52 protein-coding genes (2 of these 52 running past the window's edge) are annotated in these 57,413 nt (G+C 72.0%); 30 read left to right on the top strand and 22 right to left on the bottom strand.

Annotated features, from left to right (window positions below):
- The 3 genes in view from ACZ6C6_RS15720 to ACZ6C6_RS15710 are tightly spaced (at most 23 nt apart) and all read right to left on the bottom strand, a layout consistent with a single transcriptional unit that may run on beyond the window.
- Window positions 1-81: the start of a DUF742 domain-containing protein gene (locus ACZ6C6_RS15720; protein WP_391263479.1), read on the bottom strand. Its footprint begins 246 nt before the window's first position; the window shows 81 of its 327 coding nt (coding positions 1-81); its start codon is at window positions 79-81; the stop codon falls past the left edge of the window.
- A gap of 23 nt (window positions 82-104) precedes the next feature.
- A complete protein-coding gene (locus ACZ6C6_RS15715) occupies window positions 105-533 on the bottom strand; it encodes a roadblock/LC7 domain-containing protein (RefSeq protein WP_469203043.1) in 429 nt (142 codons plus the stop codon).
- 2 nt (window positions 534-535) lie between these two features.
- On the bottom strand, window positions 536-2,029 hold the full coding sequence (locus tag ACZ6C6_RS15710; protein WP_469203042.1) for an ATP-binding protein: 1,494 nt from the start codon (window positions 2,027-2,029) through the stop codon (window positions 536-538).
- A 416-nt stretch (window positions 2,030-2,445) separates the two neighbouring features.
- Between ACZ6C6_RS15710 and ACZ6C6_RS15705 the strand changes: the two genes are divergently transcribed.
- On the top strand, window positions 2,446-3,663 hold the full coding sequence (locus tag ACZ6C6_RS15705; protein WP_469203040.1) for an FAD-dependent monooxygenase: 1,218 nt from the start codon (window positions 2,446-2,448) through the stop codon (window positions 3,661-3,663).
- 40 nt (window positions 3,664-3,703) lie between these two features.
- On the opposite strand, the gene ACZ6C6_RS15700 is transcribed toward ACZ6C6_RS15705, so the two are convergent.
- The 11 genes from ACZ6C6_RS15700 to ACZ6C6_RS15650 all read right to left on the bottom strand — a co-directional run bounded on the left by ACZ6C6_RS15700 (window position 3,704) and on the right by ACZ6C6_RS15650 (window position 17,568).
- Window positions 3,704-4,432 (bottom strand): ABC transporter ATP-binding protein, encoded by a 729-nt coding sequence (locus ACZ6C6_RS15700; RefSeq protein ID WP_469203038.1) that lies wholly within the window; start codon window positions 4,430-4,432, stop codon window positions 3,704-3,706.
- 10 nt (window positions 4,433-4,442) lie between these two features.
- Window positions 4,443-5,252: an ABC transporter ATP-binding protein gene (locus ACZ6C6_RS15695; protein ID WP_469203036.1), complete on the bottom strand. Its 810-nt coding sequence runs from the start codon at window positions 5,250-5,252 to the stop codon at window positions 4,443-4,445.
- Window positions 5,249-7,219 carry an ABC transporter permease gene (locus ACZ6C6_RS15690; protein ID WP_469203034.1) on the bottom strand — a complete coding sequence of 657 codons (1,971 nt, stop codon included), beginning with the start codon at window positions 7,217-7,219 and terminating at the stop codon, window positions 5,249-5,251. Before ACZ6C6_RS15690 ends, ACZ6C6_RS15695 begins: the two co-directional genes overlap by 4 nt.
- A 1-nt stretch (window position 7,220) precedes the next feature.
- Complete coding sequence (locus ACZ6C6_RS15685; RefSeq protein ID WP_469203341.1) at window positions 7,221-8,429, bottom strand: ABC transporter substrate-binding protein; 1,209 nt, start codon at window positions 8,427-8,429, stop codon at window positions 7,221-7,223.
- A gap of 101 nt (window positions 8,430-8,530) precedes the next feature.
- Entirely contained in the window at window positions 8,531-8,935 is a 405-nt protein-coding gene (locus ACZ6C6_RS15680) for a roadblock/LC7 domain-containing protein (protein ID WP_361024805.1), read from the bottom strand.
- A complete protein-coding gene (locus ACZ6C6_RS15675; RefSeq protein WP_469203032.1) occupies window positions 8,932-11,301 on the bottom strand; it encodes a sensor histidine kinase in 2,370 nt (789 codons plus the stop codon). Before ACZ6C6_RS15675 ends, ACZ6C6_RS15680 begins: the two co-directional genes overlap by 4 nt.
- Before the next feature lie 426 nt (window positions 11,302-11,727).
- A complete protein-coding gene (locus tag ACZ6C6_RS15670; RefSeq protein WP_469203030.1) occupies window positions 11,728-12,567 on the bottom strand; it encodes a hypothetical protein in 840 nt (279 codons plus the stop codon).
- 74 nt (window positions 12,568-12,641) lie between these two features.
- Window positions 12,642-15,017, bottom strand: coding sequence for an ATP-binding cassette domain-containing protein (locus tag ACZ6C6_RS15665; RefSeq protein WP_469203028.1), 2,376 nt, complete (start codon window positions 15,015-15,017; stop codon window positions 12,642-12,644).
- 86 nt (window positions 15,018-15,103) lie between these two features.
- Window positions 15,104-15,547 (bottom strand): helix-turn-helix transcriptional regulator, encoded by a 444-nt coding sequence (locus ACZ6C6_RS15660; protein WP_469203026.1) that lies wholly within the window; start codon window positions 15,545-15,547, stop codon window positions 15,104-15,106.
- Window positions 15,548-15,593: 46 nt separating this feature from the next.
- On the bottom strand, window positions 15,594-16,640 hold the full coding sequence (locus ACZ6C6_RS15655; RefSeq protein WP_469203024.1) for a hypothetical protein: 1,047 nt from the start codon (window positions 16,638-16,640) through the stop codon (window positions 15,594-15,596).
- A 112-nt stretch (window positions 16,641-16,752) separates the two neighbouring features.
- The gene (locus ACZ6C6_RS15650; RefSeq protein WP_469203022.1) at window positions 16,753-17,568 is read right to left on the bottom strand and encodes an SAM-dependent methyltransferase; all 816 of its coding nucleotides are present in this window, start codon (window positions 17,566-17,568) and stop codon (window positions 16,753-16,755) included.
- A gap of 192 nt (window positions 17,569-17,760) precedes the next feature.
- Between ACZ6C6_RS15650 and ACZ6C6_RS15645 the strand changes: the two genes are divergently transcribed.
- Window positions 17,761-19,134 carry a lipase family protein gene (locus ACZ6C6_RS15645; RefSeq protein WP_469203020.1) on the top strand — a complete coding sequence of 458 codons (1,374 nt, stop codon included), beginning with the start codon at window positions 17,761-17,763 and terminating at the stop codon, window positions 19,132-19,134.
- A gap of 271 nt (window positions 19,135-19,405) precedes the next feature.
- Complete coding sequence (locus ACZ6C6_RS15640) at window positions 19,406-20,554, top strand: macrolide family glycosyltransferase (protein WP_469203018.1); 1,149 nt, start codon at window positions 19,406-19,408, stop codon at window positions 20,552-20,554.
- A 74-nt stretch (window positions 20,555-20,628) separates the two neighbouring features.
- Here ACZ6C6_RS15640 and ACZ6C6_RS15635 read toward each other — a convergent pair whose 3' ends face one another.
- Window positions 20,629-21,591 (bottom strand): electron transfer flavoprotein subunit alpha/FixB family protein, encoded by a 963-nt coding sequence (locus ACZ6C6_RS15635; RefSeq protein WP_469203016.1) that lies wholly within the window; start codon window positions 21,589-21,591, stop codon window positions 20,629-20,631.
- 47 nt (window positions 21,592-21,638) lie between these two features.
- Window positions 21,639-22,424 carry an electron transfer flavoprotein subunit beta/FixA family protein gene (locus ACZ6C6_RS15630; protein WP_469199508.1) on the bottom strand — a complete coding sequence of 262 codons (786 nt, stop codon included), beginning with the start codon at window positions 22,422-22,424 and terminating at the stop codon, window positions 21,639-21,641.
- A gap of 110 nt (window positions 22,425-22,534) precedes the next feature.
- Between ACZ6C6_RS15630 and ACZ6C6_RS15625 the strand changes: the two genes are divergently transcribed.
- Entirely contained in the window at window positions 22,535-23,287 is a 753-nt protein-coding gene (locus tag ACZ6C6_RS15625) for a TetR family transcriptional regulator (RefSeq protein WP_469203014.1), read from the top strand.
- 130 nt (window positions 23,288-23,417) lie between these two features.
- Window positions 23,418-23,825 carry a Zn-ribbon domain-containing OB-fold protein gene (locus ACZ6C6_RS15620; RefSeq protein ID WP_469203012.1) on the top strand — a complete coding sequence of 136 codons (408 nt, stop codon included), beginning with the start codon at window positions 23,418-23,420 and terminating at the stop codon, window positions 23,823-23,825.
- A gap of 12 nt (window positions 23,826-23,837) precedes the next feature.
- Here ACZ6C6_RS15620 and ACZ6C6_RS15615 read toward each other — a convergent pair whose 3' ends face one another.
- The 3 genes from ACZ6C6_RS15615 to ACZ6C6_RS15605 form a co-directional block, all read right to left on the bottom strand.
- On the bottom strand, window positions 23,838-24,482 hold the full coding sequence (locus ACZ6C6_RS15615; RefSeq protein WP_469203010.1) for a response regulator transcription factor: 645 nt from the start codon (window positions 24,480-24,482) through the stop codon (window positions 23,838-23,840).
- Window positions 24,473-25,570 carry a sensor histidine kinase gene (locus ACZ6C6_RS15610; protein WP_469203340.1) on the bottom strand — a complete coding sequence of 366 codons (1,098 nt, stop codon included), beginning with the start codon at window positions 25,568-25,570 and terminating at the stop codon, window positions 24,473-24,475. The genes ACZ6C6_RS15615 and ACZ6C6_RS15610 overlap by 10 nt, the downstream gene beginning before the upstream one ends.
- Window positions 25,571-25,758: 188 nt before the next feature.
- Entirely contained in the window at window positions 25,759-26,430 is a 672-nt protein-coding gene (locus ACZ6C6_RS15605; protein WP_469203008.1) for a DedA family protein, read from the bottom strand.
- Window positions 26,431-26,716: 286 nt separating this feature from the next.
- Between ACZ6C6_RS15605 and ACZ6C6_RS15600 the strand changes: the two genes are divergently transcribed.
- Both ACZ6C6_RS15600 and ACZ6C6_RS15595 read left to right on the top strand, forming a co-directional pair.
- Window positions 26,717-29,434, top strand: a complete 2,718-nt coding sequence (locus ACZ6C6_RS15600) for a cellulose binding domain-containing protein (RefSeq protein ID WP_469203006.1) — start codon at window positions 26,717-26,719, stop codon at window positions 29,432-29,434.
- 106 nt (window positions 29,435-29,540) lie between these two features.
- Window positions 29,541-30,065 (top strand): hypothetical protein, encoded by a 525-nt coding sequence (locus ACZ6C6_RS15595; RefSeq protein ID WP_469203004.1) that lies wholly within the window; start codon window positions 29,541-29,543, stop codon window positions 30,063-30,065.
- Between the two features lie 86 nt (window positions 30,066-30,151).
- Here ACZ6C6_RS15595 and ACZ6C6_RS15590 read toward each other — a convergent pair whose 3' ends face one another.
- Window positions 30,152-31,036 carry an SIS domain-containing protein gene (locus ACZ6C6_RS15590; RefSeq protein ID WP_469203001.1) on the bottom strand — a complete coding sequence of 295 codons (885 nt, stop codon included), beginning with the start codon at window positions 31,034-31,036 and terminating at the stop codon, window positions 30,152-30,154.
- 185 nt (window positions 31,037-31,221) lie between these two features.
- On the opposite strand from ACZ6C6_RS15590, the gene ACZ6C6_RS15585 reads away from it, so the two are divergent.
- The 16 genes from ACZ6C6_RS15585 to mmuM all read left to right on the top strand — a co-directional run bounded on the left by ACZ6C6_RS15585 (window position 31,222) and on the right by mmuM (window position 46,378).
- Window positions 31,222-32,022, top strand: a complete 801-nt coding sequence (locus tag ACZ6C6_RS15585) for a DeoR/GlpR family DNA-binding transcription regulator (protein WP_469202999.1) — start codon at window positions 31,222-31,224, stop codon at window positions 32,020-32,022.
- 609 nt (window positions 32,023-32,631) lie between these two features.
- Window positions 32,632-33,642, top strand: a complete 1,011-nt coding sequence (locus tag ACZ6C6_RS15580) for an ABC transporter permease (protein ID WP_469202997.1) — start codon at window positions 32,632-32,634, stop codon at window positions 33,640-33,642.
- On the top strand, window positions 33,639-34,586 hold the full coding sequence (locus tag ACZ6C6_RS15575) for a carbohydrate ABC transporter permease (RefSeq protein WP_469202995.1): 948 nt from the start codon (window positions 33,639-33,641) through the stop codon (window positions 34,584-34,586). Before ACZ6C6_RS15580 ends, ACZ6C6_RS15575 begins: the two co-directional genes overlap by 4 nt.
- Window positions 34,587-34,637: 51 nt before the next feature.
- Complete coding sequence (locus ACZ6C6_RS15570) at window positions 34,638-36,278, top strand: type 2 periplasmic-binding domain-containing protein (RefSeq protein ID WP_469202993.1); 1,641 nt, start codon at window positions 34,638-34,640, stop codon at window positions 36,276-36,278.
- 39 nt (window positions 36,279-36,317) lie between these two features.
- The gene (locus ACZ6C6_RS15565; protein WP_469202991.1) at window positions 36,318-37,493 is read left to right on the top strand and encodes a Gfo/Idh/MocA family protein; all 1,176 of its coding nucleotides are present in this window, start codon (window positions 36,318-36,320) and stop codon (window positions 37,491-37,493) included.
- Window positions 37,494-37,773: 280 nt separating this feature from the next.
- Window positions 37,774-38,772, top strand: coding sequence for an MBL fold metallo-hydrolase (locus ACZ6C6_RS15560; RefSeq protein ID WP_469202989.1), 999 nt, complete (start codon window positions 37,774-37,776; stop codon window positions 38,770-38,772).
- Window positions 38,773-38,834: 62 nt separating this feature from the next.
- Complete coding sequence (locus ACZ6C6_RS15555; protein WP_469202987.1) at window positions 38,835-40,184, top strand: ATP-binding protein; 1,350 nt, start codon at window positions 38,835-38,837, stop codon at window positions 40,182-40,184.
- Window positions 40,181-40,606 (top strand): roadblock/LC7 domain-containing protein, encoded by a 426-nt coding sequence (locus tag ACZ6C6_RS15550; protein ID WP_469202985.1) that lies wholly within the window; start codon window positions 40,181-40,183, stop codon window positions 40,604-40,606. Before ACZ6C6_RS15555 ends, ACZ6C6_RS15550 begins: the two co-directional genes overlap by 4 nt.
- A complete protein-coding gene (locus ACZ6C6_RS15545) occupies window positions 40,603-40,956 on the top strand; it encodes a DUF742 domain-containing protein (RefSeq protein WP_018105822.1) in 354 nt (117 codons plus the stop codon). The genes ACZ6C6_RS15550 and ACZ6C6_RS15545 overlap by 4 nt, the downstream gene beginning before the upstream one ends.
- On the top strand, window positions 40,934-41,548 hold the full coding sequence (locus ACZ6C6_RS15540; protein WP_469202983.1) for a GTP-binding protein: 615 nt from the start codon (window positions 40,934-40,936) through the stop codon (window positions 41,546-41,548). The genes ACZ6C6_RS15545 and ACZ6C6_RS15540 overlap by 23 nt, the downstream gene beginning before the upstream one ends.
- Window positions 41,545-42,819, top strand: coding sequence for a cytochrome P450 family protein (locus ACZ6C6_RS15535; RefSeq protein WP_469202981.1), 1,275 nt, complete (start codon window positions 41,545-41,547; stop codon window positions 42,817-42,819). The genes ACZ6C6_RS15540 and ACZ6C6_RS15535 overlap by 4 nt, the downstream gene beginning before the upstream one ends.
- 104 nt (window positions 42,820-42,923) lie before the next feature.
- Window positions 42,924-43,322: a cell division protein SepF gene (locus ACZ6C6_RS15530; protein ID WP_469202979.1), complete on the top strand. Its 399-nt coding sequence runs from the start codon at window positions 42,924-42,926 to the stop codon at window positions 43,320-43,322.
- Window positions 43,323-43,331: 9 nt separating this feature from the next.
- On the top strand, window positions 43,332-43,691 hold the full coding sequence (locus ACZ6C6_RS15525; protein WP_469202978.1) for a nucleotide pyrophosphohydrolase: 360 nt from the start codon (window positions 43,332-43,334) through the stop codon (window positions 43,689-43,691).
- A gap of 146 nt (window positions 43,692-43,837) precedes the next feature.
- Window positions 43,838-44,374, top strand: a complete 537-nt coding sequence (locus tag ACZ6C6_RS15520) for a DUF6099 family protein (RefSeq protein WP_469202976.1) — start codon at window positions 43,838-43,840, stop codon at window positions 44,372-44,374.
- 122 nt (window positions 44,375-44,496) lie between these two features.
- Entirely contained in the window at window positions 44,497-45,420 is a 924-nt protein-coding gene (locus ACZ6C6_RS15515) for an LLM class F420-dependent oxidoreductase (RefSeq protein ID WP_469202975.1), read from the top strand.
- 13 nt (window positions 45,421-45,433) lie between these two features.
- Entirely contained in the window at window positions 45,434-46,378 is a 945-nt protein-coding gene (mmuM, locus tag ACZ6C6_RS15510; protein ID WP_469202973.1) for a homocysteine S-methyltransferase, read from the top strand.
- Window positions 46,379-46,434: 56 nt separating this feature from the next.
- Here the strand turns inward: mmuM and ACZ6C6_RS15505 are convergent, their stop codons facing one another.
- Window positions 46,435-47,289, bottom strand: coding sequence for an RCC1 domain-containing protein (locus ACZ6C6_RS15505; RefSeq protein ID WP_469202971.1), 855 nt, complete (start codon window positions 47,287-47,289; stop codon window positions 46,435-46,437).
- A gap of 89 nt (window positions 47,290-47,378) precedes the next feature.
- Between ACZ6C6_RS15505 and ACZ6C6_RS15500 the strand changes: the two genes are divergently transcribed.
- From ACZ6C6_RS15500 to ACZ6C6_RS15480, 5 genes are all read left to right on the top strand, one after another.
- The gene (locus tag ACZ6C6_RS15500) at window positions 47,379-48,857 is read left to right on the top strand and encodes a 3' terminal RNA ribose 2'-O-methyltransferase Hen1 (RefSeq protein WP_469202970.1); all 1,479 of its coding nucleotides are present in this window, start codon (window positions 47,379-47,381) and stop codon (window positions 48,855-48,857) included.
- Window positions 48,854-51,421 (top strand): polynucleotide kinase-phosphatase, encoded by a 2,568-nt coding sequence (locus tag ACZ6C6_RS15495; RefSeq protein WP_469202968.1) that lies wholly within the window; start codon window positions 48,854-48,856, stop codon window positions 51,419-51,421. The genes ACZ6C6_RS15500 and ACZ6C6_RS15495 overlap by 4 nt, the downstream gene beginning before the upstream one ends.
- Before the next feature lie 66 nt (window positions 51,422-51,487).
- Window positions 51,488-52,720 (top strand): arginine deiminase, encoded by a 1,233-nt coding sequence (locus ACZ6C6_RS15490; RefSeq protein ID WP_445064885.1) that lies wholly within the window; start codon window positions 51,488-51,490, stop codon window positions 52,718-52,720.
- A gap of 112 nt (window positions 52,721-52,832) precedes the next feature.
- Window positions 52,833-53,834 (top strand): ornithine carbamoyltransferase, encoded by a 1,002-nt coding sequence (argF, locus tag ACZ6C6_RS15485; RefSeq protein WP_469202966.1) that lies wholly within the window; start codon window positions 52,833-52,835, stop codon window positions 53,832-53,834.
- A gap of 181 nt (window positions 53,835-54,015) precedes the next feature.
- The gene (locus ACZ6C6_RS15480; protein WP_469202964.1) at window positions 54,016-55,440 is read left to right on the top strand and encodes an amino acid permease; all 1,425 of its coding nucleotides are present in this window, start codon (window positions 54,016-54,018) and stop codon (window positions 55,438-55,440) included.
- Here ACZ6C6_RS15480 and ACZ6C6_RS15475 read toward each other — a convergent pair.
- Window positions 55,437-55,856 (bottom strand): ATP-binding protein, encoded by a 420-nt coding sequence (locus ACZ6C6_RS15475; RefSeq protein ID WP_365683467.1) that lies wholly within the window; start codon window positions 55,854-55,856, stop codon window positions 55,437-55,439. The two genes, ACZ6C6_RS15480 and ACZ6C6_RS15475, sit on opposite strands and share 4 nt — an antisense overlap.
- 237 nt (window positions 55,857-56,093) lie before the next feature.
- Between ACZ6C6_RS15475 and ACZ6C6_RS15470 the strand changes: the two genes are divergently transcribed.
- Window positions 56,094-56,921, top strand: coding sequence for an enoyl-CoA hydratase family protein (locus ACZ6C6_RS15470; protein WP_469202962.1), 828 nt, complete (start codon window positions 56,094-56,096; stop codon window positions 56,919-56,921).
- On the top strand, window positions 56,918-57,413 hold the start of the coding sequence (locus ACZ6C6_RS15465) for a bifunctional salicylyl-CoA 5-hydroxylase/oxidoreductase (protein ID WP_469202960.1). Its footprint extends 1,784 nt past the window's final position; the window shows 496 of its 2,280 coding nt (coding positions 1-496); the start codon lies at window positions 56,918-56,920; the stop codon falls past the right edge of the window. The genes ACZ6C6_RS15470 and ACZ6C6_RS15465 overlap by 4 nt, the downstream gene beginning before the upstream one ends.

The following is a 57,413-nucleotide window of genomic DNA, read 5'->3' as shown; positions in this document are numbered from 1 at the left end:
CGCGGCGACGACCACGCTCTCCAGGCGTACGTCCCGGTCGGGGCGGACCCGCCCGCCCGTACGGACGTAGGGCCTGACCATGTCCGGGTCGTGCCGTGGGCCGCTCATGCGGCGGGGCCGCCGTCCGGCTGGAGCAGCGGGGTGCGCTCCCTGGTGCCCAGCTGCTCGCCCAGGCGGACGACCAGCAGGGCCATGTGGTGGCTGATCAGGCCGACGTCGGCGTGCGGGCCCGTGGTGACGACGGACAGCATCGTGTGGTGCCCGGCCGCGGTGGTCAGCCCGATGGTCGACACGGACTCGATCAGCTGCTGACGCACGCCCTGCCCGCCGGTGAACTCGTCCCAGGCACGGCCCGACGCGCGCAGCGACGCGGTCAGGGCGGCCAGCTTCTCGCCGTCCTCCTGGCTGATGGTGCGCGTCCGCGCCTTCAGCAGTCCGTCGCCGCTCATCAGCACGGCGTACCGGACGCCCTCCACCGATCCGAGCTGCTCGTCCAGCAGCCAGCCCAGGGTGTTCGCGTGCGTGTCCGACATGATCAACGTCCTTCGTCCGTACGAGGGGTGTTCTGGTTGTCCCGGCTGCGGCGGCTGCCCGCCATCCAGGCCGCCGCCACCGCGGGCCTGCCCGGCTCGACCTCCGGTTCCGGCCCGGGCCGCGCCCCGGCGGCCGGCCGCGCCCCGCGCCGGCGGACGGTGAGCCCGCTCGCCGTGGTCGCCGACGCCGGTCCGGCCGGGGGCTCCGCGGCGGGCGGGGACACGGGGGCGGGCGCCGGGGCGGCGGCCGCGGCGGGCGCGGGTGCGGCCGGGGCGGGGGCGGCTGCGGCGGGCTCGGGCGCGGACCCGGTCATGGGCGGGGCCTCCGGGAGCGGGGACGGCCGGTGGGCCGCGGGGACGGTGGCCTTCCGGGCCGTGGGCAGCGACTGCGCGGACACCGGCCGGGACGGTCCGGGCGTGGTCAGCAGCTCCTGCGGCAGCACGATGATCGCGCGGGTGCCGCCGTACAGGTTCGGCGCGGTCAGCTCGACGCGGAAGCCGTACTGGTGGGCCAGGACCGAGGCCACCCGCAGACCCGTCTGCGGATAGGCGCCCAGCCGTGTGATGTCGTCCCGCTGCTCGCCGGACATCACCTCGCGGGCCCAGGTCAGCCGCTCGTCCTCCATCCGGAGACCGGCGTCGTCCACGACGAGGAACGCCGCGTTCGCGCCGTGCTCCAGGGAGACGTGCACCAGGGCGTTGGGCGGTGAGTAGCGCAGGGCGTTGTCCAGAAGCACCGCCAGGGTGTGGACGACCGCCTCCACGGACCGGCTGCGCACCGCGAAGGACTCCAGGTCCGTGTGCTGGACGCGCTGGTAGCCCTCCACACGGCCCATGGCGGTGCGGACCACATCGGTCAGCGTGGTGGCGGGCCAGCGCCGCGACAGCTTGTCACCGGCCAGGACGCCGTAGCCGGACGCGGTGAGCAGCATCTGCTGCGCCAGGTGGTCCATCTCGACCAGCGTCGCGTACGCGTCGTCCGACACATGGCGCCGCACCCCGGCGCTGATCGTGCTGCTCAGCTTCGCCGCGCGGTGCACGGTGCTCGACGCGAACGCGCGTACCGCCGCCCGCGCCGTGTCCACCGACTCCTGCCGGGCCTGGGCGACCTGACGCTCCGTCTCGGCCCACACCTGGGTGAGCTGTTCCTCGGCGGCGTTCTGCGCGAGGCGGCCCGTCGTGGTGATCGCGGAGCGCACCTGGCTCGCCAGAGCGGTCAGCCCGTTCGCGAGCTGGGTGTGGGCCAGCTGGGGCGGGATGGCCGAATCCAGTTGGTAGGGACGGCCGGTCTGCGCCTCGGAGGCGGCCGCCTGGATGACGTTCTGAGCGATATGCGCCACGAATTGCTCTGCGGCCCGGATCTGCTGGGCCAACTGCTCGCGCTGCTGCCGGAGTTCGTCGGCCCGCCGCTTCTCGGCGCGGGCTCGGCGCAGGAACCACAGCGAGGCGCAGGCTCCCGCCGCCAGCGCGAGCAGGATCAATATCGGTTCGGTCATGGGGTCCTCGCGGGAATCATGGGGGACGGTTCCGCCGACCGCGCGGGCGCCGGGGCCCGCGCGTTCAGCTGCGGCCGGGAGCGACGAGGCGTCTTCGGAGCGCGTCGCGGCCGGTGCCGAAGCCGGCCGCCGGGCGGGAAGCTGAGCAGGTGACCGGCGAGGGGGACATGACAGAACACTAATCAGAAATGACCAAGAGGCGCACACAAGACGACTGTTGACGATGTATCGGTGGCCGAAAAGTGGAACCACCTGGCCGTCCTTGCGCCGCACGCCCGTCGCTAGGATTCGGTGCGGGCCCCGACCGTGAAGGCGCGGGCCAACCAGCGCAAACGCAAGCGTACTTCCGCGCCTGCGCCCCGGCGGGAGAGCGGCCGGGCGGACGGCCGGGACATCAAGTGAGTGGAGAGCCAGTCATGCGTGGAGGCAGCATTGCCGTGGTCGGCGGGAGCATAGCGGGGTGTGCCGCGGCCCTGGCCGCGTCGCGCGCCGGAGCGGACCGGGTCACCGTCTTCGAGCGCGCCGACGCCGAACTCCGGGACCGGGGCGTCGGAATCGCCCTCCAGAGCGACCGCTACGAGGAGCTGAGAGAGGCCGGATACGTAGCCCCCGAGATGCCGTGGGCGCCGCTGACCCGGCGGGTGTGGAGCGTGCGGGACGGAGACGCCCCGCACGGCCGAGGCTTCGGGCAGCAGCCGTTCCCGTTCCGCGCCTACAACTGGGGTTCGCTGTGGAGCGAGCTGCGCAGCCGGGTGCCCGAGGGCGTCGACTACCGCTCCGGCGCCGTCGTCACCGCCGTGGAGCCGGGCGACGACGGGGTGACGCTGCGGCTCGCCGACGGCCACGAGGAGCGGTTCGACCTCGTCATCGGCGCCGACGGCTACCGCTCCGTGGTCCGCGAGGCCATGTTCCCCGGCATCAGCCCGGAGTACGCCGGCTACATCGGCTGGCGCGGCGCGTCGGAGGACGTCGAAGGGCTGCCCTCGGACGGGCTCGACGCCCACAACATCGTCTTCCCCGGCGGCCACTGCATGATCTACCGCATCCCGGACGGCACCGGCGGCCACCGCCTCAACTGGGTGCTCTACACCACGCCCCCGCAGACGGACGGCCTCCACCCGGACCTGCGCACCCCCACCTCGCTCCCGCCCGGCCGCCTCAACTCCGAGCTGACGGACTGGCTGCGCGCCCTGGTCGCGGAGCACTTCCCGCCGTTCTGGGCCGACAAGGTGCTCGGTACGCCCGCCGGGACCACGTTCATCCAGCCCATCTACGACTTGGTCGTCCCGCACTACACCGCGGGCCGCATGGTGCTCGTCGGCGACGCCGCCAGCGTCTCCCGCCCGCACGTCGGCGCCGGAAGCGTGAAGGCGCTCCAGGACGCCACCGCGCTGGAGGCGGCCTGGAACGCCGGGGACAGCTGGAAGGACGTGCTGGAGCGCTACGACGCCGCACGCGGCCCGGTCGGCTCCGCGATGGTCGCCCTCGCGCGCCGCATGGGCAGCACCCAGGTCGAGAACACCCCGGACTGGGCGGCCATGCAGCAGCCCGGGTTCGACGCCTGGTGGCAGGACCAGAACAGCGGCTCCGACCGCAGCAGCGGCTTCGGCGGCCACAGCCTGAAGGTCAAGTAGCCCCCGAGCGCGAGGGGGCGCCGCCGCCCCCTCGCGCTTGTCAGGACCCCGTGGGCGCGAGCTCCAGCGCCGCGTGCAGGGCCGTCGGGTCCTTACGGGCGTCCGCCCCGTCCAGCCGCAGCGCCACCCGCCCCGACGTCAGGACCGTGAGCGTGTCCGCGCACCCGGCCGCCGTCGCCGGACTCGGCGACACCAGGAGCACGGCGATGCCCTCCTCGGCCAGCGTCGTCACCAGGTCGTGCACCTGACGCACCAGAGCCGGCGCCAGGCCCTCCGTCGGCTCGTCCAGCAGCAGCACGCTCGGCGAACCGAGCAGCGCCCGGGCCAGGGCCAGCATCTGCTGCTCCCCGCCCGACAGGTCCGTGCCCCGGTTCCCCCGGCGCTCACCCAGCCTCGGCAGCAGTTCGAGGACCCGCTCCGGCGTCCACACGCTCGGCCGCGAGGCATCGCCCCGGCGCGGCGGGCGGTGCGAAAGGCGCAGATGCTCGGCGACGCTGAGGTTCGCGAAGACCCGGCGGCCCTGCGGCACGAGGCCGATCCCGGCGCGGGCGATCCGGTGCGCCGGCTGCCCCGTCAGGTCCCGGCCGTCCAGCCGGACGGTGCCCGCGTCCGGGCGCATCAGACCGGCGACGGTGTGGACGAGCGTCGTCTTGCCCGCGCCGTTGTGGCCGACGACGGCGTGCACCGTGCCGGCGGGCACGGACAGGTCGAGGCCGTGGAGGACCGTGCCGCCGTGGTAGCCCGCGGTCAGGCCCGTGATTTCGAGCATCGGGGGTCGGTCATCCTCTCGCTTCGGGGCTGCCGGCGAGATGCTTCACCGGCGCCGTGTTCTGGTAGGCGTCGCGGACCTCCGGGTGGGCGAGCGCCTCCCCGGTCGGCCCGGTCACCAGCACCCGGCCGGCCGCCAGCACGGTCACCGACGTGGCGACCTGGGCGACGACCTCGACGTGGTGCTCGACCAGCACGACCGCCACGCTCGCGGGCAGCGCCCCGAGGATGGCGAGCAGCCGGCCGATGTCGCCGTCGGTCAGCCCGGCGGCCGGCTCGTCCAGGAGCAGCAGGCGCGGATCGCCCGCCAGGGCCGCGGCCAGGTCCAGCATGCGGCGCTGCCCGTGCGAGAGCTCCGAGGCCGGCCGGTGCGCCAGGTGCGCGAGGCCGACGGTCTCCAGGTGCCGCCCCGCCGACTCGGTGTGCAGCCGGTAGCGGGACGGGCTGCGCCAGGCGCCCCGGCGCTTCGGGTGGTGCGTCCAGCCGGCCAGCACGATGTTGTCCAGCACCGACAGCTCGCCGATGACGGACGGCTGCTGGAAGCTCCGGGCGATGCCCAGGCGGCTGCGCTTCGCGGTGGACGCCCGGGTGACGTCCGTACCGTTCAGCGCGATCGTGCCCCGGTCGGGCCGGTCGGTGCCGGCGATGAGGTTGAGCAGGGTCGTCTTCCCGGCGCCGTTGGGGCCGATGACGGCGTGCCGGGCGCCCGGGGCCAGCCGCAGGGACACCTCGTCGACGGCGGTGAGGCTGCCGTAGCGGCGGGTGAGGTGGTCGAGGGCGAGCACGGGGACCGGCTGCCCGGCGTCGGTTGCGGGCGTCATGGGGCGTCCTTCCCGGAGGAGACGGCGGGCACGGGGCGGCGGACGGCGGTGCGCAGGCCGGCCAGCCCCCGCGGCAGCAGATACACGGCGGCGATGAACAGCGCCCCGAGCAGCAGCGGTCCGTGGCCGGGCCAGGAGCCGGCGACCCAGTCCCGGGTGAACACGATCAGCCCGGCGCCGAGCAGGGCGCCGATGACCGATGTCGACCCGCCGATGACGACCGCGAGGAGTGCGAACGCGGCGATCTCGAAGCCGACGTCGGCGGGGGAGAGGTACTGCTGCACGGTGACCATCAGGGAGCCGCCCACCCCGGCCAGCGCGCCCGCGCAGATGTGGGCCACCAGGAGATAGCGCCCCACGGGGTGCCCGGACGCGCGCATCCGCGCCTCGGCGCCCCGGGTCCCGGTCAGCAGCTTGCCGGCCGGGGAACGCAGCACCAGCAGGGTGAGCGCGACGGCGACGACGGCGACGACCGCCGCGTACACGTACAGCTCGCGCTCCTCGGTCATGCCCTCGCCGCCCCACAGCGCCCGGGTGGCCGGGAAGCCGACCAGCCCGTCGGCTCCGCCCGTGACGGACTTGACCTGGTTGATCACCGCACTCGTCAGCTCGCCCACCGCGAGGGTGATCATCAGCACGGTCGTGCCCCGGGCGCGGATGACCGCGGGCCCGGTCACCGCCGAGAACACGGCGGCCGCGAGCGCCGACAGGACGATCTGGACCGGGCCCACCGTCCACCCGGCGTCGGCCAGGTTGGCGGTGGCGTACGCGCCGACGGCGAACGGCGCGGTCTGCCCGAGCGTGGGCAGACCGGCGTACCCGGTCAGGACGGTGACGCTGACCGCCAGCAGCCCGAGCGCCAGCGCCGACCCGGCGAGCGAGATGCTGTACGAGTCGAGCATTCCCGGGAGCGCGAAGAGGACGGCGAGCAGGACGAGCAGCGGCACGGCCTGCCGCCACCCGGCCGAGTGCAGCCAGGCGCCGAGCCGCCCCGGGGCCGCCGGAGCGGGCGCCGCGGCCTTGCGCGGCCGGTTCTCCCACCGCGCGGCGAGGAGCCCGCGCAGCCGGGACACCGGGTCGGAGGACGGGCCCCGCTCCTCGTGCGCCTCCGGCTCCGTGAAGCGGGACCGGAACACCAGCACCGCCGCCATCGCGGCGAACAGCAGGTACGGCGCCAGGTCCGGGAGCACCGAGACGCCCAGGGTCTGGACCTCGCCGACGGCGACCGCCGCGGCGAACGTCGCCCACAGCGAGCGCAGCCCGCCGAGGACGACGACCACGAGGGACAGCATCAGCACGTTCTCGGAGGTGCCGGGCCCGGGCCCGATGATCGGCGCCCCGAGCACACCCGCCGCACCGGCCAGGGCGCCCGCCGCGGCGAGCACCCCGGTGTGCACGGCGCGGGGGTTGTGGCCGGTGGCGGCGAGCATCTGGGGGTCGTCCGCCGACGCGCGTACCGCCGCGCCCACCCGGGTCCGGGTGAGCACCCACGTACCGAAGGCCGCGAGGACGACGGCCATGGCGATGAAGCAGAGCCGGTAGGCGGGGTAGCGGTGGCCCAGCAGGTGGACCGATGAGTCGAGCGCGCCGGGGACGCGCACCGGCAGTTCGTCGGCCCCGAAGAACTGGATCAGCAGGTCCCCGCCGACGAGGGCGATCCCGAACGTCAGCAGGGCCTGCGCCAGATGCCCACGCCGGGCGAGTGGAACCGTGGCGGCGGAGAGCCCCGCCCCGGCGAGGGCCGCGGCCGCCGTTCCGGCCGCGAGCCCGAGGGCGAGGCCGCCCCACGTTCCGTCGCTCAGCTCGGCGCCGGTGTAGGCGCCGATCGCGTACAGCATGCCGTGCGAGAGGTTCAGTACGCCGGCCGTGCCGAACGCGAGACTCAGGCCGGCGGCGACCACGAACAGCAGCAGCCCGTAGGCCACGCCGTCGACCGCCGGCACGAGGTGGGCATCGAGCAGATCCATGTCAGCCGCCGAGCGTCGCCAGGTCCTGGACCATGACGTTGGACAGCTGGTTGCCGTCCGGGCGCACCTGCCGCAGGTACCACGTCTGGACCGGCGCGTGCGCCTTCTTGCTGAACTCCCAACTGCCGCGCGGGCTGTCGATCTGGCCCAGGCTCGCGATGGCCTTGTTGATCGTCTCGGGCGTCACGTCGCCCTTCTTCGCGGCGTCCGCGATCGCCTTGTCGAGCACGGCGGCCGCGTCGTAGGACGACATGGCGTAGGTGGTCGGCTGGGTGTCGTGCTCGGCGGTCCAGTCGGAGGCGAACTTGCGGTTGGCCGCGTTGTCGAGGTCGGGCGCGTAGTTGAGGACGGAGTAGATGTCCTTGGCGGCCTGGCCCTCGGCCTGGAGCACGCTGCCCTCGGTGACGAAGGCGGTGTACAGCGGCAGGTCGGCGACGTCGGACTGCGCGTACTGCTTGGCGAAGTCGATCGCGGCCTTGCCGGCGTAGAAGCAGTAGACCGCCTTGGCGTCGGTCTTGGCGATCTCCGCGAAGTACGGCATGAAGTTGGTCGTCTTCGGGAACGGCGTCCACTTGGTCTTGCCGTCCGGGTTGGCGAGCTTGCCGCCGACGCGCTTGAACTCGTCGGTGAAGCCGCGCAGTTCGTCGTAACCGCCCTGGTAGTCCGGGCCGATCGCGTAGACCGGGCCGTCCACCTTCTCCTTGACGTACGGGGCGATGGCCTTGCCCGGCTCGTCGGACATGAAGCTCGTCGTCCACACGTACTCGGGGTCCTTGACCTCGGGACGGGCGTTGGAGCCGAGGAAGGGGATCTTCGCCTGGCCGACCAGCGGCAGCACCGCGTTGACCGAGCCACCGCTGACCAGGCCGGTCAGCACGTCGACCTTGTCCTTCTTGACCAGCTTGGTGGCGGCCGGGACGGCGGTCGGCGGGCCGTCGCCCTCGTCGGCGACGATGAGCTCGACCTTGCGCCCGCCCAGCTTGTTGTCGTGCGTCTTCAGGTACAGCTCGAAGCCGTTGCGCAGATCGGTGCCGACCGGCTTGTACGTGCCGGAGAGCGACGCGACCAGGCCGACCTTGACGGTCTCGTCGCCGGAGCCGCTGTCGCTGCTGCAACCGGTGACGGCGGCCAGGCCGAGGGCGAGGGCGGCGGCACCGACGGGCCGGACGAATCTGCGGTGGCGGGTGCGGCGGGGTATGTCGAAGAACATGGGTGCTCTCATCGGGGGAGTGGTTGGGCAACGGTATGACCCGACCGCGGAGTCGGCTCCGCGGACGGGTCGGTACGACCGTGGGTGGGGGAACGGCCGGGTCAGTGCGTGGGGGAGGTGTGCGGGGAACGGACCTGGGGGGACAGCGAGTCACCGACCTGGTTGATCAGCTCGGACATCATGTAGCTGACCTCGCCGATGTCCGCGTCCCTGGTGGTCATGACCAGGAGCGAGGCGCCACTGGAGACGGCCATGGAGAACATGTAGCCGCCCTCCATCGCGGTGAGGCTGTGCTCCACCGGGTCGGTGTCGGTGAGCTGAGCGGCCGCGGACAGCAGGTTCACGACGCCGGAGGCGATGGCGGCCAGCCGGTCGGCGTCGTCGCGCTCCACGCCGGTGTACGCGAGCGCGAGTCCGTCCACGGACACGGCTATCGCCTGGGTGACCTCCGGGATGCGTCCGGCGAAGTCGCTCAGGATCCAGCTCAGGTCGGTGGGTGAGGTCATTTCTTGGTCCGTTCGGTGTCGTCATTGTTGGCGGGACGCCCGCGGGGGTTCGTGCTCCGGCTGATGCCCTGGGCGTAGGCCGCCAGGACGTCGGATACCTGCCGGGAGTCCCGGCGTCGGGGGGTCGGCCGCGACGCACCGGCGCCGGACCGCTGCTCGGTGCCGGCCCGCTTCTCCCGTGCGGGCCACTGCTGGGGTGCGGTGCGCTTGCGGACCGGCAGGCCGGAGGCGCTGACGCCCGCGATGCGCGAGGCCGGCTCGTCGTGCACGGGGTGCGGGGCGGGCGCGTCGGCGACGTCCGTACGGGACGGGACCTCGTGCTCCTCGCGCGTGCCCGGGGCCGCCGGAGCGCCCGCGCGGGCACCGACGCCCGCGCCGACCGGCCGGCCGGCCCGTCCGCGTACGTGGTCCTTCTTCTGGCGGGTGACGACCGTACGGGGCGACTCGAAGCCGTTCTCCGTGGGCAGGGCCGGTTCCTCGGACACCTCGGCCAGCACGTCCTTGGGGAGGGTGACCTCGGCGATGGTGCCGGGGCCCGAGGAGTCGCGCAGCTCGACAACGATGCCGTGCCGGGCGGCGAGGCGCGCCACCACGTGCAGGCCCATGGACCGCACGTCCCCGATGCCCGCCTTCGGCTCGCGCAGCCCGGCGTTGAGCACGGCGCGGCGGTCCGCCGAGATGCCCACGCCCTCGTCCACGATCTGGACGACGGCCCGGTCCCAGAGCCGCCAGACGGCGACCCCGACCTGGGCGTCCGGCGGGGAGAAGCGGGTGGCGTTGTCGAGGAGTTCCGCCAGGATGTGCGCGACGTCGTGCACGGCGCGGGCGGCGATGCCGATGCCCGCCTCGATCGCGCCGAGGGACACCCGGTCGAAGCGCTCGATCTGCTGGGCCGCCGCCACGATGACGGTGGAGCAGCCGATGTCGGCGGAGCGCACCCGGGCGTTGCCGTAACCGCCCAGCACCAGCAGGTTGTTGGTGTTGCGCTCCATGCGGATGGCGAGGTGGTCGAGGGCGAAGAGCGTCTTCATGCGCTCCGGGTCCGCCTCGTCGCGCTGCACGGTGTCCAGCTCGGACACCATGACGCTGGTCAGCTGGGCGCCGCGGCGGGCGACCCGGACCAGGGTCTCGGCGAACTGCTCGTGCACCCGGGCCTGTTCGGCAGCGAGGCGCACGGCCTCGTGGTGGACGGCGTTGAACGCCTCACCGACCTCACCGATCTCGTCCCCGCTCGTGGTCTCGACGGGGTTGCCGGTGCGTTCGGCGACCTGCTCGGGCGTGGCCCCGCTCAGCGCGCCGGGCTGGGACAGCTCGCTCATGACGGCGGGCAGCCGCGTGTGGGCCACCTCGTGCGCGGCGTTGCGCAGGTCGCGCAGGCGGCGGATCATGACCCGGCCGAGGCGGACGGCGACGAGGACGACACCGACGAGGGTCAGCAGTACGAGGGCGACCTCGCCGCCGGCGGTCCACAGCAGCCTGGTGCGCTCGGCGTCGACAGTGGCGGCGACGGACTCGTCGATCCGCGCCTCCACCTGGTGCAGCAGGGTCTGCCGGTCGTCGGACGCCTTCTGCCACGCCTTGGGAGTGACGCCGATCGGCTTGCTGGTGTCCGTCCGGGCGATCCGGTCCTCCAGCTTGCGGGACTCCAGGGCCCGCGGTCCGGAGAGGGTCCGCTCCAGCCAGGTCCGCCACTCGCTCGGCCCGAGGCTGAACATCACGCCCGTCGACTCGGTGTAGCCGAGCCGGCTCGCGTCGAAGGTGCGCTGGGACGCCGCGGTGAATCCCCCCGCGGCCTGCGCCCTCATGACGGTGATCTGCTGCTGCGCGGTGTGTTCGGCGGCCTCGGAGAACGCCGCGGCCGCGCGGATGCGGTCGGCGATGTCGGCGTCGACACCGTCGGCCTGCGCGATGCCGTCTCGGTAGCCGTTGAGGTCGGCGATCACGATCCGGTAGCCGAAGGCGAGCGCGGAGATGGTGGTGCTGCCCGAGCGCACCTGGGCGCGCAGGGCGGGGAGTTCATCGATGAAGCGGTCGATGCGGGCCAGTGACTCCTGGGCGCTTCCGGGCACCTCGGAGAGTCCGCCGGCGCGGTTCTTGAAGGTGGCGATGCTCTTGTCGGTCGCGTCGGAACTCGCCTGGAAGGCGGACGAGTCCCCCTGATCGGAGACCAGCGCGGTGGCGGCGGCGCGCTCACGCTGCAACTGGTGAGTTAAATCGGCTGCGCCGGCGGCGACGTCGACCATGTCGGCCAGCCGGTTCGCCTGGAGCGCCTGGTTGGTGGCGGGTGCCAGGGCCAGGGCCGAGAACGCGACCGCGACGGTGAGGGGAGCGGTGACCAGCAGGACGAGGCGGCGATTGATTTTCACTGCGCGGCTCCGTCGCCGGAACCGGGCTTGAGTATCGGTGACACGCAGATACCTGTTAACGGGTTGTGGGGTGTCGGTAGGGACGCTCGTACGTCGTGCGCACAGTTACGAATGGGACGGGTGGGGTGGGTGGGGCTCGCGTTGCGCGGCTTGATCCTATGCCTAGTGCACAACGCCGGATGCGTGCAGCGTCGAAAATTTGCGTTCAGTTAGGTGCGCGAATGTGGTCGGATTCGGTCAAGTGTAGCTCCCGGGAGCCTGATTGGCCCTGGTGTGCGCAGCCTGAGGTCCTCCACACAGGTGCGCGAAGTCGGGAGAAGTCGCGTGCGATTAGCGAAGGCGACGATACGTTGCCGCACCCGCGACGCAGTGAACAGGCCATCCTGAAAAGGCACATGACCTTCACGGCACGCCGCCTTGACCTGATCACTCCTTCAGCGCCGTCTCCAGCCGCGCCAGCACGGACGCCTCCGCCGCACGGTCCCGGTCCGTGTCCTGGAGCGCGAGCAGGTTGCGCTGGGCGCGGGCCGCCTGCCCGTACTCGCCCAGCTCCTCCAGCGCCCGGCTCAGCGCCCGCAGCCGCTCCGCGTCCGGCCCCGTGTCGTCCAGCATCCGGATCAGCGCCACCCTGGCGTGCGACCGGAGCCCCTGCCGGCACGCCAGCTCGACCAGGGCGAACGCGTCCGGCTCCGTCCCCTCCTCGCCGCGCACCACGTCCCGCAGGCACATCCGGTAGGCCTCGTCCAGCCGGTAGGCGCACAGCTCCGCGGAGTTGAGGAGCAGGTAGTCCGGCTCGGTGCGCCGCGCGGCGGACTCCATCAGGGCGAAGAGCTCGGTGAGGGGCCGCTCCGGGAGTCCCAGGCCGTCGATCAAAGCGGCCCGCTGGGAGTCCAGTTCGGGTGCGAACTCCTCGCGCGCCTCCGCGTCCCCGGCACGCACTGCGGCCCGCAGCCCCTCCTCGTCCAGCTCCGCGGTCAGCCCCTCGCACCAGCCGGGCAGCCGCACCAGCATCTCCAGCGCCTCGGAGACGCTGTCGGCGATCAGGACCGCATCGCCCTCGGAGGAGGCGTACAGCACCGCCGTACCGCCGCACAGGAAGTACGTGCCCCCGGTGTCATCCCCCGCGACCGGCTCCAGCTCCATCCCGGACGCCAGGTGAACCGCCTCGACGTGCTGGGCCCGCTCCACATCGAAGTCGAAGGGGAACGCGGCGAGTTCCGCCAGGTCGGGACGGCTGCGCAACAGTTCGAGCACACGGTCGGTCATGCCCCGCATCCTAGGCAGCGCCCACGAAGAGACGCCCGCCCGGCCACCGGGGCCGGGCGGGCGCGGGGGGTCGCTCAGGCGCCCACGTACTGCGCCAGGTGCTCGCCCGTGAGGGTGGAGCGGGCGGCCACCAGATCGGCGGGAGTGCCCTCGAAGACCAGCGTGCCGCCGTCGTGGCCGGCGCCGGGGCCCAGGTCGATGATCCAGTCGGCATGCGCCATCACGGCCTGGTGGTGCTCGATGACGACGACCGACTTGCCCGAGTCCACCAGCCGGTCGAGCAGCCCCAGCAACTGCTCCACGTCGGCGAGGTGCAGTCCGGTGGTCGGCTCGTCCAGCACGTACACCCCGCCCTTCTCGCCCATGTGCGTGGCGAGCTTCAGCCGCTGCCGCTCACCGCCGGAGAGCGTGGTCAGCGGCTGGCCGAGGCTCAGGTAGCCGAGCCCGACGTCCACCAGCCGTTCCAGGACGCGGTGCGCGGCCGGCGTGCGCGCGTCACCGGAGCCGAAGAACTCCTCGGCCTCGGCGACCGACATCGCCAGCACCTCGCTGATGTCCCGCCCGCCCAGGTGGTATTCGAGCACCGAGGCCTGGAACCGCTTGCCCTCGCACTCCTCGCAGACCGTGGCGACACCCGCCATCATCGCCAGGTCCGTGAAGACGACGCCCGCGCCGTTGCACGTCGGGCACGCCCCCTCGGAGTTGGCGCTGAACAGCCCCGGCTTCACGTCGTTGGCCTTGGCGAACGCCTTGCGGACCGGGTCGAGCAGCCCGGTGTACGTGGCGGGGTTGCTGCGTCGCGAACCGCGGATCGCGCTCTGGTCGACGGTGACCACGCCGTCCCGTCCGGCCACCGAGCCGTGGATCAGCGAGCTCTTCCCGGACCCGGCGACGCCCGTGACGACGGTGAGCACGCCGAGCGGGATGTCCACGTCGACGCCGCGCAGGTTGTTCGCGGACGCGCCCCGCACCTCCAGTGCGCCGGTGGGCTCGCGGGTCTCCGCCTTGAGGGTGGACCGGTCGTCGAAGTGGCGCCCGGTGACGGTGTCCGAGGCGCGCAGCCCGTCGACGGTGCCCTCGAAGCAGACGGTGCCGCCCGCCGTACCGGCGCCGGGGCCGAGGTCCACGACGTGGTCGGCGACCGCGATCGTCTCCGGCTTGTGCTCCACCACCAGAACGGTGTTGCCCTTGTCGCGCAGGCGCAGCAGCAGATTGTTCATCCGCTGGATGTCGTGCGGGTGCAGCCCGGCGGTCGGCTCGTCGAAGACATACGTGGTGTCGGTCAGCGAGGAGCCGAGATGGCGGATCATCTTGACGCGCTGCGCCTCGCCGCCGGACAGCGTCCCGGCGGGGCGGTCGAGCGCCAGATAGCCGAGGCCGATCTCCACGAACGAGTCGAGGGTCTGCCCGAGCGCGGTGAGCAGCGGCGCCACCGACGGCTCGTCCAGCTCACGGATCCAGGCGGCCAGATCGCTGGTCTGCATCGCGCAGGCGTCCGCGATGCTGATGCCCGCGACCTTCGAGGACCTGGCGCCCTCGCTGAGCCGGGTGCCGTCGCAGGCCGGACAGGTGGTGAAGGTGACCGCGCGCTCCACGAAGGCCCGGATGTGCGGCTGGAGCGAGTCCTTGTCCTTGGACAGGAAGGACTTCTGGATCTTGGGGATCAGTCCCTCGTACGTGAGGTTGACGCCCTCCACCTTGACCTTGGTCGGCTCCCGGTACAGGAAGTCCTGCATCTCCTTCTTGGTGAACTTCGCGATCGGCTTGTCCGGGTCCAGGAAGCCGGACTCGGCGTAGACCCGGACGGTCCAGAAGCTGTCGGACTTCCAGCCGGGGATGGTGAACGCGCCCTCGGCCAGGGACTTGGAGTCGTCGTAGAGCTGGGTGAGGTCGATGTCCGAGACGGTGCCCCGGCCCTCGCACTCGGTGCACATGCCGCCGGTCCGGTTGAAGGTCGCCTTCACGGTCTTCTTGTTGCCGCGCTCGACGGTGATCGCACCGCTGGCCTTCACGGACGCGGTGTTGAAGGAGTACGCGCTGGGCGGGCCGATGTGCGGGGTCCCGAGGCGGCTGAAGAGGATGCGCAGCATGGCGTTGGCGTCGGTCGCCGTGCCCACGGTCGAGCGGGTGTCCCCGCCCATCCGCTGCTGGTCCACGATGATCGCCGTGGTCAGCCCCTCCAGGACGTCCACCTCGGGCCGGGCCAGGGCGGGCATGAACCCCTGGACGAAGGCGCTGTACGTCTCGTTGATCAGCCGCTGCGACTCGGCGGCGATGGTGTTGAACACCAGCGAGCTCTTGCCGGACCCGGAGACACCCGTGAACACCGTCAGACGGCGCTTGGGGATCTCGATGCTGACGTCCTTGAGATTGTTCACGCGCGCCCCGTGCACACGGATCAGATCGTGGCTGTCGGCGGCGTGCGGCTGCGTACCTGCGGCCCTGCTCATGTGTCTCCCTGTGATGGCGGGGCTGTCGCGCAGCCCCGTCGTCGCCGCCCGGCTCACCGGCGGCCTTCCCCGTTCACGGCCCTACGTTAGGGCCTCCCCGGCAGCGGGGCTTCTCGATTCCTGACCGGCCGTGTCACCTGCTTCGCCACGCAGGACGGTATGCCCTCGGTCGCCTTCGCCGCCTCCTGCCGGTACACGCTCGGCGGCATCCCGACCAGCTCCGTGAAGCGCGTGCTGAAGGTGCCGAGCGAGGAGCAGCCGACCTCGAAGCACACCTCGGTGACGCTCATGCCGCCCCGGCGCAGCAGCGTCATCGCGCGCTCGATGCGCCGGGTCATGAGGTAGCCGTACGGGGACTCCCCGTACGCCTTCCGGAACTCGCGGCTGAGGTGGCCCGCCGACATGTGGGCGCCGCGCGCCAGCGCCTCGACGTTCAGCGGCTGGGCGTACTCGCGGTCGATCCGGTCGCGGACCCGGCGCAGCCGCGCCAGGTCGCGCAGGTTCTGCGTCGCGTCGGGTTTGCTCGTCACGCCGGAAGCGTACGTCGTGGGGGAGCACCCCGCCCTGGCCCCGGGTTCAGGTGCGGGTGGCCGTGTCGCAGTCGGCGGCGTCCCGGTCCTTCATGCGCTCGTCCATCGACGTCCCCCGCTCGTACGGGTCGACCTCCGCGGCGTCGTCCGAGGGCCCCGGCTCCTTGCCGAAATCGGGGCGGAAGTAGCCGGTGGTGTTCTCGCAGCCTCCGTTGGCGGCGTCCAGCCGGTACGACTTCAGCGAGAAGGTCCCCGGATCGCCGATCACCTTGTCCGGGTCGTCCCAGCTCATCACGATCTCCCGGCGCGCGATCGTCCGGGCGACCTCGTCGCTGTCCCCGGACGCCCGCACGACGGGGTAGACGAAGGTGACGTCGGCGGTGATCTCGACCGCGCCGCCGTCGCCCTCCCGGTAGGTGAGCTCGCCCCGCGTCCTGATCACGGCACCGGCCAGGCGCGCGTACGACGGGTCGAAGCGGCTGAACAGCAGCAGCGGGTCGTCCGTCCGGGTCGGGGCGTCGAAGGCGTTCGCCAGGTACTCCTTGATGCCGGGCTGCTTCCGGTTGAGGGCCGCGATGGCCTTCACCGGCCGTTCCCCGCGCAGCACCGCCGGATCGAGGCCGGTGTCGGCGAGGAAGGCCAGGCTGCTGTCGAGCGCGTCGGCGACCTGCTTCTCGCTCATCCACCCGGTCGCCCGCGCCGAGGGCATCGTGATCCCGGCCGTCCCGGCGGCCCAGTGCTCCGCCGGTGACCCCTTGAACGGGTCGTCCGGCGTGGGCCCACCGGGCGTGGCCGCCGTGGAGCCGCCCCCGCCGTGGAAGCCCAGCCAGCCGGCCGCCCGGCCCGGGACCAGCGCCACGACGAGCAGCGCGACGACGACCACCAGGCCCACCACGTACCAGACCCTGCCGCGCCGCCGGGGCGGCTGATGGGTGCGCCACCCCGGGGGCGGGCCGGTCTCCTCGCGCAGCCGCTGCGCCACCATCCGGGCCCGGGCGGACGGCTCCTCGGGGGCGCCGGGGGTCCCGGCCTCGGCCTCCCGGAGGAAGCGCTCCCACTCCTCGTCCGGTATGGATGACCCGCCCGTCTCCACGCTGCGCCCCCTGCCCCCTCCGGCCTGCCCGCCGGTCCGTCCTTCCTCGCATCATCACACGGCCCGGTGACAGCCGACCGGCCACCGGGCTGCCGCGCATGAGGCCCGCGCGTTACGGCTTGCGGCCGACCGCGACATAGCCGGGCGTGACGACCTCGCCGGTACCGGGGACCGGCTCGCCGAGCTCGGGGTGCCATGCCTCGGCGGCGACGATGCCGGGCTCCACGATCTCAAGACCGTCGAAGAACGAGGCGAACTGGTCGCGGGTGCGCGGCGCCAGCGTCAGGGTGTTGGCCTTGTACATCTTGTCGACCTCGCGCGCCTCCTCCGGGTGGAAGTCGGCGGTGATCTGCGAGATGACCATGTAACTGCCGGGCGCGAGCACATCGGTGAGCCGCCGCACCAGCTCGTACGCACCGTCCTCGTCGCTCACGAAGTGGAGCAGAGCGATCATCGACAGCGCGACCGGCTTGCCGAAGTCCAGCGTCTTGCCCGCGTGTTCGAGGATGGTGTCGACGTTCCGCGCGTCGGCCTGGACGTAGTCGATGACGCCCTCGGGCGTGCCCTTGAGCAGCGCTTCGGCGTGCGCCAGCACAATCGGGTCGTTGTCGCAGTAGACGACCCGGGTGTCGGGAGCGGCCGCCTGGGCCACCTGGTGCAGGTTGGGCTCGGTGGGTATGCCGGTGCCGATGTCGAGGAACTGGCGGACGCCCTGGGAGGACAGCCAGCGGGTGGCGCGGTGCATGAAGGCGCGGTTGATCTTCGCCATCACCGGGACGTTCGGTTCGACGGCCAGCATCTGACGGCCCATGGCCTCGTCGACCGGGTAGTTGTCCTTGCCGCCCAGGAACCAGTCGTACATCCGCGCGGGATGCGGCTTGCTGGTGTCGATGAGCGGGGCGGTGAGGTCGTTCTCCGGTCGGGACATGGCCAACTCCAGGGTGCGGGAGGTGCTGCGGATGATCAGCTCGGGCCCACCCTAAGCAACTATGCCGCCGAACAGGGAGAGTTCGGCTGCCGATGACAGTTACCAATGCGTAACTTACTGATGGGTTACCACCGGTAAGCGTCGCTGTTAGCTTGCGCTCACCCGTATTCGGAGCAGAGCGAGGAGTGAGCCTTGAGCCGCAAGGACCGTTCGCGTTCCACCCTTCCCCCACGCCGCGTCCGTCCCCTCCGCGCCGCGGCCGTGGCCGTGACCGCCGCGGCCTGCGTGGCCGCGTACGCCGCGCCCGCGTCCGCCACGGACGGCGCCGAACCCGTCGTCTCCCGGGGCGTGACCATCCCCGCCTTCTACGACCCGCCCGCCCAACTGCCCGCCGCCAACGGGGCCCTGATCCGGACCGAGCCCCTGCCGCTCGCCCTGAGCCTGCCGGGCCTGGACGGCCGCCCGATGCCCGGCACCGCCACCCGCCTCATGTACCGCACGACCGACTCCAACGGGCAGCCGGCCGCGGTGACCGGCGCCTACATCGAGCCCTCGGCCGCCTGGAAGGGCGGCGGCGCCCGGCCGCTGGTCGCGCTGGCCTCGGGCACCATGGGCCAGGGGGACCAGTGCGCGCCCTCGCTGGCCCTCCAGCACCCGCTGAGCGTCACCCCCGAGTCCGTGTCGATCGGCTACGAGACCCTGTCCGTCTACCGGCTGCTGTCCGCCGGAGTCGCCGTCGTCGTCACCGACTACGTGGGCCTCGGCACCACCGACCGCCTGCACACCTACGTCAACCGGGTGGACGAGGGCCACGCGCTGCTCGACGCGGTCCGCGCCGCGCACCAACTGCCCGCCACCTCGCTCACGGCCGCGTCCCGGACGGGCCTGTACGGCTACAGCCAGGGCGGCGGCGCCAGCGCGTCCGCCGCGGAGCTCCAGCCCTCGTACGCCCCCGAGATCCAGCTCGCCGGCACCTACGCCGGCGCGCCGCCCGCCGATCTGACCGCGACCATGAAGGGCATCGACGGCAGCGCCCTGGCCGGGGCCCTCGCCTGGTCGATCAACGGCTTCGCCCAGGCCGACGCGGATCTGCGGGACGTGGTGGAGGCCAACATCAACGACGCCGGGCGCGCCGCGCTGAAGGACGCCTCGACCATGTGCGTCGGCGACGCGATCCTCGGCTTCGGCTTCGCGAAGAGCTCCAAGTGGACAACCACCGGCAAGTCCCTCGGCGAGATCATCGCCGCCGAGCCCAAGGCGCAGGCCGCGCTCGACAAGCAGCGTATCGGCACCCTCAAGCCGTCCGGACCGGTGCGCGTGGCGACCGGCATCCAGGACGACATCGTGCCGCACGCCCAGGCGCGTCAGCTCGCCGTCGACTGGTGCCGCAAGGGCGCTGACGTCACCTACGACGCCGTCATCCTGCCCAACCTCGGTGACAAGATCCTCACCAACCACATGGTCCCGCTCATCACCGACCAGGGCGACGCCATCTCCTGGATGACCGACCGCCTGGCGGGCAAGCGCACCCTCTCCAACTGCTGGTCGATGCCCGTCCAGCCCTGACCCGCCACCCGCGCCGCCCGGTCCGCGCCCACGGGAAACCCCGTGCGCGCGGACCGGACTGCGGTTAGTGTCGCCGCATGAACATCGTGCAGCTCTACGGCTGACGTGGACGGGGCCCGCCCCCGACCCGTCCGGCACACCGCGTCCACGCGCCCACCGACCGGCCCCTGCCGGGGTGGCGGCGCGACGGTCTGCCGTGTCCACGTCCGCCGCAGAACCGAAACGAGTGATCCCCTTGACATCTCCGTCACCTCGCCGTGCCCATATCGCCATGATCGGCATCCCCGCCGTGAGCCATGTGCTGCCGAGCATCGAGGTCATCCGCGAACTGGTGGCCCGCGGCCACCGCGTCACCTACGCCAACGACCCGGTGATGGCCGAGCGCATCGAGGCCACCGGCGCCGCCTTCGTGCCGTACGACTCCGTGCTCCCGGTCGGTGACAACGTCTGGCCCGACGACCCGATCGCCGCCATGGGCCTCTTCCTGGACGACGCCGTCCAGGCGCTTCCGCAGCTGCGTGCCGTCTACGACGAGGACCCGGCCGACCTCTATCTGTACGACATCGGCGCGTACCCGGCCCGGGTGCTGGCCGAGTCCCAGAACCGCCGCCTGATGCAGCTCTCCCCGACCTTCGTCGGCTGGCGGAGTTACGAGAAGGACGTGGCGGCCCAGCTGTGGGCGCTGCCCGGGGCCGACGCCTACCGGGCGCGGTTCACCGAGTGGCTGGCCGGGAACGGCGCGACCACGCGGGACATGGACGCGTTCGTGGGCCGCCCCGACGACACCCTCGCCCTGATCCCGCGCGCGATGCAGCCGCACGCGGACGACGTGGACATGGACACCGTCACCTTCGTCGGGCCGTGCTTCGCCGGGCGCGGCGAGGAGCGGACCTGGACCCGGCCCGCCGGGGCGGAGAAGGTGCTGCTGATCTCGCTGGGCTCCGCGTACACCAACCGCCCGGAGTTCTACCGCAATTGCCTGGCGGCCTATGGCGACCTGCCCGGCTGGCACGTCGTCCTCCAGGTCGGCAAGCAGACGGACCTGGCGGAGCTCGGCACCGTACCGGGCAATGTCGAGGTGCACCGGTGGGTGCCGCAGCTGGCCATTCTCCAGCAGGCTGACGCCTTCGTCACGCACGCCGGGATGGGCGGCAGCTCCGAGGGGCTGTACAGCGGGGTGCCGATGATCGCCGTGCCGCAGGGCGTCGACCAGTTCATGAACGCCGACAAGCTGGTCGAGCTGGGCGTCGCCCGCCGCATCGACACCGACGACGCCACCCCCCAGGCCCTGCGCGAAGCGCTCACCGCGCTCGTCGGCGACCCCGAGGTGGCCCGGCGTTCGGCGCGGCTGCGCGAGGACGCCCGGGCGGAGGGCGGCACCCGGCGGGCCGCCGACCTGGTGGAGGAACTGCTCGGCTGACGCGCGACCGGCCGGGGCGGTGAGCGGGTAGTCCGCGCTCACCGCCCCGGCCGGGCAGCGTGGTTGAGGGGATATCAGCCCTTGCGGGTGTTGATCTCCTCGGTGAGCTGGGGGACGACGTCGAAGAGGTCGCCGACGACGCCGTAGTCCACGAGGTCGAAGATCGGGGCCTCGGCGTCCTTGTTGACGGCGACGATCGTCTTCGAGGTCTGCATCCCGGCCCGGTGCTGGATCGCGCCGGAGATGCCCGAGGCGATGTAGAGCTGCGGGGAGACGGACTTGCCGGTCTGGCCGACCTGGTTGGTGTGCGGGTACCAGCCGGCGTCCACCGCCGCACGCGACGCGCCCACCGCGGCACCCAGCGAGTCGGCGAGGGCCTCGATGACGGCGAAGTTCTCCGCACCGTTGACGCCACGGCCACCGGAGACCACGATCGCGGCCTCCGTCAGCTCCGGGCGGCCCGTCGACTCACGCGGCGTACGCGACAGCACCTTCGTACCGGTCGCGGCGGCGGAGAACTCCACCGCCAGCTCCTCCACCGCGCCCGCACCGGCGACCGGCTCGACCGGGGCCGAGTTCGGCTTCACCGTGATGACCGGGGTGCCGTGCGTGATCCGGGACTTCGTGGTGAACGAGGCGGCGAACACCGACTGCGTCGCCACGACACCCTCGGCGCCGGACTCCACGTCGACCGCGTCGGTGATGATGCCCGACCCGATCCGCACCGCGAGGCGCGCCGCGATCTCCTTGCCCTCGGCCGACGACGACACCAGCACCGCCGCCGGGGAGACCGCCGCGTGGGCGGCCTGGAGCGCGTCCACCTTCGGCACGACGAGGTAGTCGCCGTACTCGGCGGCCTCCGACGTCAGGACCTTGACCGCGCCGTGCTCGGCGAGTACACCCGCCGTGCCGGACGCACCCGCGCCGACCGCGACGGCGACCGGGTCACCGATCCGCCGCGCGAGCGTCAGCAGCTCCAGCGTCGGCTTGCGGACCGCACCGTCCACGTGATCGACAAAGACGAGAACTTCAGCCATCAGACCTACTCCTGCACATCAGCGAAACGAGGAAGAACCGAAAGGGACTAGATGAATTTCTGGCCGGCCAGGAACTCGGCCAGCTGCTTGCCGCCCTCGCCCTCGTCCTTCACGATCGTGCCCGCGGTACGGGCCGGACGCTCCGTCGCGGAGTCGACCGCGGTCCACGCACCCGCCAGACCCACCTCGTCCGCGTCGATGCCCAGGTCGTCCAGGTCCAGGGACTTCACCGGCTTCTTCTTCGCCGCCATGATCCCCTTGAACGACGGGTAACGGGCCTCACCGGACTGGTCGGTCACCGACACCACCGCCGGAAGCGACGCCTCCAGCTCCTCCGACGCACTGTCCCCGTCACGACGCCCACGCACCACACCGCCCTCGACGGACACCTGCGAAAGCAGCGTCACCTGCGGCACACCCAGCCGCTCCGCGAGCAGCGCCGGGACCACACCCATCGTCCCGTCCGTCGACGCCATCCCCGAGATCACCAGGTCGTACCCGGTCTCCTCGACCGCCTTCGCCAGCACCAACGACGTGCCCAGCGCGTCCGTACCGTGCAGATCGTCGTCCTCGACGTGAACCGCCTTGTCCGCACCCATCGACAACGCCTTGCGCAACGCGTCCTTGGCATCCTCCGGACCCACCGTCAACACGGTGACCTCCGCGTCATCAGCCGCCTCCGCGATCTGCAACGCCTGCTCGACCGCGTACTCGTCCAGCTCCGACAGCAGACCGTCGACATCCTCACGGTCCAACGTCAGGTCATCGGCGAAATGCCGGTCACCGGTCGCGTCGGGCACGTACTTCACACAGACAACGATCCTCAAGCTCACGCCGGCTCTCCCTGTACCTGGTGGTGTCCTGCGGGGAATCCTATGGCACTCAGTACCCTGCGTAAAGGTACCCAGTGTCGGCGGGCTGCTTTCGGTGTTACGTTTCCGGCATGACCGAAGACCGCCGGCCGGCCAAGAAGCCCCCCATGCGTGACGTGCTCGCCGAGGCGGCCTTCGCGCTCTTCCTGGAGCGCGGGTTCGAGCGGACCACGGTGGACGACATCGTGGCCCGGGCCGGGGTGGGGCGGCGGTCCTTCTTCCGCTACTTCCCCTCCAAGGAGGACGCGGTCTTCCCCGACCACGAGGGGTGCCTCGCGGACATGACCGCCTTCCTGGCGGACGCCGACGGCGCGGACCCGGTCGCCACGGTGTGCGACGGCGCCCGGCTGGTGCTGCGGATGTACGCCGAGAAGCCCGAGTTCTCCGTGCAGCGCTACCGGCTCACCCGCGAGGTGCCCGGCCTTCGCACGTACGAGCTGTCCGTGGTGCGCCGTTACGAGCGGACCCTCGCCGGCTACCTGGAGCGGCGCTGGGCCTCGGACCCGGACGCCGGGCCCGACGCCGCGCTGCGCGCCGAGGTGATCGCCGCCTCTGTCGTCGCCGCGCACAACAACGGGCTCCGCTCCTGGCTGCGTTCGGGCGGCAAGGGGGACGCGGGGGCCGAGGTGGACCGGGCCCTCGAACTGGTGCGCGCGGTGTGGGGCGGGGCGGACGGGCGGCCCGTCGCACCCGCGCCCGGGCCCGCACCCGCCGCCGTCTCCTCCGCGGTGAGCGACGACGAGGTGATCGTCATGGTCGCGCGCAAGGGGGCCCCGATGTGGCGCGTGGTGCAGCACATCGAGTCCGCGCTCGGCACCGCGTAAGGGTCCCGGGGAAGCCCCCTTCGCGAGTTCGCGGCACTCAGTGCCTTTACTCCTGGAACTAAGTGCCATACGGTGCCGGTGTGCCGTTGCCGAAGCCGCGGTGCACCGAGTCGAGCGCGGGAGGCGGAACGTGTTCAGTACCGGAACCGACGTGATGGGGCGGCCGACCCGCGAGGCGGCGGAAGCGCACACCAGCCAGGAAGGGCTGGTCTACCAGGTGTGCCGCTGGTGCCACACCGCCTCCTTCCGCAAACTCCTGTGCCCCGTCTGCGCGTCGAGCGACCTCGAATCCGCGCACAGCGACGGCCACGGTGTGGTCATCCGCTCCAGCGTCGTCAACCGTTACTCGCGCATCATGCGCAACGAGTCCCTGGTCCGTTTCCCCCAAGGCTTCGTCTACCGCTGCCGGATCGTGGGCGCGGCCCCGCACATGGTGAACGTCGGCGACCGGGTGCGCCCGGTCGGCGGCCGCACCTCCGTGGCCGGCGAGGTCGTACTCGAAGTCTGCGACCCGCCCGGTTCGTCCAGCTGGTACTGAGGAACCCGGCCTTCACGCTTCCAGGTAGCGCAGCACGGCGAGGACGCGCCGGTTGTAGCCGGTGGTGTGCGCGAGGCCCAGCTTGTCGAAGACGGTGTTGAGGTTCTTCTCGACGGCGCTCAGCGAAATGTGCAGCTTCCGCGCGATGGCCGCGTTGGTGTGGCCCTGGGCAAGCGCCTCCAGGACGGTGTGCTCGCGCGGGGTCAGCCGGGACAGCGGATCACCGTGCGTGCTGCGGATGACCAGCTGCCGTACGACCTCCGGGTCGAAGACGGCCCCGCCCGCGTGGATGCGCTCCAGCGAGTCCAGGAACTCCTCCACCTGCGCGACCCGGTCCTTGAGCAGATAGCCGACCCGCTCCGCGTTCTCGGCGAGCAGCCGGGCGGCGTAGTTCCGCTCCACGTACTGGGAGAGCACCAGCACGCCGACGTCCGGCCGCCGCTCCCGGATCTCCACGGCCGCGCGCAACCCCTCGTCCTTGTGCGTCGGCGGCATCCTGATGTCGGTGACGACGACGTCCGGCGCGTGCGCCGCGACCTGCGACAGCAGCGACTCCGCGTCACCCACCGCGCCCAGGACCTCATGGCCCTCCTCGGTGAGCAGACGGACCAGGCCCTCCCTGAGCAGGATCGAGTCCTCGGCGAGAATCACACGCACGGCAGCTCCGCGGTCACGGTGGTGGGGCCCCCGGCGGGGCTGTGGACGTCCAGCATGCCGTCGATCGCGGCGACCCGGCCGCGCAGCCCGGCCAGCCCGCCGCCCTCCGGGTCCGCGCCGCCGCACCCGTCGTCCCGGACGCGCACGGTCAGCAGGCCGTCGCGCCGCACCACGGCCACCACGATGCCCTCGGCGCCGGAGTGCTTGGCGGCGTTGTTCACGGACTCGGACACCACGAAGTACGCGGCCGTCTCCACGGGCGACGGCAGCTCCCCGGAGACCTCGTACGCCACCCGGACCGGGATCGGGCAGCGTTCCGCGACCCCGCCCAGCGCCTCCCGCAGCCCCACGCTGTCCAGCGCCGTCGGATACACCCGCCAGGCCACCTCGCGGAGTTCGGCGAGCACCTCGCCCGCCTCCCGGTGCGCCTGCGCCAGCAGCGCGTCGGCGCGGTCGGCCTCCCGGGTGCGGCGGGCCCGGCCCAGCAGCATCGCCAGCGCGACGAGCCGCTGCTGGACCCCGTCGTGCAGATCGCGCTCGACGCGCCGCCGCTCCCGGTCCACCGCCCGCACCACGGCGGCCCGGCTGGCGGCGAGTTCACCGATGCGCAGCCTCAGCAACTCCCGCTCCCCGGGCCCGAAGCACTCCTGGGCGAGCCGGGCGTCCAGCGCGGCGAGCGAGAACAGTCCCTGCACGTCGAGGAAGAGGAGGACGGAGCCCAGGACCACCTGGGTCAGCAGCTCGCCCCGGCCGAGCGTGCCGCGGGCCGCGCCCGCCGCGAGGAGCCCGGCCAGCACCAGGCCGAACCCGAGCAGCGCGGTCACCACCGCGCACAGCAGCCCCGAGGAGACGCGGCCGGCCAGATAGCGCAGGACCTGCTGGTCGGAGGCGCGGTGCGCCGGGAACCGGTCGCCGAAGAACACGGACCGGCGCCACCGCTCCACCTCCGCCGGCCTTCTGGCCCCGGCCACCAGGAGACGGTGCGCGGCCACCCGGGTGCGGGGCCACAGCAGGAACGGCCCCAGGAGCACCCCGGCCACCGCGAAGTACACCAGCCCGGCGAGGGCCGTCGCGCAGCCGAGCAGCATCCCCGCCACCCTGGACAGCCGGGCCGCCGGGACGTGGCCGGACGTGCCCGGCACCCAGGGGGACTCCTCCAGCACCGCGCCCCGCTCCTTTCCGCGTTGTCGCCCTCTACCGCCTTGCAGCCGCACGCACCACGCCCCGCTCCCTGACCCAGCCTGATCCGAACGGAAGGCCATAGTTCCAGGCCCGCTCATCCGGCACCCCGACGGTGCCTGGCCCGTCCCGCCGCGCGTGACCGGACGCGCACGACGACGTACAGCACGAGCGCCACCGCGACCAGCAGCAGCACGGCTTCGGAGAGCACGCCGACGTAGTCGCCGACGGTGTCCCACTGGTCGCCGAGCCAGTAACCGGCCATCACCAGAACGGAGTTCCACGCCAGACTGCCGACCGCGGTCAGCCCGAGGAACGTCGGCAGCGGCATGCGTTCCAGGCCCGCCGGCACGGAGATCAGGCTCCGGAAGATCGGCACCATCCGGCCCAGCAGCACCGCCTTCGTGCCGTGCCGCAGGAACCACGCCTCGGTGCGCTCCAGGTCGGCCGCCCGGACCAGCGGCAGCCGCGCCCACAGGGCGTGCACCCGGTCCCGCCCGAACAGCGCCCCGATCCAGTACAGGGCCGCCGCCCCCGCCACCGAACCGAGCGTCGTCCAGAACAGCGCCGAGGCGAGCGACAGCACCCCCTGACCGGCGGCGAACCCGGTCAGCGGCAGGATCACCTCGCTCGGCAGCGGCGGGAAGAGATTCTCCAGGGCGATGGCCAGACCGGCCCCCGGAGCGCCGAGGGCGTCGATGAGGTCGGCCGCCCAGCCGGCGAAACCTCCGGCGGGTTCCTGTGGCAGAGCGAGCGGGACGGGGTGCATGCGGGGCTCCAGACGGACGGGCCGCCGGGACACCCTGCCCCGGCTCCCAGCCACGCTAGGAAGCGCCGGACCGCGCCGGTATGAGGGTCGCCGCCGTCCGGGGTGCGGTTTACCGCAGGGGCGCCCGTCGAGGACGGCATGCCCGAGTCATCCGATGAACCTTGCCTCTTCTCTTCTCCCGGAGGGGTGACGCCGCTACCATCGGGACGCGAAATGGGAGCGCTCCCACGTCCGTCCACGCCCTTAACCGCCTTTGTCGGCGGCCCTGTTCGGAGGAGACGTTTCCGTGCGCAGAAGCGCAAGACCCCTCGCTGCCCTGGTGGCGGCACTCACTCTCACCGCCGGGCTCTTCGCCTCCGGTGCGCCGGCGTCGGCGAAGGACAGCGACGCCGCGCCCACCGCCCAGGCATCCGATGTGTCCCTCGCGGCGGACACGTACGACTGGAAGAACGTCCGCATCGACGGCGGCGGTTTCGTCCCCGGGATCGTCTTCAACCGGTCCGAGAAGAACCTCGCCTACGCCCGTACCGACATCGGCGGCGCCTACCGCTGGGACCAGGCCGGCAAGCAGTGGAAGCCGCTGCTGGACTGGGTGGACTGGGACCACTGGGGCTGGACCGGCGTGGTGAGCCTCGCCTCGGACTCCGTCGACCCGGACAAGGTGTACGCCGCCGTGGGCACGTACACCAACGACTGGGACCCCACCAACGGCGCGGTGCTGCGCTCGTCGGACCGGGGCGCGACCTGGAAGGCGAGCACGCTGCCCTTCAAGCTCGGCGGCAACATGCCGGGCCGGGGCATGGGCGAACGGCTCGCGGTCGACCCGAACAAGAACTCCGTGCTCTACCTCGGCGCGCCCAGCGGCAACGGCCTCTGGCGGTCCACCGATTCGGGCGCCACCTGGTCCGAGGTGACGGCCTTCCCCAACCCGGGCAACTACTCCCAGGACCCGACCGACACCAGCGGCTACGGGAACGACAACCAGGGCATCGTCTGGGTGACGTTCGACGAGCGCAGCGGCAGCGCGGGCAGTGCCACCCAGGACATCTACGTCGGCGTCGCCGACAAGGACAACACCGTCTACCGCTCCACGGACGGCGGGACCACCTGGTCGCGGATCGCCGGGCAGCCGACCGGATACCTGGCGCACAAGGGCGTACTCGACTCCGACAACGGCTACCTGTATCTGACCCTCAGCGACACCGGTGGCCCGTACGACGGCGGCAAGGGGCGGATCTGGCGCTACACCACCGCGACCGGTGAGTGGAAGGACGTCAGCCCGGTCGCCGAGGCGGACACCTACTACGGCTTCAGCGGGCTCACCGTGGACCGGCAGCACCCCGGCACGGTGATGGCGACCGCGTACAGCTCCTGGTGGCCCGACACCCAGATCTTCCGCTCCACGGACAGCGGGGCGACCTGGACGCAGGCGTGGGACTACACCAGCTACCCCAACCGCGCCAACCGCTTCACCCAGGACGTCTCCTCGGTGCCGTGGCTGACCTGGGGTGCCAACCCGACGCCGCCGGAGACCACGCCCAAGCTGGGCTGGATGACGGAGGCGCTGGAGATCGACCCGTTCGACTCGAACCGCATGATGTACGGCACCGGCGCCACGATCTACGGCACCGAGAACCTCACCAACTGGGACTCCGGCAGCCAGTTCAACATCACCCCGATGGTGAAGGGCCTGGAGGAGACCGCGGTCAACGACCTGGCCAGCCCGCCGTCCGGGGCGCCGCTGCTCAGCGCGCTCGGTGACATCGGGGGCTTCCGGCACACCGACCTCGACGCCGTGCCGGACATGATGTTCACCTCGCCCAACCTCACCTCGACCACGAGCATCGACTTCGCCGAGAGCAGCCCGAACACGGTGGTCCGGGTCGGCAGCGCCGACGCCGCGCCGCACATCGGCTTCTCGACGGACAACGGCTCCAACTGGTTCCAGGGCTCCGAGCCCTCCGGGGTGACCGGCGGCGGCACGGTCGCCGCGGCGGCCGACGCGAGCGGCTTCGTCTGGAGCCCCGAGGGCGCCGGGGTCTATCACACGACCGGGTACGGGAGTTCGTGGTCGGCGTCCACGGGGATACCGCAGGGCGCGACGGTCGAGTCGGACCGGAAGAACCCGAAGAAGTTCTACGGGTTCAAGGCCGGCACCTTCTACGTCTCCACGGACGGCGGCGCGACCTTCACGGCGAAGGCGTCCAGCGGCCTGCCCACCGAGGGCAACGTCCGCTTCAAGGCGGTCCCCGGCACCGAGGGCGACATCTGGCTCGCGGGCGGCGCCACGACGGGCGCGTACGGCCTGTGGCACTCGACCGACTCGGGGGCGACCTTCACCAGGCTGAGCGGCGTCGACGAGGCGGACTCCGTCGGCTTCGGCAAGGCGGCGGCGGGCGCCTCGTACCAGACGCTCTTCGTCTCGGCGAAGATCGGCGGAGTGCGCGGCATCTTCCGGTCCACCGACGCGGGTGCCACGTGGACCCGCGTCAACGACGACGCCCACCAGTGGGGCTGGACCGGTGCCGCGATCACCGGTGACCCGCGCGTCTTCGGCCGGGTGTACGTGTCCACCAACGGGCGCGGAATCATGTACGGCGACTCCTCGGACGGCGACGGCACCGACCCCGGCACGGACCCGGGCACCGACCCCGGCACGGATCCCGGCACCGACCCCGGTGACGCGGCCTGCTCGGTGACGTACAAGGTCACCAACCAGTGGTCCGGCGGCTTCCAGGCCGATGTGACGCTCACCAACACGGGCAGCGCGGAGCTGGACGGCTGGAAGCTCGCCTGGACCTTCCCGGACGGGCAGAAGGTCGGCCAGGTGTGGAACGCGACGGCTGATCAGGACGGGGCGAAGGTCACGGCCACCAACGTCTCCTGGAACGGCCGGGTGGCGCCGGGCGCGTCCGCGGGCTTCGGCTTCACGGGCACGCTGACCGGTGGCAACACGGCACCGGCCGCATTCTCGCTCGGCAAGGAGGTCTGCGCCACCGGCTGACGCGGGGCGCGGGGCCCCGCGCCGGGGGGCGGGCCGGGCGGCCCCGGCCCGCCCCCCGACACGGACTTACTGGCCCCGTACAGGTTCGTCGGCCATACTGCCCGCCGTGGAGCAGCGCATAGACCCGAAGACCCAGCCCGCGTACGCCGCAGGGACCGACCCGGCGTACATCCCCGGTCTCACGGCCCCCCGACCCGCGGAAGCGGTGGAGGAGGAGCCGGAGAACACCGAGGAGCCCGTGCCCGCGGACGCCGTCGCCGAGCCGCCGGCCGAGGACGCGCCGGTGGCGCAGGAAGACGACGAGGAGGACGAGCAGGACGAGCAGGAGGAGAGCGACGAAGAGAAGGCCGAGGGGCCCTCGTTCGAGGTGAGCGACCGGCGCGGCTCGATCTCGGCCGGGCCCGAGGGCGTCCGGTTCACGCTGGACGACCAGCAGGCGGACTTCGGCTGGGACGAGATCGGCGCGGTCGAGCTGAAGCCGGCCCGATTCGGCCGCCGGTTCACCGTCACCGTCCACCTGTCGTCGCGGCGTTGGTTCAACGGCGAGGTCGAGGCGCCGTCCCGGAGCAGTCTCAAGGAGTGGACCGAGGGCTTCGACGCGGTCCTGGACACCCACTTCGAGGAGTCCTGACCGGGGGCGCCGAGCCCGGACCCCTGGTCCTCAAACGCCGGACGGGCTGATATCGGCCCCGCCGGCGTTTGAGGCGCGGTACGCGCTCAGGCGTCCGCCAGGACCACCGAGCGGGTGAGGTGGCGCGGGGCGTCCGGGTCGAGGCCGCGCGCCGCGGCGCGGGCCACGGCCAGGCGCTGGACGCGGACCAGGTCGGCCAGCGGGTCGAGGCCGCTCTCCACCCAGCGGGCACCGGTCTCCAGGAGCTGTTCGCGCAGGCCCTCGGGGGCGGTGCCGAACATCCAGGTGGCGGTGGTGTCGGTGGCGATGGAGATCGGGCCGTGGCGGTACTCCATCGCGGCGTACGACTCGGTCCAGGAGAGCGACGCCTCCTTCATCTTGAGCGCCGCCTCGTTGGCCAGGCCGGCCGTCCAGCCTCGCCCGAGGAACGTGAACTGCGTGCAGTCCACCAGGCCCTCCGGCAGCGGCTCGGCGAGCGCCCGCTCCGCGTCCCGGACCACGGCGTCGGTGTGCAGGCCGAGGTGCGCGCGCAGCAGTGTGAGCAGCGTGGTGGCGAACCGGGTCTGGACGACGGACTGTTCGTCCGCGAAGTCGAGGACGACGACCGCGTCGGCGGCGGTCATCACCGGGGTCGCGGGGTCGGCGGTGATGGCCACCGTGGGCGTCGTGCCGCTCAGCCGGCCGAGGAGTTCGAGCACCTCGGTCGTGGTGCCGGAGCGGGTGAGCGCGACGACGCGGTCGTAGCGGCGGCGGGTGGGGAACTCGGAGGCGGCGAAGGCATCGGTCTCGCCCTGCCCGGACTCCTCACGGAGCGAGGCGTATGCCTGAGCCATGTAGAACGAGGTGCCGCAGCCGACGACGGCGACGCGCTCGCCGGGCGCGGGCAGCGCGGCCGCGTGACTCGGTGCCAGCTCCGCTGCGCGGCGCCAGCACTCCGGCTGACTGGCGATCTCGATCTCGACAAATGACACTTTTGCACTCCGTACTGGTGATGGGATGCTCGTTTACGCACGTTACCCGCGAGGAGCGAGCATTATCAAGCATTCCGCGTGCAGAGGGCTTGACTCGCCGGAGCCTTGTGCGACGCTTGCGCCTGTCCGGTGATCGCGCCCAAGGGGATGGGCGCCCGCAGCCCGGACCTGTGAGGAGAACCGTCTTGTCCAGGGATGCCCGGTGGAACGCACTGCTGGAACTCGTAGGTAAGCACGGCCGGGTGGACGTCGAGGACGCCGCGAAGACGCTGGACGTCTCCGCCGCGACCATCCGGCGGGACCTGGACCAGCTCGCCGAACAGCAACTGCTCACCCGCACCAGGGGTGGCGCCATCGCGCACGGCGTCAGCTACGAGCTGGCCCTCCGGTACAAAACGGGGCGCAACGCCCCGGAGAAGCAGGCCATCGGCCGTGCCGTCGCCGAACTCGTCGCGGTGGGCGAGGTCGTGGGCCTCACCGGCGGCACCACCATCACCGAGGTGGCCCGCTCGCTCGCCGTCCGCGCGGACCTGGTGGGCGACGGCGCCGGCGGCACGGTGGGGCAGCCGACGCTGACGGTGGTGACCAACGCCCTCAACATCGCCAACGAGCTGGTGATCCGGCCGCAGATCAAGATGGTCGTCACCGGCGGAGTCGCCCGGCCCCAGTCGTACGAGCTCACCGGCCCGCTGGCCAGCGGGGTGCTCGGCGAGATAACGCTCGACGTGGCCGTGCTCGGCGTCAACGCCATCGACACCGAACGCGGCGCGTACGTGCACCACGAGGGCGAGGCCAGTATCAACCGGCTGCTCGCCCAGCAGGCCCAGCGCGTGGTGGTCGCCGCCGACTCCTCGAAGATCGGCAAGCGGGCCTTCGCCCGGGTCTGCGACCTCTCCCTGGTCGACTTCCTGGTCACCGACCGGGGGATCGCCCCCGAGGCGTCCGCCCGCTTCACCGAGGCCGGTGTCACGGTCATCGCCGTCTGACCCCTCGCCGTACCCGCAGCGGGGGGCCCCCCCCCCCCCGGGGGGGGGGGCGGGGGGGGTGGGGGGGGGCCCCGGGGGGGGGGGGCCCCGCGGGGGGGGGGGGGCGGGGGGGGTCCTCACAACCAACGCCGCAGCGGGCGGCGTGGGGGGCCCCCCCCGCCCCCGCCCCCCCCGCCCCCCCCCCCCCCCCCCCCCCCCCCCCCCCCCCCCCCCCCCCCCCCCCCCCCCGCTTCTTCGCGCGCGTCCAAACCGGTTCAGGGTCCCGGATCGTGCGTGAAGTGTGCGCGATCAAGCACAACCACGCGCAAGGCGGCCGGTTTTGACGGAGGAACAGTGCATTCCGCTCCCATTTTGCAGCCACTAGGCGCCCCTTATGTGCTGATTGCCGCGTCTGCGACGCCCCGAGGTGCCACATGGGCTGACTTTTGCCTGCCCATAGATGTTCGTTACCTCTGCGAAATGAACAACTCTTGCCATATGGCCGCACGGTCGTGAACTATGTGCCTGTCGCCGCGAAGAGGCAGCGGCCGAGCTTCCCCGAAGCGCGCGCCGCCCTCCACGTATGCGGGACGTTCTCTCGCTCCATCAGCCCTGGAGGTGCCTGTGACGATGGCAAACACGCCGGTCACAGCTGCGCGGCCGCCCGTGCCGCAACCCCGCGACCCGGAAGACGCGGAACGCCCCGCAGGGAGGAAGGGCAGGAAGAACCGAATACGGCAGCCGCTCCGGCAGCGCATCAAGCGGGACAAGGCGCTTCTGCTCTTCTGTCTCCCCGGAGTGCTGTACTTCGTCCTCTTCTTCTATCTGCCGCTCGCGGGCAACGTCATCGCCTTCCAGGACTACCAGCCGTTCCTGGGCTTCAAGGAGAGTCCGTTCGTCGGGATGGCGAACTTCACCGCGCTGCTGGCCGAGCCCGAGTTCTGGAGCGCGGTGTCCAACACCCTCCAGATCACGGCGATCCAGCTCCTCCTCTACTTCCCGGCGCCGATCGCCCTGGCACTGCTGCTCAACTCGCTCATCAGCGAGAAGATCAAGCGGTTCATCCAGACCGTCGTGTACCTGCCGCACTTCCTGTCCTGGGTCGTCGTCGTCGCGATGTTCAAGCAGGTGCTCGGCGGCGCGGGATCGGTCACCACGCTCCTCATGGAGCACGGGGTCAGCATCGGCAACGTGATGACCGACCCCGGCACCTTCAAGTTCCTCATCACCGCGCAGGCCATCTGGAAGGACTGCGGCTGGGGCACGATCATCTTCCTGGCGTCCATCGCCTCGATCGACATGGGGCAGTACGAATCCGCCGCCATGGACGGCGCCGGCTGGCTCCGCCGGATCTGGCACATCACCCTGCCCGGCATCCGGCCGGTCATCCTGATGCTGCTCATCCTGCGGCTCGGCGACATCCTCTCGGTCGGCTTCGAGCAGATCCTGCTCCAGCGCGACGCCGTCGGCCCGGACGCCGCCGAGGTCATGGACACCTATGTCTACTTCCACGGCGTCGTGGACGGCGACTGGGGCATGAGCACCGCCGCCGGACTGATGAAGGGCGTCATCGGATTCGCCCTCATCCTCGCCGCCAACAAGCTGGCCCACCGCTTCGGCGAGCAGGGAGTGTACCGATGAGTCAGTCCGTCGCGACCCGGCTGCGCGCAGCCCGGTCCGGGGCCGCCCGCCCCCGCAGGTCCAACGGCCGCCCGCCGTGGATGGAGCGCCCGCACTGGTACGGGCAGGGCGCCAAGGGCCTCGCACTCATCGTGCTGACCGTGATCGTGCTCTACCCGTTCGTCCTGGCCATCGGCACCAGCCTCGCGGGCCGCGAGGAGCTGAACGCCAACGGCGGCTACGTGCTGATCCCGCACCACCCGACGCTGGAGGCGTACCGCGTCATCCTCTCCGGGGGCGTGGTCACCCGGGCCGCGGTGGTGTCCATCTTCATCACGCTGATCGGCACCGCGCTCAGCCTGGCGTGCACGGTGATGATCGCGTACGGCACCTCGCGGCCGGGCACGGTCCTCGCCAAGCCGATCCTGCTGCTCGTGCTCGGGACGTTCCTCTTCGCGCCCGGCATCATCCCGACGTACCTCGCGGTCCAGCAGTTCCACATGCTGGATACGTATGCCTCACTGATCCTTCCGGTCCTCCTGAACGCCTTCAACATCGTCGTCGTCCGCTCGTTCTTCCAGAGCATTCCGGAGGAGCTGTACGACGCGGCGCGCATCGACGGCGCCGGTGAGGTCACGGTCCTCTTCCGGATCGTGCTCCCGCTGTCGAAGGCGGTCCTCGCCGTGGTCGGCCTGTTCTACGCCGTCGGCTACTGGAACAGCTTCTTCAACGCGGTGCTGTACCTCAACGACTCCAGCAAGTTCCCCATCCAGGTGATCCTGCGGAGCTACGTCCTCAACGGGCAGAGCATCAACGCCTCCGCGATGGGCGTCCACTCCATCCCGCCCGCGACCTCCCTGCAGATGGCCGTGCTGATCATCGCCATCGTGCCCATCTTCTGCGTCTACCCCTTCCTGCAGAAGTTCTTCGTCAAGGGCGTCCTCACCGGGGCGATCAAGGGCTGACCGGCCCGCCCCGCACCACCGCCCCGCACGCCACCCACTTCAAGGAGCCCCATGTCCACCCACCTGTCCCGACGCGGTTTCATGGGCGCCGCGGGAATCGCCGGCCTCACCGTCGCGGGTCTGTCCACCCTGAGCGCCTGCGGCAGCGGCGCCACGGTCAGCAAGGGCGGCGCCAAGGCGTCGGCCAAGCTCAAGCTCCCGACGTACGTGGCGGCCCAGACCGCCCCCGCCGACCTCGCGGGCAACGCGGCGGGCCTCGACGCGACCTACCTGCGCTACCCCAAGAAGCTCACCAGGTCCGTCGCGAAGACCCCCGGTGACGGCAGCCGCATCACCGCCCTCACCGAGACGTTCACCACCCCCGCCCCGCCGCAGGGCAAGAACGCCTACTGGCAGGAGCTGAACAAGCGGCTCGGTGCCCGGTTCGACATGACGATCGTCGTGGACCAGGGCGTCGACGCGTACCTCACCAAGTTCAACGCGATGATGGCCGGCGGCGACATACCCGACCTGGTGTGGTTCCCGCCGAACCAGGGCATCCAGCGGGTGCCCGAGCTCCTGGACGCCAAGTTCCACGACCTCACCCCCTACCTGTCGGGCGACGCGGTCAAGGCGTACCCCAACCTCGCGAACCTGCCGACCACCGCCTGGAAGACCGCCGTCGTCAACGGCAAGATCCGCGGCGTCACCGTCGCCTACGGCTCGATGGGCCAGGTCTACGTCGTCAACCAGGACTTCTGGAAGCCGGTCGGCGGCGCCGAGTTCACCAGCGCCGAGGACTTCCTCGCCAAGGGCAAGGAGCTGCTGGACGTCAAGCGCAACAAGTACGTCCTGGAACCGGCGTACGTGAACCACATCGCCCAGTTCGCCCAGTGGTTCGGGGCCCCCAGCGCCTGGCGCCTGGAAGGCGGCAAGCTGACGCACCAGTACGAGACGGAGGAGTACCAGGAGGCCCTGGCCTTCGCCGTCAAGTGCGCCGAGGCCAAGCTCTTCTGGCCGGACCCCAACCTCAGCACCACCATGGAGAAGATGGCCCAGGGCTCCCTCGGCGCCTACGTCCAGTCCTTCCCCAGCTTCCTGGTCGACGCCAAGACGTACGACTTCCCGTTCGGCGTCATCGTGCCGTTCGCCGCCAAGGAAGGCGCCACCCCGCACTACAACATGGGCTACGGCTCCGTCGGCTACACCGCCATCAACAAGAAGGCCGACGACAAGCGCGTCAAGATGCTGCTGCGCGTCCTGGACTACCTGGCCGCTCCCTTCGGCACGGAGGAGCGCCTCTTCCTCGACAACGGCATCGAGGGCAAGCACTGGAACCGCACCTCCGACGGGGACGTCAAGCTCACCGCCAAGGGCAACTCCGAGGCCGTCACCACCGCGATGCCGCTGGCCTTCCTCGCCGCCGGGCCCGAGTACATCTACCTGCCGGGCCGGGGCGACATGGCGAGCAGGATCCACGGCTGGCAGGAGGAGCTGCTCAAGATCGCCCAGACCAACCCGACGAGCGGCCACTTCTCGGACACGTCCACCAGCAAGAGCCCGTCGCTCACCACCGCCATGAGCGACATCCAGCTGGACATCGTCGCCGGCCGCAAGCCGGTCTCCGCCTTCAAGGACGAGCTGCGCAAGTGGCGCTCCGGCGGCGGCGACAAGATGCGCGCCGAGTTCGAGGCGTCGCTCGCCGGCAAGTAACCTCCGCCCGCACGACCCGCACCAACTGAAGGGACTCCCGTGTCAGACCTGCGACTCGGCGTCATCGGGCTCGGCCTGCGCCGGTCCATCGCGATGTCGGCCCACCACCCCGGCAAGGGATCGGCGATCACCGCCGTCTGCGACCTCGACCCGGAGGTGCGCCGGCGCGAGGCCGAGCGCTTCGGCGCCGAGATCGCGGTCGAGGACTACAAACTGCTCCTCGGCCGGGACGACCTGGACGCGATCATCGTCGCCACCCCGGACGACACCCACGAGGTCATCGCCATCGACGCCCTCAGGGCCGGCAAGGCGGTCTTCGTGGAGAAGCCGCTCGGCATCTCCGTCGAGAGCTGCGACAACATCCTGCGCGCCGCGTACGAGACCGGCACCCGGCTCTACGTCGGCCACAACATGCGCCACATGGGTGTCGTCCGGCTGATGCGCGACATCATCGCGCGCGGCGACATCGGCCAGCCCAAGGCCGTCTGGGTGCGCCACTTCGTCGGCTACGGCGGCGACTACTACTTCAAGGACTGGCACGCCGACCGCACCCGCACCACCGGCCTGCTCCTCCAGAAGGCCGCACACGACATCGACGTGCTGCACTGGCTGGCCGGCGGCTACACGCGGCGCGTCAACGCCCTCGGCGACCTGCTCGTCTACGGCAATCTGCCGCGCCGCGAGCCGGACACCCCGCGCCCCGAGAACTGGCTGCGCGAGTTCGACTGGCCGCCGACGGCCCGCAAGGACCTGCACCACATCGTGGACGTCGAGGACGTCTCGGTGATGAACATGCAGCTGGACAACGGGGTCGTGGCGGCCTACCAGCAGTGCCACTTCACCCCCGACTACTGGCGCAACTACACGGTCATCGGCACCGAGGGACGGCTGGAGAACTTCGGCGACGGCCCCGGCGACGAGGTCAAGGTCTGGAACACCGGCCCCAGCGGCTACCGCGCCGACGCCGACATCACCTACCGGGTGCCCGAGGCCAAGGGCTCCCACGGTGGCGGCGACAGCCGGATCATGCAGGAGTTCGTCCGGTTCGTCCGCGAAGGGGGAGTCACCGACACCTCCCCGGTCGCCGCCCGGATGAGCGTCGCCGCCGGTGTCCTCGCGACCCGCTCCCTGCGCGAGGGCGGCGCACCTCACGAGGTGCCGCCGCTGGACCCGGAGCTGGTCGCGTACTTCGAACGCGGCCAGGTCCGCTCCTGACGGTCCGGCCGACCGAGCCACAGGTCCCCGGCGCGCCGCTCCACGCGGTCGCGCCGGGGGCCTTTTGGCGTCTCTTTTCGGCCATGCTCAGTGGGTAATCGCCCCCTTCCGGTTTGACGGCGCCGTAACCCGTAATGGTGACGAAGTCGGCCTGAAATGGTGTCGTACGGTCACCGCCCGGCCGCTCGCGCGACGACGCAAGGTCTATTTCAAGCCAATCGCGTGCCCATCTGGCCGGGTTCGAACGCGCGACCGGAAACCGGTCGGCATAATCGCGTCCATGTCGATCACGGGTGGGGATGTCGTTGACCTTGGCAGGGGCCTGTACGCCTGGCTCCCGCCGAAGCGTGGCTGGGGGCTGGCCAACTGCGGCCTGCTCGTCTCGCCCCGTGGTGCGCTGTGGATCGACACGCCTTACGACCCGGTGCTCGCCGGCCAGTTCCTCGCCGAGTCCAGCAAGCGGCTGCCCGACGGCGTCACCATCGACCGGGTGATCGTCACGCACGCCAACGGCGACCACTTCTGGGGCGCGGGCGTGCTCCCGGACGCCGAGATCATCGTGACCCGCGAGGCCAGGGAGCACATCCACTACGAGCCCTCGCCGCAGCAGCAGCACGCGCTCGTCACCGGCGGCGACCCGGCCACCCCGCTCGGGGCCTACCTCGCCCGCCACTTCGGCCCGTTCGACTGGTCGCAGACCGAGCCCGTCCGGCCGACCACCTACTTCACGGGCGAGCTCGAACTGAGCCTCGGCGACTACCCGGTGCAGATCACCTCGCTCGCACCCGCGCACACCAGTGGCGACCTGATGGTGCACCTGCCCGCCCAGTCCACCGTGTTCAGCGGCGACATCATCTTCTCGTCGTCCGACGAGCAGCCCGGCGACCACCCGATCCACTGGGAAGGCCCGCTGAGCAACATCATCGGGGCCTGCGAACAGGTGCTGGCCACCGGCGCCGAAACGATCGTCCCCGGCCACGGACCCGTCCTCGACCGGAACGGCGTCCGCGAGCACATCGCGTACCTCGAATACATCCGCGAGCGCGCCCACACCCTGCACGCCGCGGGCGTCCCCTCCATCGACGCGGCCCGCCAGGTCATCGCCGAGGGACGCTACCCCGGACTCGGCCTGCCCGAGCGGCTGGTGGTCACCATCGGCAGCGAATACCGGCAGCTCGACGGCTCGGAGCGGCGCAGCGTCGTCCAGGTCATGACCGACGTCGCCACGGTCGCACACGAAGTGGAGCAGGTCTGTGAGCCGGCAGGCAGCGCGGGCTGACCGCGCGGTCCCGCCCCGCGCGCACCGGCGGACCGACCCGACGAGAGAAACGCGGTAACGGCATGGCATGGATCGTCGCACTGATCGCCGTCGTCGCCGCGGTGGTGGGCTTCACGCGCGCCTACCGGACCGGCCTCTCCGAGCAGCAGGCCGTCACCCGTGCCGAACTCGCCGAGCGCCAGGCCAAGGCCGCCGAGGCCCGCACCGCCGCCCTCCTGGACGAGATCCGGCAGCTCGCGCGCCGACGGATACCCGCCGCCGCCCTCGCCCTCTCCCACCCCAGCGCCACCGTCCCCGGACTGCGCGAGGCGGCCGAGGTGGACGGCGGCGCCGCCCTCCTGCTCACCGAGGCCGTCCAGGCCGCGCGGACCGCCGTCCTCGAAGAGCGCGGACGCGTGGACGCGGCGGCCCGCGCCGCGATGCGCGGCACCTCCGCCAAGATCCAGTCCCTGCTGAACCAGTCCCAGCAGCTGCTGCACGAGCTCCAGCACGAGTACGACGACCCGCGCATCCTCCAGCTCGACTTCCGTAACGAACTCGCGCTGCGCCGCACCCAGTCCACCGCCGTCCTGTGCGACGCCTGGCCCGGCCTCGCCCGCCAGAACTCGCCCCTGGTCGAGATCGTCCTCGGCGCCCAGTCCCGCGTCGCCGGTTACGAGCGGATCAAGGTCTCCAACCACCTGCGCGACGAACGCCTGGCGCTCGCCGCCCGCGCCGCCGAACCCCTCGCCATCGCCCTGGCCGAACTCCTCGCCAACGCCACCGCGTACTCCCACCCCGACACCGACGTCCAGGTCACCGTCCAGCAGAGCGGCGGCCGGGGCGCGTTCCTCGTCGTGGACGACGCGGGCATCGGCATGGACGAGGACGCCCTCGAACGGGCCCGCGCCCTGCTCGCCGGACCCAGCGAGGTCCTGCTCACCGAGCTCGGCGACCCGCCGCAGACCGGCTTCGCGGTCGTGGGCCGGCTCGTCGTGCAGTACGGCTTCGAGTGCCACATCGAGGCGTCCCCGTTCGGCGGCATGCGGACGATCCTGCGTGTCCCGGCCCACCTGCTCACCGTGCTGGACGAGGACCGGAACCTCTCCGCCCTCGCCCCCGCCCCCGTGACGGCCGCCCCGGCCCAGCCGGTCCCGGCCGGCGCGGACACCCCCGCACCGGACGCCTCCGGGCCCACCGGACTGCCCAGCCGGCGCCGGCGGGCGCCGCGCCGCACACCCGGAGCGGCCGCCGCCGCCCGGGCCGCCGAGCCGAGCGCCGCCCAGCCGGCCCGAACTCCGGAGGCAGCAGGGGCTTCCTGGGCGGCCCTCCAGCAGGGCACCCTCAACGGCAGGAGCGTCACCGGGCGGCCCCCCGCACCGGACACCGACGCCCCCGACCACCAGGACGACCAAGGAGACGACGAGAAGTGAGCGCCCCCAGCCCCAACTCAGGCGACCTCGCATGGGTGCTGACCCCGCTGCTTGAGCTGCCCGGAGTCCAGCACGCCGTTGTCGCCACCGGCGACGGCCTGGTCGAAGGCGCGTCCCCCGGACTCGACCGGGCCTCCGGCGAACGGGTCGCCGCGATGACCGCCACCCTGCACGCCGCCGCCCGTGCCTTCACGACCGCCTTCACCGACGCCGAGGCCCCGCAACTGGCCCAGACCGTCGTGGAATCGGACCTGGGCTTCGCCATCGTCGTACCGGCCGGCCGCAACACCACCCTCGCCCTGTTCGCCGAACCCGGCGCCAAACTCGGCGACATCGCCTACCAGATGCAGGTCCAGGTCACCGCGCTCACCCGGGCGATGCACGCACCCGCCCGCCAACCGGACACCGCCGCCCGGCCATGACCCCCGGCCCAGCACGCCGCCTGATCCCCGCCTATCTGGTCACCGGCGGCCGGTCCCGCCCCGCCGGCCCCGCCCTCGACCGGCTCGCCGTCCTCGTACGCACCGACGCGCCCGTGCCCGACGACGCCGGTACCCAGGCCCGCAGACTCTGCGACCTGCTGGAACCGGGTGCCCTCACCGTCGTCGAGTGCGCGGCCCACTTGGACCTGCCGGTCAGTGCCACCGTCTTCCTGGCCACGGATCTCGCGGCCACCGGACTACTGCTCACCCGACCGCCGATACCCAGTGCCGGGCAGATCGACAGGTCGCTTGTCGAGAGGCTGCTCGATGGACTCCGCTCCCTCCCCTGACCGGACCGGCGTCGGCTACCTGCCGGCCGCCGCCCGGACCCTGATGAAACTCGTCGTCACGGGCCCCTTCGGCGTGGGCAAGACCACCCTGATCCGCACCCTCTCGGAGATCGCCACCCTCCACACCGAGGAGGCGATGACCCAGTCCAGCACCCGCGTCGACTCCACCGCCGGACTCCCCGACAAGACGACCACCACGGTCGCCATCGACTTCGGCCGCCTCACCGTCCCCGACGACCTCGTCCTCTACATGTTCGGCACCCCCGGACAGGAGCGGTTCCTGCCGCTGTGGGAGGACATCGCGCGCGGCGCTCTCGGCGCGCTCGTCCTCGTGGACACCCGGCGGCTCGCCGACTCCTTCGCCGTGATGGACATGGTCGAGGAGCAGGGACTGCCGTACGCCGTCGCGGTGAACCGTTTCCCCGATGCTCCCGCGCACAGCGACGAGGTCCTGCGCCAGCACCTGGACCTGGACGACACCACCCCGCTCGTCCAGTGCGACGCGCGTGAGCGGCGCGGCAGCATCGACGCCCTGATCGCACTCGCCGAACACGTGCTGACCCGCATGCCGCAGCCCGAGGACGCCTCATGACCACGTACGCACCGCCGCCGCAGCCCCTCGCGCTGTTCGGCCCGGCCTTCGCGGCGGACCCGCAGGGCCACTACCTCGCCCTGCGCGAGCACGGCCCGCTCGCACCGGTGCGGATCGCCCCCGACGTCGAGGCGCTGCTCGTCACGGACTACCAGGCCGCCATCGACCTGCTGCGCGACACCCACACGTTCAGCAAGGACCCCCGCTCCTGGCAGGCGACCGTCCCGCCGGACTCGCCCGTCCTGCCCGTGCTGGGGCACCGCCCCACCGCCCTGTTCAGCGACGGCGCGGTGCACGCCCGCTATCGCGAGGCCATCAACGACAGCCTCGCGCTCATCGAACCGCACATCCTGCGCGCCGAGGTCGCCCGCGTCGCCCGCCAGCTCATCGGCCGGTTCGCCGCCACCGGCAGCGGCGACCTCATCGCCCAGTACGCCCGCCGGCTCCCCATGCACATCTTCGTCACCTGGTTCGGCGCCGACCCCAAGGACGGCGAACGCATCGTGGACGGCATCGCCGGGATGATGAACTCGGCCGCCGACGCCGCCGCCGCGTACGCCGACCTCGTGGACGTCGTCACCCGCCTCGTCGCCGACCGCCGCGCCCGGCCGCGCCGCGACCTGACCTCGTACTTCCTCGCCCATCCAGCGGGGCTCGACAACGACGAGACGGTCCGTCAGATCACCCTGGTGATGAGTGCGGGCAACGATCCGATGACCAACCTCATCGGCAACGCCACGCTCCACATGCTCACCGACGAACGCTACGCGGGCTCGCTGCACGGCGGCGCGATGACCGCTCACGAGGCGATCAACGAGGTGCTGTGGCGCGACCCGCCGATCGCCAACCTGGCGGCCCACTACCCGCGCCACGACACCGAGTTCCACGGCGTCCGGCTGCGCGCGGGACAGCTCGTCCTGGTCTCCTACGCCGCCGCCAACTCCCAGTCCCCGCCGCCCGTCTCGGACGACGGCTTCCGGTCCGGGGCCAGCGCGCATCTCGCCTGGTCGGCGGGACCCCACCGCTGCCCCGCCAAACAGCCGGCCCTGCTCATCGCGATGACCGCGATCGAACAGCTCACCAGCCTCCTGTGCGACGCGCGGCTGGCCGTGGCGCCGGAGGAACTGCTGTGGCGCCCCGGCCCGTTCCACCGTGCGCTGGCCCACCTTCCGATCCGCTTCACTCCCCTCGACACCACCACCGCGCCGAGCGGCGCCATCACGGTCGCGGAACCCTCGGAGGTGCTTCCGGCGGCGGCAATCGATTCCTGAGCCGTGTCGCTCGTAGGCCGAACGGGTGAGGGAGGGGACAATCGCCCGATGAACAGTGAGCGCAGCCGGCACAACGCCGACCGACGTGCGGACGGGGTGGTCCGGTGAGCAGGTACGACAGGTACGACGTGACGGACGAGCAGTGGGAAGGGCTGGCCCAGGTCGTACCGCTGCGCAGCCGCGACGAGTGGCCCTCCCGGGTGGACCATCGCATGGTCCAGGACGATCCGGAGCCCGCCGAGCAGCGCCGGATGGTCGTGCTGCGGGTCCAGGTGTTCGCCGACGCCCGCGAGGTCGCGGAGTACCTGGTCGCCCAGGTGCCGGTGCTGCTCGACCTGACCAGCGCGGAGGCCGATGTCGCCAAGCGCATCCTGGACTTCGCCAGCGGCGTCGTCTTCGGGCTCGGCAGCGGCATGCACCGGGTGGACCGCAATGTCTTCCTGCTCTCGCCCGCCGGCATGGAGGTCGAGGGCGTCACCGCGGCCGGGGTGCCGGGGGCGTAGGAACAGCCGGTGACCGAAATCGACGTACGGACTCTCCAGAGGCGCCTGGCCGCATTCGCGGACGCGCGTGACTGGGGGCGGTACCACACCCCGAAGAACCTGGCCTCGGCGCTGAGCGTGGAGGCCGCCGAGCTCCTGGAGATCTTCCAGTGGCTGACGCCCGAGCAGTCGGCGCGGGTCATGGAGGATCCGGAGCGGGCGCCCCGCGTGGCGGACGAGGTCGCGGACGTGCTCGCGTATCTCCTCCAGTTCTGCGAGGTGCTGGGGATCGACGTCCTCGCGGCACTCGCGGCCAAGATCGAACGGAATGAGTCGCGTTTTCCGGTCCCCGGACCCACGGGCGACCAAGATCGTCACTCTTCGGAGTGATCGACTTGTACACATTCGATTGAGTGTCCACAGATTTCCGAAATCCTCTGGCGTTTCGGTGCGACCGCCCTCACTGTGGGTAATGAACGTGATGAGCGGGTTTTCCGCAGCGAAGAGTGGGATTTCGCGTCGAACGGGGGCAGTCGATGGAAGCGGAACGGCTGGTAGCGGTCATCAGGCAGGCGCTGGCGCAGAGCCGGGGCACACCGGACATCATCGCCGAGGCGTGGCAGGCACAGGCCCTGGCCCAGGCGGTCGGCAGCCGGCTGGCCGCGGGCGGTCCCAAGGAGCTGCGGGCCGAGGCGGGCGCCCTCAGCGAGATCGGGGGCAGGAGCAGCGGCGCGCTCGACCATCCGGCGGCCCGTGCCGGGGTGGCCCGCGCGGCACGGCTGACCGAGGTCGCCGATCCCCGCGGAGCCCTGACGGGCCTTGCCGCGCTGCTCGGGGAGGTCGGTATGGCCCTGGTCGGGGTGGCGTGCGAGACCGATGAGCAGAGCCTGTACTGGCAGTGCATGGAGGCGATCGACGCCGCCGACGAGTCGACGGACCGGGTCCGCTCCATGCTCCGTCTCCTCGAAGAGCGGGAGCGGGAGCGGCGCGAGGATCTGGAGCGCGGCCGGGAGCGGGACGGTCCGCACGGCGTGCTGCACGGCTCGGTGGGCCCCGTGTCCGGTATTCAGTGAGCGGCCTTCTGTGAGCGGTACGTACTCCGATACGCGCTCCGATACGCCCTCCGAGGCCGCGACTCCCCGCGGACGGCGCCCCGGAGAAGGGTGAGCGGCGCGCGCGGGTGCAGGATGGAGGCATGGATCTTCGCATCTTCACCGAGCCCCAGCAGGGGGCGAGCTACGACACCCTCCTCACCGTCGCCAAGGCCACCGAGGACCTCGGCTTCGACGCCTTCTACCGGTCCGACCACTATCTGCGCATGGGGCAGGGCGACGGCCTGCCCGGGCCGACGGACGCCTGGATCACGCTGGCCGGGCTGGCCCGCGAGACCAAGCGCATCCGGCTGGGCACGCTGATGACGGCGGGCACCTTCCGGCTCCCCGGCGTCCTCGCCATCCAGGTCGCGCAGGTCGACCAGATGTCGGGTGGCCGCGTCGAACTCGGCCTGGGAGCAGGCTGGTTCGAGGAGGAGCACAAGGCATACGGCATCCCGTTCCCGAAGGAGAAGTTCGGCCGCCTCGAAGAACAGCTCGCGATCGTCACGGGGCTGTGGGCGACCGAGGTCGGCAAGACGTTCAGCTATGACGGCACGTACTACCAGCTGACGGACTCGCCGGCGCTGCCCAAGCCGGCGCAGGCCAAGGTACCGGTGCTCATCGGCGGGCACGGCGCGAAGCGCACCCCGCGCCTCGCCGCGCAGTACGCGGACGAGTTCAACATCCCGTTCGCCTCGCTGGAGGACAGCGAGAAGCAGTTCGGCCGGGTCCGGGAGGCGGCCGAGGCGGCGGGCCGCAAGCCCGACGACCTGGTGTACTCCAACGCCCTGGTCGTCTGTGTCGGCCGGGACGACGCGGAGGTCGCGCGCCGGGCGGCCGTCATCGGCCGGGAGGTGGCCGAGCTGAAGGCCAACGGGCTGGCGGGTTCGCCCGCCGAGGTGGTCGACAAGATCGGGCGCTACGCGGCGATCGGGGCGTCGCGGATCTACCTCCAGGTCCTCGACCTGGACGACCTGGACCACCTGGAGCTGATCGCCTCCCAGGTCCAGTCCCAGCTGGGCTGAGCAGGGGGACGCGATGACACCTGGGCCCAGCCGTCCGCTGGCCGCCGCGCTGGCCGAGGGCACGCTCGTCCTCGACGGCGGGCTCTCCAACCAGCTGGCGGCGCAGGGCTGCGACCTGTCCGACGCGCTGTGGTCCGCCCGGCTGCTCGCCGACGGACCCGGACAGATCGAGGCCGCCCACACGGCGTACGTGCGGGCGGGGGCCCAGGTGCTCATCACCGCCAGCTACCAGGCGAGCCATGAGGGCTTCGAGCGGCGCGGAATCGGGCGGGACGAGGCGACCCGGCTCTTCGCCCGCAGCGTGGAGCTGGCCCGGCGGGCGGCCGGCACGGTGGAACGGGACGTCTGGGTGGCCGCCTCGGTCGGCCCGTACGGGGCGGTGACAGCGGACGGGGCGGAGTACCGGGGCCGCTACGGGCTCACCGTCCGGGAGCTTGAACGCTTCCACCGCCCCCGGATCGAGGCGCTGGCCGCCGCCGGGCCGGACGCGCTGGCCCTGGAGACGGTGCCGGACATGGACGAGGCGCGGGCGCTGCTGCGGGTGGCGGGGGAGTACGGGCTGCCGGTGTGGCTCTCCTACACCGTGGCCGGGGGCCGGACCCGGGCCGGGCAGCCACTGGACGAGGCGTTCGCCCTGGCCCGGGGGCACGACGCGGTGATCGCGGTCGGCGTCAACTGCTGCGACCCGGCCGAGGCGGAGGCCGCCGCGCGGACAGCCGTCGGGGTGACCGGGAAGCCGGCCGTGGTCTACCCGAACAGCGGCGAGCGCTGGGACGCGGGGGCCCGTGCCTGGGCCGGGGCGGCCACGTTCACCCCGGACCGGGCGGCGTCCTGGCAGCAGGCGGGCGCACGGCTCATCGGCGGCTGCTGCCGGGTGGGCCCGGAGGCGATCGCGAGGCTGGCGGCCGCGCGGCGCGGTGCGCCCGGGGGCCCCGAGGGGGGAGCCGGGGAGGGGTGACACCGCGTGGGCTCGCGCGGGGGTGCCGGTCGGCGTCGGGGGCGTGGCCCGCGGGGTCACCGCAGGCGGATGCCGGACCAGGTGGCGACCTCGCACTGCCCGTCCGCGTTGTTCCCCGTGCTCACGACCGTGCCGTCGGTCCGCAGGCCGAGCGTGTGCGTCGAGCCCGCCGCCACGGCGACGATGTCGCGCCAGCCGCCGACCTCGCACTGTCCGTGGCTGTTGTCGCCCACCGCGAGGACCCGTCCGGAGGAGGTGACACCGACGGTGTGGCAGCTGCCCGCGTCCAGCCCCACCACGTCCTCCCACGCACCCACCTCGCACGCGCCGTTCGCCCGGTCGCCGGTGGCCAGGGCGCGCCCGTCGGCTCCGAGGCCGACGGTGTGGAGATACCCGGCCGAGACGGCGGCCAGGCCGCGCCATTCCGCCACGGCGCACTGCCCGCGCCGGTTGTTCCCCGTGGCCACCGCGGAACCGTCGGCCCGGACGCCGACCGAGTGCCAGTCACCGCACGAGAGGGCGACCACCTCGCGCCACGGCCCCACCTCGCACTGCCCTTCCGCGCACCGGCCCGCCGCCAGCACACGGCCGTTCCCGAGCAGCCCGAGCGTGCGGCGCCAGCCCGCGGCCACGGCCGTGACGCCTCGCCAGCCGGAGACGTCGCACTGTCCGTCGCCGTTCCACCCCGTCGCCAGCACCGTGCCGTCCGAACGGAGGCCCACCGTATGGGACCTGCCCGTGTTCCTCGCGGTGTGGACGTTGCCCGCCGCGACCGAGACCACCCCGTCCCACCGGCCGACCCGGCACTCGGCGGTCGTGAGCGCGCCGCCCGCCGCGCGCACGGTGCCGTCCCGGCGCAGGCCGACCGAGTGACGCCGCGCGGCGGCCAGCACCGACGGGCGGATGAGCATGGCGCCTCCTGGAAGCTCGGTGGGAGCACGTGTGGCGGGACACGGAAATTACCTGGTGGGAGGTGAGCAGGCGGATCATACTCAAACGTGTGTTCCTGACGATCAGTACTACCGGCTCCCCGGAACGTCCCGCCACCGACCTCGGGTTTCTGCTGCACAAGCATCCCGGGCGGGCGCAGGCGTTCTCCACCTCCCACGGCACCGCGCACGTCTTCTACCCCGAGGCGTCCGCGGAGCGGTGCACGGCGGCCCTGCTGCTGGAGGTCGATCCCGTCGCGCTGGTGCGCAAGGGGAAGGGCAAGGGCCGGGGCGGGGCGCCCGACGCGGCACTCGCGCAGTACGTCAACGACCGCCCGTACGCGGCATCCTCGCTGCTGTCCGTCGCGATGAGCACCGTCTTCAAGTCCGCGCTGAGCGGTGCCTGCAAGGCGATGCCCGAGCGGGCGGCGGCCCCCATGGAGCTGCGGATCGAAGTGCCCGCCCTGCCGGCCCGTGGTGGTGCCGAGCTGGTGCGCAAGCTCTTCGGTCCGCTCGGATGGACGCGGGTGGAGGCGGACGCCGTCCCGCTGGACGAGACGTTCCCGGAGTGGGGCGACTCGCGGTACGTACGGCTGGTGCTCGAAGGCGAGCTGCGGCTCGCCGACGCGCTGCGCCAGCTGTACGTGCTGCTGCCCGTCCTCGACGACGCCAAGCACTACTGGGTGGCGCCCGACGAGGTGGACAAGCTGCTGCGCGCGGGTGAGGGGTGGCTGGCGGAGCACCCCGAGCACAAGCTGATCACCAGCCGGTACCTGGCGCGGCGCTGGGGGCTCACCCGGCAGGCGATGGAGCGGCTGGAACTGGTGCGGCTAGCGGAGGCGGACGACCTCGACGTCGAGAGCGTCGACAACGCCGTCGACGAGAGCTCCGACACCGAGGAGCGCCCGGTGCCGCTGGCCGTGCACCGCCGCGACGCGATCCTGGCCGCGCTCACCGCGGCCGGGGCCGCCCGGGTGCTCGACCTGGGCTGCGGACAGGGGCAGTTGGTGCAGGCGCTGCTGAAGGACCCGCGCTTCACGGAGATCGTCGGCCTCGACGTGTCCATGCGCGCCCTGACGATCGCCTCGCGGCGGCTGAAGCTGGACCGGATGGGGGAGCGGCAGGCCGCCCGTGTGACGCTGCGCCAAGGCTCACTGACCTACACGGACAAGCGGCTCACGGGATACGACGCCGCGGTGCTCAGCGAGGTCATCGAGCACCTGGACCCGGAGCGCCTGCCCGCCCTGGAGTTCGCCGTGTTCGGTTCCGCGCGCCCCCGCACGGTGCTCGTGACCACGCCCAACGTCGAGTACAACGTCCGCTGGGAGACGCTTCCGGCCGGCCACACCCGCCACGGCGACCACCGCTTCGAGTGGACCCGGGCCGAATTCCGGGCCTGGGCCGAGGAGGTGGCCGCCCGGCACGGCTACGGCGTGGAGTACGTGCCCATCGGCCCGGACGACCCCGAGGTCGGCCCGCCCACGCAGATGGCCGTGTTCAGCACCGCCACCACCACCGACGAGACCGAGAAGGAGGCGAAAGCCGCATGAACAGCACCAACGGCACCGGAAGCGCCTTGCGCACCCTCCCCGTCACCGACCTCTCCCTCGTCGTGCTCGTCGGGGCCAGCGGCTCCGGCAAGTCCACCTTCGCGCGGCGGCACTTCAAGCCGACCGAGGTCATCTCCTCGGACTTCTGCCGGGGCCTCGTCGCCGACGACGAGAACGACCAGAGCGCCAGCAAGGACGCCTTCGACGTCCTGCACTACATCGCGGGCAAACGCCTCGCCGCGGGCCGGCTCACCGTCGTGGACGCCACGAACGTGCAGCCCGAAGCCCGGCGCCAGCTCGTACGCGTCGCCCGGGAGTACGACGTGCTGCCCATCGCCATCGTGCTCGACCTGCCCGAAGAGGTCTGCCTCGCCCGCAACGCGACCCGCCCGGACCGCGCGGACATGCCCCGCCACGTCATCCAGCGCCACCGCCGCGAGCTGCGCCGCTCCCTGCGCGGCCTGGAGCGCGAGGGCTTCCGCAAGGTGCACGTCCTGCGCTCCGAGGACGAGGTCGAGCAGGCCGAAGTGGTTCTGGAGCGCCGCTACAACGACCTGCGCCACCTCACAGGACCGTTCGACATCATCGGCGACATCCACGGCTGCCGCTCCGAGCTGGACACCCTCCTCGGCAAGCTGGGTTACGTGGACGGCGCCCACCCCGAGGGCCGCACCGCGGTCTTCGTCGGCGACCTCGTCGACCGCGGCCCCGACAGCCCCGGCGTCCTGCGCCGCGTGATGTCGATGGTGGCCGACGGCAACGCGCTGTGCGTCCCCGGCAACCACGAGAACAAGCTCGGCCGCTATCTCAACGGCCGCAAGGTCCAGCTCACCCACGGCCTCGCCGAGACCGTCGAGCAACTGGAACGGGAGGACGCGAAGGACCCCGAGTTCCGCCGCCAGGTCGGCGCCTTCATCGACGGGCTCGTCAGCCACTACGTGCTGGACGGCGGACGCCTCGTCGTCTGCCACGCCGGGCTGCCCGAGAAGTACCACGGCCGCACCTCCGGCCGGGTCCGCTCGCACGCGCTCTACGGGGAGACCACCGGCGAGACCGACGAGTTCGGGCTGCCTGTGCGCTATCCGTGGGCGGAGGACTACCGGGGCCGCGCCGCCGTGGTCTACGGCCACACGCCCGTGCCCAGCACCTCGTGGATCAACAACACCATCTGCCTGGACACCGGTGCCGTCTTCGGCGGGAAGATGACCGCGCTGCGCTGGCCGGAGCGCGAGCTCGTCGACGTACCGGCGGAGCAGGTCTGGTACGAGCCGGTGAAGCCGCTGGAGACGGAGGCGCCCGGGGGCCGCGAAGGCAGGCCGCTGGACCTGGACGACGTGCAGGGGCGCCGGATCGTGGAGACCCGGCACATGGGCCGCCTCGCCGTCCGCGAGGAGAACGCGGCCGCCGCCCTGGAGGTCATGAGCCGGTTCGCGGTCGACCCGCGGCTGCTGCCCTACCTGCCGCCCACCATGGCACCCACCGCCACCTCCCGTGAGGAGGGCTACCTGGAGCACCCGGCCGAGGCGTTCGGCGAGTACCGGGCGGCCGGAGTGGCGAAGGTGGTGTGCGAGGAGAAGCACATGGGCTCCCGCGCCGTGGCCCTGGTCTGCAAGGACGCCGCGGCGGCCGGGGACCGCTTCGGCACCGGGAAGGACGGGCCCACCGGCGCGCTGTACACCCGCACCGGCCGCCCCTTCCTGGACGACTCCGCGCTCACCGAGGCGGTGCTCGGGCGGCTGCGCACGGCCGTGACCGCGGCCGGGCTCTGGGACGAGTGGGGCACCGACTGGGTGCTGCTCGACGCCGAGCTGATGCCCTGGTCCCTGAAGGCGCGCGGCCTGCTCCGCTCGCAGTACGCGGCCGTGGGCGCCGCCTCCGGTGCGGTGTTCCCCGCCGCCAACGGGGCCCTGGCGGCGGCCGCCGCGCGCGGCGTCGACGTGGGCGCGCTCGCGGACCGGCAGCGGGAGCGGGCCGAGGACGCCGCCGCGTTCACGGAGGCGTACCGGCGCTACTGCTGGGGCACCGACGGGCTGGACGGCGTGCGCCTCGCGCCGTTCCAGATCCTCGCCGTGCAGGGCCGCTCCCTCGCCTCCGTACCGCACGACGAGCAGCTGGCCTGGCTGGACCGGCTGGTCGAGCACGACCCCACCGGGCTGCTCCAGGTCACCCGGCGGCTCGTCGTGGACACCGCCGACGAGGCGTCCGTCCGCGCGGGCACCGACTGGTGGCTGGAGATGACCGGCCGGGGCGGCGAGGGCATGGTCGTCAAGCCGCTCGGCGCGCTCGTCCGGGACGGCAAGGGCCGCCTGGTGCAGCCCGGCATCAAGGTGCGCGGCCGGGAGTACCTGCGGATCATCTACGGCCCCGAGTACACCCGCCCGGACAACCTGGACCGGCTGCGCGGCCGCTTCCTCGGCCACAAGCGCTCGCTGGCCCTGCGCGAGTACGCCCTCGGCCTGGAGGCCCTGGACCGGCTCGCGGACGGGGAGCCGCTGTGGCGGGTCCACGAAGCGGTCTTCGCCGTCCTGGCGTTGGAGTCCGAGCCGGTGGACCCCCGGCTCTAAAGGGTGTCGCAGAACAGGCTGGCGATTCGCCGGGTGAACGGCGCGCCGCGCGGTGAGGATGTGGGCATGGGATTCCATGTCGACTCCGAGGCCGGGCGGCTGCGCCGCGTCATCCTGCACCGCCCCGATCTGGAACTGAAACGGCTCACGCCGAGCAACAAGGACGCGCTCCTCTTCGACGACGTGCTCTGGGTGCGCCGGGCCCGCCAGGAGCACGACGGTTTCGCGGACGTGCTGCGCGACCGGGGCGTCGAGGTGCACCTCTTCGGCGACCTGCTGCGCGAGGCGCTGGAGATCCCGGTCGCCCGGCGCCTCGTGCTGGACCGGGTCTTCGCCGAGAAGGAGTACGGCCCGCTCGCCACCGAGCATCTGCGGGCCGCCTTCGAGGAGTTGACCGCCGCCGAGCTGTGCGGGGCGCTGGTCGGCGGGATGACCAAGCGGGAGTTCCTGGAACGGCACAAGGAGCCGGTCTCGGTGCGCTTCCACGTCATGGACCTGGACGACTTCCTGCTCGGGCCGCTCCCCAACCACCTCTTCACCCGGGACACCTCGGCGTGGATCTACGACGGCGTCTCGATCAACGCCATGCGCTGGCCCGCCCGGCAGCGCGAGACGGTCCACTTCGAGGCGATCTACCGGCACCACCCGCTGTTCACCGGGCCGGAGGCGGGTGCCTTCCACCACTGGTCCGAGGGGCAGGACGACTACCCCTCCACCATCGAGGGCGGCGACGTCCTCGTCATCGGCAACGGCGCCGTGCTCATCGGGATGAGCGAGCGCACCACCCCGCAGGCGGTGGAGATGCTGGCCCGGGGGCTCTTCGACGCGGGTTCGGCCCGGACCATCGTGGCGCTGGACATGCCCAAGAGCCGGGCCTTCATGCACCTGGACACCGTGATGACCATGGTCGACGGGGACACCTTCACCAAGTACGCGGGCCTCGGCATGCTCCGCTCGTACACCATCGAGCCCGGCGACGGGCCGCGTGACCTCAAGGTCACCGACCACCCGCCCGAGCAGATGCACACCGCCATTGCCCGGGCGCTCGGTCTCGGTTCGATCCGGGTGCTCACCGCGACCCAGGACGTGCACGCGGCCGAGCGGGAGCAGTGGGACGACGGCTGCAACGTGCTGGCGGTCGAACCCGGCGTCGTCGTCGCGTACGAGCGCAACGCCACCACCAACACGCATCTGCGCCGCCAGGGCATCGAGGTCATCGAGATCCGGGGCAGCGAGCTGGGCCGGGGTCGGGGCGGTCCGCGCTGCATGAGCTGCCCGGTCGTGCGGGACGCGGTGTGACGGGCGGCGGGGGATCCGTACCGCGAGACGGCTCTGTATAGCGATGCATTGCGTCGTATAGGGTTCCAGCGTTACGGTATGCGTCCCCCCGTCCGACCCAGGAGCAGTCACCATGGCCATAGATCTCGCAGGCCGCCACTTCCTCAAGGAGCTGGACTTCACGGCCGCGGAATTCCGCGGCCTGATCGAGCTGGCCGCCGAGCTCAAGGCCGCCAAGAAGTCGGGGACGGAGGTGCGGCGGCTGCGCGGCCGGAACATCGCGCTGATCTTCGAGAAGACGTCGACCCGCACCCGGTGCGCGTTCGAGGTCGCGGCCGCCGACCAGGGCGCCTCGGCCACGTATCTCGACCCCTCCGGCTCTCAGATGGGGCACAAGGAGTCCGTCAAGGACACCGCCCGCGTGCTCGGCCGGATGTTCGACGGGATCGAGTACCGGGGCGACAGCCAGGCGGCCGTCGAGGAGCTGGCCGCGTACGCCGGGGTGCCGGTCTTCAACGGGCTGACCGACGACTGGCACCCGACCCAGATGCTCGCCGACGTGCTGACGATGACCGAGCACAGCGCCAAGCCGCTGGAGGAGATCGCCTTCGCCTACCTCGGCGACGCCCGCTTCAACATGGGCAACTCCTACCTCGTCACCGGCGCACTGCTCGGCATGGACGTGCGCATCGTCGCGCCCAAGGCGTACTGGCCCGCCGAGTCGGTCGTCGCCGAGGCCCGTGCGCTCGCCGAGAAGTCCGGTGCGAGGGTCACGCTCACCGAGGATGTGGCCGAGGGGGTGCGCGGCGCGGACTTCGTCGCCACCGACGTGTGGGTCTCGATGGGCGAGCCCAAGGAGGTCTGGGACGCCCGCATCGCCGCCCTCGTGCCGTACGCCGTCACGATGGACGTGCTGCGGGCCACCGGGAACGCCGACGTGAAGTTCATGCACTGCCTGCCCGCGTACCACGACCTCGGCACCGGGGTGGCGCGCGAGATCCACGAGCGGCACGGGCTGAGTGAGCTGGAGGTCACCGACGAGGTGTTCGAGTCGGAGCACTCCGTCGTCTTCGACGAGGCGGAGAACCGCATGCACACGATCAAGGCCGTCCTCGTGGCGACGATGGCCGGCTAGCGGCCCGGTACTCCGCATGTTCATACATCCAATTGGGTGAATATGCGGACAGGTGTCTATGATGGTGCCGATTGGTGGGGTTCGAGCTCGCACGCTCGAGCCCCCTTTTCGTGCGCGTGACGGCCCCCACCGCCCGAACCGCGCCTCCCCCCACGCGTACCACCGGAAATGAGACACCGCCGTGAGCCCTCTGCGCCTTCCCGGCCCCCCGCACCGTGTCAAGGACCCGCACCGGCTGATCGCCGAATCGGGCGCCGACCTGGAGGGGCACGGCCTCAAGCGCACCATGGGCCTGTTCCAGCTGGTGTGCTTCGGGGTCGGCGCGGTCGTCGGGACCGGCATCTTCGTGGGCCTGTCCGACAGCGTGGCGGAGGCCGGGCCCGCCGTCGTGGTCTCCTTCGTCCTCGCGGCCGTCACCTGCGTCTTCACGGCGTTCTCGTTCGCCGAGCTGGGCAGCGCGATCCCCGTCTCCGGAAGCTCGTACTCCTTCGCCTACGCCACCCTCGGCGAACGCCTCGCCTTCCTCGTCGGCTGGTGCCTGCTCCTGGAGTACGGCGTCTCGGTCTCCGCCGTCGCGGTCGGCTGGAGCCAGTACGTCAACGAACTCCTCGACAGCCTCTTCGGCCACCAGCTGCCCGCCGCGCTCTCCGCCGGTCCGGCCGACGGCGGCGTGATCAACCTGCCCGCCGTGATCGTGGTCATGATGGCCGCGACGCTGCTGGTGCGCGGAGTGCGCGAGAGCGCGACCGCCACCGCCGCGATGGCCGTCCTCAAGCTGGTCGTCCTGGCCCTGTTCTGCGTCATCGCCTTCACCGCGTTCGAGCGCGACAACCTCGCCCCGTTCGCCACCCACGGCGCGGGCGGCGTCACGGCGGGCGCGTCGCTGGCGTTCTTCTCGTACATCGGCTTCGACGCGATCACCACGGCGGGGGAGGAGGTCAAGAACCCCCGGCGCAACATCCCGCTCGCCATCATGATCTGCATCGGCCTGGTCACGCTGCTCTACTGCGCGGTCGCCCTCGCCGCGATCGGCGCTCTCGGCCCGGACGCCGTCTCCGACAAGCCCGCCGCGCTCTCGCTGATCGTGGACCAGGTCACCGGCTCGTCCGTGGGCGGCGGTGTCATCGCCTTCGGCGCGGTCGTCGCCATCGCCTCGGTGGTCCTCGCGGTGATGTACGGGCAGACCCGCATCCTGATGTCGATGTCCCGCGACGGCCTGGTCCCGAGGGTCTTCGAGCGGGTCTCGCCGCGCACCGCGACCCCGGTCGCCAACACCTGGATCGTCGCCGTCGTCTTCGCGGTCCCGGCGGCCTTCTCCTCGCTCGACGTGGTGGTGAACCTGACGACCATCGGCACGCTCGCCACCATGGTCGCCGTCAACGCGGCCGTCCTCGTGCTGCGCCGCCGCAACCCCGAGGTGCGCGGTTCCTTCCGGGTCCCGCTCTACCCGCTGAGCCCGCTCATCGGCATCGGCTTCTGCGTCTACCTGATGTACGGGACCGGCTGGACGACCTGGGTGCAGTTCGCCGTGTTCCTCGCGGTCGGCGCCCTCGTCTACGCGGTCTACGGCCACCGCCGCTCGCGGCTGGCGGACGACACGCCCTAGACCGGCGGCAGCCGGAACCAGACCGCTTTGCCGCGCTCGGTCGGGCGGTGGCCGCAGGACGAGCTGAGCGTGCGGATCAGCAGCAGCCCCCGGCCGTGCTCCTGCCACGGGTCCGGTACGTCGTCGGGCTCCGGGCGGGACAGGTCGCCGGGCGGTGCCGGGTCCCCGTCGTGCACCTCCACCTGGCAGCCGGCCGCGAGCAGCTCGACCACCAGCTCTATGGGGTCGTCGCCCGGGGTGTGCTCCACCGCGTTCGCGACCAGCTCGGCGGTCAGCAGTTCGGCGGTGTCGCTGTCGGCCGGGGCGTCGATGTCCGTCAGCACCGAGCGGATCAGTGCGCGGGCGATCGGCACGGCGGCCGTGGAGTGCGGCAGGGAGATGCGCCAGGAGGGGGGTGGCGGTCCGTCGGGGGGCACGAGATTTCCGTTCGGGTGAGCGCGGAGGTCCTGGGCTCAGAGGTTCCGCGCTCAAGACGTGTCGGGTTCAACCTTACGAAGCGGCGCGACGCGGACAAGAGCCTGTGGTCCGGCATCTTGGGGACATTCGTCACCGGACCGGGCACGCGCCGATGTATCGCGTACTCGTGACGGCAGTCACGTAACGGTGATAAATTCGGGATCGGCAGCAGCTGACGGCCGAAGGGGATACCCCGCATGAGCCCGTTCACCGGTTCCGCACCGCGTACGCAGCACTGGCGCCATCTGCGGGTCACCGTCGAGGACGGCGTCGCGACCGTCACCCTCGCCCGGCCCGACAAGCTCAACGCCCTGACCTTCGGCGCCTACGCCGACCTCCGCGACCTGCTGGCCGAGCTGGCCCGGGAGCGCACCGTGCGGGCGCTGATGCTGGCCGGTGAGGGGCGCGGCTTCTGCTCCGGCGGCGATGTGGACGAGATCATCGGCGCCACGCTCGCGATGGACACCGCCCAGCTCCTGGACTTCAACCGGATGACCGGCCAGGTCGTCCGCGCGGTCCGCGAGTGCCCCTTCCCCGTCGTCGCCTCGGTGCACGGGGTGGCCGCCGGGGCCGGTGCCGTCCTCGCCCTCGCCGCCGACTTCCGCGTCGCCGACTCCACCGCCCGGTTCGCCTTCCTCTTCACCCGGGTCGGGCTCTCCGGCGGCGACATGGGCGCGGCCTATCTGCTGCCCCGGGTCGTCGGCCTCGGTCACGCCACCCGGCTCCTGATGCTCGGTGAACCGGTCCGCGCCCCCGAGGCCGAACGGATCGGCCTGATCAGCGAGCTCACCGACGAGGGCGACGCCGACAAGACCGCCGCCGCGCTCGCCCGCCGCCTCGCGGACGGGCCCGCGCTCGCCCTCGCCCAGACCAAGGCGCTGCTCACCGCCGAGCTGGACATGCCGCTGGCCGCCGCCGTCGAGATGGACGCCGCGACCCAGGCCCTCCTGATGCACGGCGAGGACTACGCCGAATTCCACGCCGCGTTCACCGGGAAGCGGCCGCCCGCCTGGCGGGGCAAATGACCGGCCCGCACCGCATCGCGGTCATCGGCGGCGGCCCCGGCGGGCTCTACGCGGCGGCGCTGCTCAAGCGCCTCGGCCCGGACCGCGACATCACCCTCTGGGAGCGCAACGCCCCCGACGACACCTTCGGCTTCGGCGTCGTCCTCTCCGACGAGACCCTGGGCGGCATCGAGCACGCCGACCCGGTCGTGCACCGGGCCCTCCAGCGCGAGTTCGTCCGCTGGGACGACATCGACATCGTGCACCGGGGCCACACCCAGACCTCCGGCGGCCACGGCTTCGCCGCGCTCGGCCGCCGCCGGCTCCTGGAGATCCTGCACGAGCGCTGCACCGGGCTCGGTGTCGACCTCCGCTTCCGTACGCAGGCCCCGCCCGCCGCCGAACTCGCCGCCACGCACGACCTGGTCGTCGCCGCCGACGGGGTGCACAGCGCCACCCGCGACGCCCACGCGGACAGCTTCCGGCCCCGGATCACCGGACACCGCTGCCGCT

It is taken from the genome of Streptomyces sp. NPDC041814 (assembly GCF_055590565.1).
The sequence above is the reverse complement of the archived record's forward strand: the minus strand, read 5'-3'. Positions and strand labels throughout refer to the sequence as shown.

Coding starts and splice junctions, on each gene's coding strand:
- ACZ6C6_RS15690 (WP_469203034.1), bottom strand. CDS start 7,219: ATGGATCTGCTCGATGCCCACCTCGTGCCGGCGGTCGACGGCGTGGCC.
- ACZ6C6_RS15540 (WP_469202983.1), top strand. CDS start 40,934: ATGGACTCCGCTCCCTCCCCTGACCGGACCGGCGTCGGCTACCTGCCG.
- ACZ6C6_RS15470 (WP_469202962.1), top strand. CDS start 56,094: ATGAGCCCGTTCACCGGTTCCGCACCGCGTACGCAGCACTGGCGCCAT.
- ACZ6C6_RS15545 (WP_018105822.1), top strand. CDS start 40,603: ATGACCCCCGGCCCAGCACGCCGCCTGATCCCCGCCTATCTGGTCACC.
- ACZ6C6_RS15670 (WP_469203030.1), bottom strand. CDS start 12,567: ATGACCGACCGTGTGCTCGAACTGTTGCGCAGCCGTCCCGACCTGGCG.
- ACZ6C6_RS15640 (WP_469203018.1), top strand. CDS start 19,406: ATGATCGGCATCCCCGCCGTGAGCCATGTGCTGCCGAGCATCGAGGTC.
- ACZ6C6_RS15495 (WP_469202968.1), top strand. CDS start 48,854: ATGAACAGCACCAACGGCACCGGAAGCGCCTTGCGCACCCTCCCCGTC.
- ACZ6C6_RS15520 (WP_469202976.1), top strand. CDS start 43,838: ATGGAAGCGGAACGGCTGGTAGCGGTCATCAGGCAGGCGCTGGCGCAG.
- ACZ6C6_RS15575 (WP_469202995.1), top strand. CDS start 33,639: ATGAGTCAGTCCGTCGCGACCCGGCTGCGCGCAGCCCGGTCCGGGGCC.
- ACZ6C6_RS15570 (WP_469202993.1), top strand. CDS start 34,638: ATGTCCACCCACCTGTCCCGACGCGGTTTCATGGGCGCCGCGGGAATC.
- ACZ6C6_RS15560 (WP_469202989.1), top strand. CDS start 37,774: ATGTCGATCACGGGTGGGGATGTCGTTGACCTTGGCAGGGGCCTGTAC.
- ACZ6C6_RS15650 (WP_469203022.1), bottom strand. CDS start 17,568: ATGTCCCGACCGGAGAACGACCTCACCGCCCCGCTCATCGACACCAGC.
- ACZ6C6_RS15665 (WP_469203028.1), bottom strand. CDS start 15,017: ATGAGCAGGGCCGCAGGTACGCAGCCGCACGCCGCCGACAGCCACGAT.
- ACZ6C6_RS15610 (WP_469203340.1), bottom strand. CDS start 25,570: ATGCTGCTCGGCTGCGCGACGGCCCTCGCCGGGCTGGTGTACTTCGCG.
- ACZ6C6_RS15625 (WP_469203014.1), top strand. CDS start 22,535: ATGACCGAAGACCGCCGGCCGGCCAAGAAGCCCCCCATGCGTGACGTG.
- ACZ6C6_RS15680 (WP_361024805.1), bottom strand. CDS start 8,935: ATGACCTCACCCACCGACCTGAGCTGGATCCTGAGCGACTTCGCCGGA.
- ACZ6C6_RS15700 (WP_469203038.1), bottom strand. CDS start 4,432: ATGCTCGAAATCACGGGCCTGACCGCGGGCTACCACGGCGGCACGGTC.
- ACZ6C6_RS15505 (WP_469202971.1), bottom strand. CDS start 47,289: ATGCTCATCCGCCCGTCGGTGCTGGCCGCCGCGCGGCGTCACTCGGTC.
- ACZ6C6_RS15695 (WP_469203036.1), bottom strand. CDS start 5,252: ATGACGCCCGCAACCGACGCCGGGCAGCCGGTCCCCGTGCTCGCCCTC.
- ACZ6C6_RS15580 (WP_469202997.1), top strand. CDS start 32,632: ATGGCAAACACGCCGGTCACAGCTGCGCGGCCGCCCGTGCCGCAACCC.
- ACZ6C6_RS15685 (WP_469203341.1), bottom strand. CDS start 8,429: ATGTTCTTCGACATACCCCGCCGCACCCGCCACCGCAGATTCGTCCGG.
- ACZ6C6_RS15710 (WP_469203042.1), bottom strand. CDS start 2,029: ATGACCGAACCGATATTGATCCTGCTCGCGCTGGCGGCGGGAGCCTGC.
- ACZ6C6_RS15490 (WP_445064885.1), top strand. CDS start 51,488: ATGGGATTCCATGTCGACTCCGAGGCCGGGCGGCTGCGCCGCGTCATC.
- ACZ6C6_RS15515 (WP_469202975.1), top strand. CDS start 44,497: ATGGATCTTCGCATCTTCACCGAGCCCCAGCAGGGGGCGAGCTACGAC.
- ACZ6C6_RS15555 (WP_469202987.1), top strand. CDS start 38,835: ATGGCATGGATCGTCGCACTGATCGCCGTCGTCGCCGCGGTGGTGGGC.
- ACZ6C6_RS15705 (WP_469203040.1), top strand. CDS start 2,446: ATGCGTGGAGGCAGCATTGCCGTGGTCGGCGGGAGCATAGCGGGGTGT.
- ACZ6C6_RS15605 (WP_469203008.1), bottom strand. CDS start 26,430: ATGCACCCCGTCCCGCTCGCTCTGCCACAGGAACCCGCCGGAGGTTTC.
- ACZ6C6_RS15715 (WP_469203043.1), bottom strand. CDS start 533: ATGTCGGACACGCACGCGAACACCCTGGGCTGGCTGCTGGACGAGCAG.
- ACZ6C6_RS15635 (WP_469203016.1), bottom strand. CDS start 21,591: ATGGCTGAAGTTCTCGTCTTTGTCGATCACGTGGACGGTGCGGTCCGC.
- mmuM (WP_469202973.1), top strand. CDS start 45,434: ATGACACCTGGGCCCAGCCGTCCGCTGGCCGCCGCGCTGGCCGAGGGC.
- ACZ6C6_RS15535 (WP_469202981.1), top strand. CDS start 41,545: ATGACCACGTACGCACCGCCGCCGCAGCCCCTCGCGCTGTTCGGCCCG.
- argF (WP_469202966.1), top strand. CDS start 52,833: ATGGCCATAGATCTCGCAGGCCGCCACTTCCTCAAGGAGCTGGACTTC.